Below are 56,026 nucleotides of genomic sequence, written 5' to 3'. Positions count from 1 at the left end.
CCCGCTCGGCGGAACGAGTTCCCCGGGACGGGCTCCCCCGGGGCGAGGGCCCCGGTTGGGGACGACGGCCGGGCCCCGCGGCCTCACCGCCGGTCCCCGCCGCCCGTCGCTCCCGCGTCCTCGTTCCGCGCCGTCCCGCTGCCCGCGCCCTCCCGCCGCTCGCGCTATCCGGTGCGTTGCCCGCGGGCCTGTTCGTCCGCCGCGCCGCCGGCGCCGACGAGTCCCCGGGTGACGCCCGTCGTGCTCAGCTTGGGCTCCGCGCGGCGCATCTCGCGCTGCCCGATCGTTCCGATGATGCCGGGGAGGTAGCCGCGGATGGACTGCATGCCGCGCAGCCACCACTGGGCGTAGACGTGGGCCGAGCGGCGCTCGATGCCCGCCACGATCCGGTCGACGGCCGGCTCCAGGGGGTAGGTGCGGTTGGCCGGCCAGGGCAGCCGGGAGCGCAGTTCGCGCATCACCTCGTCCTGGTCGGCGCCGCGCACCATGTCGGTGTCGGTCCAGCTGAGGTAGCCGACACCGACCTTGACGCCCTTGTATCCGGCCTCGGCCCGCAGGCAGTGGGCGAACGCCTCGACACCGGACTTGGAGGCGCAGTACGCCGACATCATGGGCGCCGGGGTGATGGCGGCGAGCGAGGCGATCTGCAGCAGATAGCCGCGGCTCTCCGTCAGGGTGGGCAGGAAGGCGCGGGCGGTGATGGCGCTGCCCATCAGGTTGACCTGGATCACCCGGTTCCAGGAGACGGCGTCGGAGTCCGTGAACGGCCCGCCGGCCGCCACTCCGGCGTTGGCGACGACGACGTCGATCCTCCCGAACCGTTCCTTGACCTCGCGGGCCACCCGGTCCATCGCCTCGAAGTCCGTCACGTCGACGTGCCAGTGGCCGGTCTCGCCGGGGATGTCGTCCGACACCTTCGCGAGCAGTTCCGGCTCCAGCCCGAGCAGGGCGACCTTGGCTCCGCGGGCCGCGAGTTTGCGGGCCAGCAGTTCGCCGACGCCGCGCGCGGCGCCCGTGACGACGACGACCTGCCCCGCGAGCTTCCGCTTTCCCTGTCCGCCGCTCATGCCGACTCCTCCCCGACCAGGTCCCCGGTGGTCTTCGCGGTGGTTTCCGCGGTGGCGGGCCTGCCGCCTGCCGCGCCGTCACCGGCGAGGTGGTCCCGGACCAGCCCTCGAAGCACGGAGCAGACCGCGTCGGGCGCCTCGATCGGCGTCATGTGGCCCATGCCGTCGAGGGTGGTGAGCCCGGCGCTGTTCGGCAGGGCGTCGATGATCCGCCGCGACAGGACGGGCGGGGTGAGCCGGTCCGCGCTGCCGGTGATGACGGCGGTCGGCATGGTGAGCCCGCCGAGGCCCGCGTCCAGGTCCAGGAGGGCGAGGACCTTGGTGGCCCAGCCGGCCCGGACCTTGCGCGGGCAGGCGTGCACGATCTCGGCACAGGCCTGCACCTGCTCCCGTGTGGCGCGGGGGCCCATGGTCGCGTACTGGAGGATCTTCCGGGAGATCCCGTTGACGGGGCCGAGCGGGGCGCTGGAGGCCAGCACGGCGCGCTGGATCGCGGTCCGTATCCGCCCGGCGCGCAGCGGCAGCACCACGGACTCGGCGACGAGCTTGGAGCTTCCGGTGTTGCACAGCAGGACGGCGGCGGCGCGCTCGGTGAGGAACGGCCGGTCCGCGGCGGCCATCACGGTCATGCCGCCCATGGAGTGGCCGGCGACGACGGCCCGTTCGCCCGGGGCGAGGGTCGCGGCGAGCACGGCCTCCAGGTCGTCGGCGAGGGCGGTGGTGCTGTAGCCGCCGGGGCCGGGGACGGGGCTGCGGCCGTGGCCGCGCTGGTCGTAGGCGATGACGCGGTGGTCCGCGGCGAGTTCGCGGGCGACCCCGGCCCAGAAGGCGGTGGAGCAGGTCCAGCCGTGGACGAGCACGACGGCGGGCGCCTTCTCGGGGCCGTAGATCTCGGTGTGGACGCGGGAGCCGTCGGCTGAGGTGACGGTCAGCTCGCGGACTGCGGCGAGCGGTACGTACCGTCCGCCGGGGCTGTGGTTGGCACGGCTCATGAGGCGGTCTCCCTGTGGGCTGGTGGTGGGTGCGGTGGGGGCGGGGGCTGTGGCGGCCGGGGCGGTGGCCGCGGCCGGGTGGGGCTCCGGCCCGGTGCGGGCGGGGGCGCGCAGCACCTCGTACTCGGCGAGGTCGACGTGGCGGGTGGCCTTGCGGAACTCGCCGGTGGTGCCGGGCCAGACGGTGGTGTTGTTGCCGTTGGCGTCGAGGTACCAGCTGGTGCAGCCGCCGGTGTTCCAGACGGTGCGCTTCATCCGCTGCCGCACCTTCTCGGTCCAGGCGTCGGTGGCCTCCGGGCGGGCGTCGAGGGCGGCGGTGCCGCCGAGGACGTCCAGTTGGCGGAGGTGGTCCATGGCGTAGTTCAGCTGGGACTCGATCATGAGGATCATCGAGCTGTTGCCGAGGCCGGTGTTGGGGCCGATGATCATCAGGAAGTTGGGGAAGCCGGGCACGCTGCTGCCCCGGAGGGCCGCCATCCCGTCCTTCCACTCCTCGGCGAGGGTGTGGCCGGCGGCGCCGGTGACGCGTTCGGCGATCGGCATGTCGGTGACGTGGAAGCCGGTGCCGAAGACGATCGCGTCGGCCTCGGTCTCCGTACCGTCGGCGGCGACGAGGGTGGAGCCGCGGACCTCCTTGAGGCCGGAGGCGACGAGGTCGACGTTGGGCCGGGCCAGCGCCGGATAGTAGGTGTTCGACAGCAGGATGCGCTTGCAGCCGATGCGGTAGTCCGGGGTGAGCTTGGCCCGCAGGTCCTTGTCCTTGATCGCCTTGTGCATGTGCGCCTTGGCGAGCTTCTCGACCAGGCCGAGCTGCTGGGGCCGCTTGGTGAACGCCTGGACCTGGAGCTCGCGCACGCCCCAGAGCAGTCCGCGGCGGAGGGTGGCGGTGACCGGCAGCATGCTGTGCAGCCGGCGTTCGAGGCCGCTGATCCTGCGGTCCATGCGCTGCATGACCCACGGCGGCGTCCGCTGGAAGAGGGTGAGCCGCTCCACGTCCGGCTGGATGGCGGGCACGATCTGGATGGCGGAGGCGCCGGTGCCGATCATGGCGACGCGCTTGCCGCGGATGTCGTAGTCGTGGTCCCACTGCGCGGAGTGGAAGACCTTGCCCGGGAAGGTGTCCAGGCCGGGGACGTCCGGGATGCGGGGGTCGGAGAGGGGTCCGGTCGCCGAGATCACGACGTCGGCGGTGAGCGGGCCGCTCGCCGTGTCGATCTCCCAGTGCAGCCGCTCGGTGTTCCAGCGGGCGCTCAGCACCTCGCTGTTGAAGCGGATGTGGGGGCGCAGGCCGAAGGTGTCGGTGACCCGCTCCAGATACGCGCGGATGTGCGGCTGGCCGGAGAAGTTGCGGGGCCAGTCGGGGTTGGGGGCGAAGGAGAAGGAGTAGAGGTGGGAAGGGACGTCGCAGGCACAGCCGGGGTAGCTGTTGTCCCGCCAGGTCCCGCCGACCGAGTCCGAGCGCTCCAGCACGGTGAAGTCCGTGACTCCCGCGCGCCGGAGCCGGACGGCGGCGCCGAGCCCGCCGAACCCGGAACCGATCACGGCCACGCGTACGTGCTGATGCCGGTGCTCCCGTATCCGCTCCGCCATATCCAGCCTCCAGAACCGCTGTGCACCACCGGGCAATTGCGCCAGCAATCACTGGCACGGTTTGGAGAGTAGAGCAGGAACGTACCGGTGGGTAGGGGTTGGGCGAAAAGAAGTTACCGGCGGTTGCACCGCCCGTCGGCGGCCCGCGGGGACGCAGGCGCTTCCGTCTGGATCAGGCCGGACCGGGGAGCGGGGTCCGGTGCCGTGCGCCGCACGGCGGAGGGCCGCCCGCGTCCCGGGCGCACGTGGGCGCACCCGGCAACGCGGCGAGGCGCGGTGCCGGGCACCGCGGACCCGAGGGGAACCACCGGACAGGGCCTAGGCTTCCGGTGTGGCGAACGAGGATGCGCAGAGCGCCGCCGAGCGGGCCCGGAGGAGCGGACCCGGCCGGGCGGCGGAGGCGAGCACGGGGCCGGAGGGGCGGGCGGAACGCTGCGGGTGAACGGGACCGGGCGGACAGGCGGGACGGAGCGGGTGGACGCGACCGGGCAGCCGGACGGGACCGGCGGGGACGGCAGGACCGGCGGGGACGGCGCCCCGCGCGAGTACCGCATGGAGGAGCTGGCCACCGCAGCCGGTGTGCCCGTCCGCACCCTGCGCTTCTACCGCGAGCGCAAGCTGCTGCCGCCGCCGCGCCGCGAGGGCCGTATCGCCTGGTACAACGAGCACCATCTGGCGCGGCTACGGACCATCGCCGCCCTGCTCGACCGCGGTCACACCCTCGGCGGTATCGCCGATCTGCTCGCCGCCTTCGAGAGCGGCCGGGACGTGCGCGAACTCCTCGGCCTGGAAGGCGCGTTGAGCGTCCCCTGGTCCGAGGAGACCCCGGTCCGGCTCTCCCCGGAGGAACTGGCCGACCACTTCGAGGGCGATGTCACCACCGAGAACCTCCAGGCCACCCTGGACCTCGGCTACGTCGCCCTGGACGGCGACGAGGTGGTGCACGTCAGCCGCCGGCTGCTGGAGGCCTCCAGCGCGCTGGTCGACGAGGGGGTGCCGCTCGCCTCCGTCCTCGCCGCCGCCCGAGAGGTCCGCGTGCACGCCGAAGCGCTCGCCGGGGTGTTCACCGGCCTCTTCCGCACCCACGTCCTCTCCGGCCTTCTGGACCACACCGACACCTCGCGGCCGCTGAGCGCGGCGGAGGTCGAGCGGATCACCGAGACCGTGGAGCGGCTGCGCCCGATCGCGAAGGTCGTCGTGGACGCCGAGCTCGCGATGGCGATGGAGCGCCGCATCCAGGCCGAGGTGGACGACTGGCGCACGGCCCGCACCCCCGGGCCGCGGGCCCCGGGCGGCCCCGGCGGACCGGGGGGCCCGGATCCGGCCGCGCCGTGACCGCCGCGGCGGGCCGGGCCGGGGCGGCCCGGGTCAGGCCGGAGCCGCCCCGCTCACCGTCTCCCCGCCGTCGAGCCGCTCGCCGGAGCGCCGCGCCGCCTCCGGCCCGTGCGTCACACGGATCTTCGACTGCCCGTGCGGGAGCTTCTCCCAGTCCTCCATGAACCGTGCCGACAGGCCGTGCTTCTCCGCGAGGGCGGTCAGCGTCTCCGTCCGGTAGTAGAAATCCTCGCGCAGGACGTGGTGCTCCTCCGCCTCCGTGCGGTCGAACGTGAAGTCGAACCAGCCGCCGGGTGCCAGGATCCGCCCGACGTGCGCGAAGCACTCCTCGATCACCGGCAGCGGGGAGTGCGAGAAGACGCTGTGGGCGTGCACCACGTCGAAGTACGCGTCCGGGAGGAAGGCGAACGTCAGATCGCGTACCGGCGTCAGCGTCGGCAGCTTCTCCCGCAGCCCGCAGCGGACGAGGGTGTCCTGGGCGGCGAACAGGATGTCCGGGGAGATGTCGATGCCGTAGTAGTGGCCGGTGTCCAGGTGGTCGATGAAGCGCCAGCCGGCCCGCAGATTGCCGCAGCCGATCTCCAGCATCCGGTGCTCCGGCCGCAGCCCGTGCCCGGCGAGGTAGTCGAACTGCATCGCCCCCAGCGCCAGCCAGCGCTCATGGCTTTGGCTGCCGACCGCCGCGTCCGGACTGGCGGCCGTGTCCGAGCGCATCACCGCGCGGTAGTACGCGATGTGGTCGGGCGAGCGGAACCGCAGCCAGGCGTCCCGGCCGGCCCGGGCCGCGTACCGGGGCACCCGGGCGGGATGGCGCAACGCATAACGGACTCGGTGGCTGAGCGTGTGCCGCCTCGCGGTGAGCTTCTTCCGGGGCATGGCGCTCCTTCCTTCTCGCGGGACCGGGAAGGCCTCGCGCGGCCGTAGCGATCCGCCCAGAGTAGGTAAGAAGAGCCGGAACCGCCCATCCCCACGGGCCTCTTCCGGGGACAAATGGGCAGCGGAGGTTGACGGCGAGACCGCGCTCGGCCTCCCGGTCAGCCTTCCCCGGGCCCCCGGACGTCGTAGGTGACCGTCACCGGTGCGTGGTCCGACCAGCGCAGATCGTGGCTCGCCGCCCGTTCGACCTCCGCCTTGAGGGCGCGCTCGGCCAGCCGCCGCGTCGCGGCGTGGAGATCGATGCGCCAGCCGCTGTCGTTGTCGAAGGCCCGGCCCCGGTAAGACCACCACGAGTACGGCCCGTCCACGCCCGGGTGCAGCTCCCGCACCACGTCCGCGTAGCCGGCCTCCTCGTAGACCCGGGTGAGCCAGGCGCGCTCCTCGGGGAGGAATCCGGCCTTGTTGCGGTTGGCCCGCCAGTTCTTGAGGTCGGCCTCCCGGTGGGCGATGTTCCAGTCGCCGCAGACGAGCACCTCGCGCCCGCCGGCCGCCGCCCGCTCCCGCAGCCCGGCCAGATACGGCAGGAACTCGGCCATGAAGCGTTCCTTCTCCGCCTGCCGCTCGGTGCCGACCTCGCCGGAGGGCAGGTACAGGCTGCCGACCGTGATGCCGGGCAGGTCGATCTCCGCGTACCGGCCGGCGGCGTCGAACTCCTCCGAGCCGAAGCCGATCCGCACCGCCTCGGGGGCCCGGCGCGAGTAGACGGAGACCCCGGCGCGGCCCTTGGCGGCGGCGGGCGCGTGGACGGTGTGCCAGCCCTCCGGTTCCCGGACGCCGTCCGGCAGCTGCGCCGGCTCGGCGCGCACCTCCTGGAGGCAGATCACATCGGCGGCGGTCTCCGCCAGCCACTCCACCCAGCCCTTCTTGGCCGCGGCGCGGAGTCCGTTCACATTCACGCTGGTCACAGTGAGCACCAGCGCACGATACCGGGATGCGGGCTGCGCTCCCCGACCGCCCGGGACATCCGTACGATTGCGCCCATGCAGCTCCGTACCGTGCGCCTCGACCATCCCGATGCCCGAAAGCTGAACGACCGCGTCCAGCTCGAGTACACCGAGCGCTACGGCGACCCGGACCTCACGGAGATGGACCCCGCCCAGTTCGACCCGCCGGCCGGCCTGTACCTCATCGCCTACGACCCGGACGGCACCCCGCTGGCCACCGGCGGCTGGCGCGCGCAGGACCACAGCCCCGAGGGGTACCGGGACGGCGACGCCGAGCTGAAGCGGATGTACGTGGTCCCCGAGGCACGCGGCCGGGGCCTCGCCCGGCGGCTGCTGACCGTGCTGGAGGAGATTGCCCGGGAGGCGGGCCGGGCCCGCATGGTTCTGGAGACCGGCACCAAGCAGCCGGAGGCGATCGCCCTCTACACCTCCTGCGGCTACCTGCCGACCGCGAAGTTCGGCTACTACCGCTGCGAGCCGAACAGCCGCTGCTTCGCCAAACCGCTCACCGTCCCCGCCGGCGCCCCGGACGACGACGGCCCGGCCGCCGGGCTCCGCCACACGGCGGGAGCGGGGCCCGCGGCGGCCGAGGGCCGCTGAGGGTTGGCCCTCGGACCGGGCCGGAGGCGGGCCGGGGCGCCCCGGCCCGCGTCAGCCCCGTGCCGTCGTGCTCTGCCGGTACCGCTGGAGCAGCCGCAGCCAGACCTCGCTCATCGTCGGGAAGGCCGGGACCGCGTGCCACAGCCGGTCGATCGGCACCTCGCCCGCCACCGCGACCGTCGCCGAGTGCAGCAGCTCCGCCACGCCGGGCCCCACGAAGGTCGCCCCGAGGAGCACCTCCCGGTCCAGGTCGACGACCATCCGGGCCCGCCCGCGGTAGTGGTCCGCGTACAGACCGGCGCCGGCGACGGCGCCCAGGTCCTGGTCCACGGCCCGCACCCGGTACCCCCGGCGCTCGGCCTCCGCGGTGGTCAGCCCGACGGACGCCGCCTCCGGCTCCCCGAACACCACCTGCGGCACCGCCGCCGAGTCCGCCGTCGCCGCGTGCGCGCCCCAGCGCCCGGTGTCCTCGGCCGCCCGGGTCTCCAGGGCCCCGCCGCCCAGCGCGCGGGCGGCGATGGCCGCCGAGGCGATCCGGGCCTGGTACTTGCCCTGGTGGGTGAGGAGCGCCCGCCGGTTGACGTCACCGATCGCGTACAGCCAGTCGCCGTCCACGCCCCCGACCCGGCAGGAGTCGTCGGCCTCCAGCCACGACCCGGGGCGCAGACCGACCGTCTCCAGCCCGATGTCCTCGGTGCGCGGTTCCCGCCCGGTGGCGAACAGCACCTCGTCGGCCTCGCTCTCCCCGACGCCGTCCAGCACCAGCGTCACCGTGCTGCCGGCCGACGCCCGCCGCACCTCGGCCACGCTCACCCCGGTGCGGATCTCCACCCCGGCCGCCGCCAGCCCTTCGGCCACCAGTTCGCCCACGAAGGGCTCCATCCGCTGCAGCAGTTCCTCACCGCGGACGAACATCGTGACGGAGGAGCCGAGGGCCTGCCAGGCACAGGCCATCTCCACGGCGACCACGCCACCGCCCACCACGGCCAGCCGTTCCGGGATCTCCCGCGAGCTGGTGGCCTCCCGGCTGGTCCACGGCCGCGCGCCGGGCAGCCCCGGCAGTTCCGGCAGCCGGGGCCGGCTGCCCGTGGCCACCACCACGGCGTGCCGCGCGGTCAGGATGTGCTCGGGCCCCTCGGCCGGACGGACGACCACCCGCCGCGGCCCGTCGAGCCGCCCGTGCCCCCGGACCAGCTCGGCGCCCTCGGACAGCAGCCAGTCCACCTGCCCGCCGTCCTCCCAGTGCGACACGAAGGCGTCCCGCCGGTCGAGTACGGGCCCCGGGGCGAGGGGCCCGGTGACCGCCTCCCGCGAGCCCGCGACGCCCCGCGCCGCGGCGAGCGCGGAGACCGGCCGCAGCAGGGCCTTACTGGGCATGCACGCCCAGTACGAGCAGTCGCCGCCGAGCAGTTCGCTCTCCACCACGGCGACGGACAGTCCGGCGGCACGGGCGCTCCCGGCGGCGTGCTCACCGACGGCGCCTCCGCCGAGCACGATCACGTCGTACACCTGCTCGCGGGGCGCCCGGGGACTGTGCGCACCGGTCCCGGAAGGGGTCCGGCCGGGACCGGGCGCCGTACCGGGTGCCCCGTGCCGCTCCCCCGTCCCCTCCGGCCCTGCTGCCCCTCCGTTTCCTCCTGGCTCGGGCGGTTCCACCGCTCCAGCCGCGCTCGCGTCCGGCGTCCGGCTCATCCCTGTTCCGCCTCTCCGTATCCGGGTACTCGTGGGTCTTCCGAGTGCCCTTTCCGGCCATCCTCACAACGCTCCGGGAAGTCGGTCACATGAACCGGCGGGATCCGGACAGGCTCCCCCTGATCTCCGGAAGCCCGGTCCCCGGAAACGGCAGCCGGCGGGGTTCCGGCAGGACCGAACAGAACGAACACATCGAACAAAGACGTCTCTGGAAGCAGGTAGGACATATGAGCACGGTCGAGCTGACCAAGGAGAACTTCGACGAGGTCGTCTCCGCCAACGACTTCGTCCTGATCGACTTCTGGGCCTCCTGGTGCGGCCCCTGCCGCACGTTCGCACCCGTGTACGAGAAGGCCGCCGACCGCCACTCCGACCTGGTCTTCGCCAAGGTCGACACGGAGGCCCAGCCCGAGCTCGCGGCGGCCTTCAACATCCAGTCCATCCCGACGCTGATGGTCGTCCGGGAGAACGTCGCGGTGTACGCCCAGCCGGGGGCCCTGCCCGAGCCGGCCCTGGAGGACATCATCGGCCAGGCCCGCGACCTGGACATGGAGAAGGTCCACCAGTCCGTGGAGGAGCAGCAGGCCGCGCAGCAGCAGGGCGGCGCACCCGGCGGCAACCAGCCTCCCGGCCCGTCCGACCCGGCTGTCTGAACGGCCCGTCCGCCGAGCGGCCGCCGCACCGGGCGCACGGCCCGGGGCCGGGCGCCCCGGGCCGCCGCTGTCCCCCGGGTGCCGCTATCCCCGGGATCCCGTGCTCGACCGGACCGTCAGCCGCGGCGGCAGGAGCGTGGACTCCGGCACGGGATCGCCGGCGAGCTGCCGTATCAGCAGGTCCACGGCCCGCGCGCCGAGTTCGGCCGCCGGGATGGCCACCGAGGTCAGCGGGACGGAGGAGCGCTCCGCCAGTTCGTCGGGGCAGACGGCCACCATCGACAGGTCCCCCGGCACCCGGAGGCCCTCCGCGCGGAGCGCGTCCGTCAGCGGGCCCAGCATCGCCTCGTTGTGGATCACCACACCGGTGGGTGGGGGGTCCTCCCCGAGCAGCCGCCGCACCAGGGCCGGCGCGGCCGCCGGATCGGCCTCACAGGGATGGACCGCGGCGGCGAGGCCGTTCCGGTCCGCGGCGGCCGTGAAGCCGTCCTCGACGCGCCGCGCGAAGCCGGTCCCCCGTTCGTAGACCTCCGGCGGTGAGCCGAGCAGCGCCACGCGGCGGTGGCCGAGCAGGGCCAGGTGCTCGACACATGCCTCGCCGACCGCCCGGAAGTCGAGGTCGACGCAGGTCAGGCCGGCCGGTTCGGCGGGAAAGCCGATGAGCACCGACGGCCGCCGCAGGGTGCGCAGTAACGGCAGTCTGCGGTCGTTCATCTGTACGTCCATGACGACGAAACCGTCGGCGCGCGCGCTGTCCGCGACGCGCCGCAGCCCGTCCTCGCCCTCCTCCCCGGTGAGCAGCAGCACATCGTGGTCGTGACGGCGCGCCGCGGTGACGACCGACATCGCGAACTGCGTAACGACCGGCAGATGGACACCGCTCCGCAGCGGCATGACGAGGGCGAGCGTGTGGGAGCGGGCACCGGCCAGGGCACGCGCCCCCGCGTGCGGGTGGTAGCCCAGTTCCCGGATACTGGCCTCGATCCGGCGGCGGGTCTCCTCCGATATGGGCCGTTTGCCGTTCAGCGCGTAGCTGACGGTGCTGGGCGAGACCCCGGCATGCCGGGCCACGTCAGTGATCTTGACCATGCCGGACATCCTCCCCGGAGCCGTCGGTGACCAGGTGCCAGGGTCTCCCCTCCGTGCCGCGCGCGGTGACCCGCACTTCCTCCCCCTCCCGCCGCACGGTGTACTCGGCCTCCGGCGGCACCCGCACCGTCACCTCGGCGCCGTCCGCGAGACCGTACGCCCGGAGCGTGACCCCGTCCGCCCAGTCGTAGTCGGGCCGGTCGTCCACCGCGCCGAGCGGGAGCACGGCGCCGGGCCGGACCAGCACCGGCGCGCTGAGGAAGCCGTGGGTCTCGCGCACCCACCGCGGCCCGGTGACCCGGTCCCCGGACAGGAGATGGGTCCAGGTCCCCTCGGGCACGTAGTACGCGACCTCGCCGCCGTCCGAGAAGACCGGTGCGACCAGCAGGTCGGGACCGAGCATGTACTGCCGTTCCAGGTGTGCGCAGGCCGGGTCGTCCGGGAACTCCAGCGCCATGGCCCGCATCATCGGGATGCCCCCGGTGTGGGCCTGCCGGGCCACTTCGGCCAGGTAGGGCATCAGCCGCAGCTTGAGCCGGGTGAAGACCCGCAGGACGTCCACCGCCTCCTCGTCGAACAGCCACGGCACGCGGTAGGAGGACGAGCCGTGCAGCCGGCTGTGCGAGGAGAGCATCCCGAAGGCGATCCACCGCTTGAACAGAGCCGGATCCGGGGTGCCTTCGAATCCGCCGATGTCGTGCGACCAGTAGCCGAAGCCGGAGAGTCCCAGCGACAGTCCGCCGCGCAGTGACTCGGCCATCGACTCGTAGGTGGATTCGCAGTCGCCACCCCAGTGCACGGGGAAGCGCTGGCCGCCCACGGTCGCCGAGCGGGCGAAGACGACGGCGTCGCCCTCACCGCGCTCGCGGCGCAGCAGTTCGAAGACGGTCTCGTTGTAGAGCTGGGTGTAGTAGTTGTGCATCCGCTCCGGGTCGGAGCCGTCCGCGTACACGACACCGGTGGGTATCCGCTCCCCGAAGTCGGTCTTGAAGCAGTCCACGCCCATGTCGAGCAGCCGCTTCAGCTTGCCCGCGTACCAGGCGCGGGCCTCCGGATCGGTGAAGTCCACCAGCGCCATGCCGGGTTGCCACAGGTCCCACTGCCAGACGCTGCCGTCCGGCCTGCGCAGCAGATAGCCGTGGTCGCGGCCCTCGGCGAAGAGCGGCGAGCGCTGGGCGATGTACGGGTTGATCCAGACGGAGATCCGCAGGCCGCGTTCCTTCAGCCGGCGCAGCATCCCTTCGGGGTCCTGGAAGACGCGGCTGTCCCACTCGAAGTCGCACCAGTGGAACTCGCGCATCCAGAAGCAGTCGAAGTGGAAGACGGAGAGCGGGAGTCCGCGCTCGGCCATGCCCGCCACGAAGGAGGTGACGGTCTCCTCGTCGTAGTCGGTGGTGAAGGACGTGGACAGCCAGAGCCCGAAGGACCAGGCGGGTGGCAGGGCCGGGCGCCCGGTGAGGGCGGTGTACTTGCGGAGGATCTCCTTCGGTGTGGGCCCGTGGATGACGTAGTACTGCAGTTCCTGGCCCTCGACGCTGAACTGGACCCGGGAGACGGCCTCGGAGCCCACCTCGAACGAGACCCGGCCCGGGTGGTCGACGAAGACCCCGTAGCCGGCGTCGGTGAGGTAGAACGGCACGTTCTTGTAGGACTGTTCGCTGGAGGTGCCGCCGTCGGCGTTCCAGACGTCGACGGCCTGGCCGTTCTTCACCAGCGGGCCGAAGCGCTCCCCGAGCCCGTAGACGCTGGTCCCGACCCGCAGGTCGAGCTGCTCGCGCAGATAGTGGCCGCCGTCGCCGGTCTCCATGATGCCCATGCCCTTGACACCGCTGGTGGTGAGCGTCCGCCCGCCGGCCCGGAAGTCCAGGGCCCACGGGCCCTTGCGGCCGGCGGTCAGCGACAGGCTGCCGGAGGTGAGGACCGCCTCCTCCCCGTCGTACGAGACCTCGGGGAGAAAGCCCTCCTGTGCGGAGAGCGGGAAGTGCGGTGCGGTGTCGGTGCCGCCCGCGAAGTGGGTGAGGCGGACGCCGATCACGTCCGGCATGGGTGAGGTGCAGGAGATCGTGACGACGGGGCCTTTGAGGAGGTCGCCCCGGTGGCGGATCGGACGGGTGGGCGCGTGGATCTCCAGCGTGCCCGGGCCCGTGGTGACGTCGAGGACTTCGACCGGGTAGGAGCCGGTCACGCCCTCGCGCATCAGCCAGTAGCCGTCGGTGAACTTCATGCGTCAGCCCTTTCGGCTCACATGGTGGGGGGTCGCAGCGGAAACCCGGGTCACTTGACCGCTCCCACGGCGATGCCGCGGGTCAGGGTCCGCTGGAAGAGGAGGAAGAAGACGATCGCCGGGAGGACGCCGAGCAGCGCGGCGGCGTTGGTCATCGTGGCGTCCATGAGCCGCTGTCCCTGGAGTACGCCGAGCGCGACGGAGACCGTCTGGTTGTCGTTGGAGATCAGCATGACCAGCGGCAGCAGGAACTCGTTCCACGTCCAGATGAAGAAGAAGACCAGCAGCACGCCGATGGTGGGCCGGCTGACGGGGACGACGACCCGCCACAGCACCTGCCACTTGTTCGCCCCGTCGATCCTCGCCGCCTCGATGACCTCCCGGGGGAAGGAGCCCAGGACGGAGGCGAGCAGATACGTTCCGAAGGCGGCCTGGACCACCGTGAAGACGATGATCACACTGAGTCTGGTGTCGTAGAGCCCCACCTGCTTCGACAGGTAGTAGACCGGGTAGACCAGTGCTTCCTGCGGCAGCATGTTGGCCAGCACGAAGAAGGCCAGCACATACGGACGGCCCTTGATCCGCCCGATGCCGATCGCGTACGCGTTCAGCACCGACAGCACCACGGCGCCGGCCGCCACCGACCCGCTGATCAGTACGGAGTTGACGAGCTTCTGGCCGAAGTCGACGCGCTGCCAGAAGTCCTTCAGCCCGTCGAGGTAAAGCCCCTCCGGAAGGCTGAGCGGGCCGCCGGCACTGTACTCGGCCGGGGACTTGACGGCGTTGAGTGTCACGATGACGAACGGCAGCACCATGAACGCGGCACCCACGCACATCGCGACGAGCACCGGGTAACGGCGGATGGCTGTGGTGGTCACCGGTCTTCGTCCTCCGCCCTGGTCTGGAGGCGCAGCCCGGCCAGGGCCAGCGCCAGGATGAGAGCGGTGAGCACGGTGGACACCGCCGAGCCGTAACCCACCTGCGTCTTCTCGAAGAAGTTCTGGAAGGAGAAGTAGGAGGGGACGTTGGTGGCACCGCCCGGGCCGCCCTTGGTCAGGACGTAGACGGCGCCGAAGACCTTCAGCGCGGCGATGGTGCACCACACCAGGACGACGTAGATCTCCGGCCGGATCTGCGGCAGGGTGATGTGCCAGAACCGGCGCCACCAGCCCGCGCCGTCCAGTTCGGCCGCCTCGTACAGCCCGGGGTCGACGCGTTGCAGCCCCGCCATGAAGACGACCAGCGGGAAGCCGATCTGCACCCAGACCATCACCGCCATCACACCGTAGAGCGCGAGATCGGGGTCGCCCAGCCAGTCCTGCTGGAGGGAGCCGAGGCCCACCGCCTTCAGCAGCTCGTTGAGGGAACCGTTCTCGGGGGCGAGGATCCAGGACCAGACGATGCCGGCGACGGCGATCGGCAGCACCTGCGGAAGGTAGAAGCAGGCCCGCAGGACGGCCGCCCAGCGGGAGCCGAAGTGTTTGCCGATGAAGTCGAAGAGCGCGGCCGCCAGCACCAGGCCGAGGGCGGTGGGGAGCACGGCCATCGCGACGACCATGGCGACGCTGTGCCGGAAGGACTCCCAGAAGGCGGCGTCACCGGCGAGCCGGCGGTAGTTGTCCAGGCCGATCCAGTCGGGCGTGCCCACGCCCCGCCAGTCGGTGAAGCTGATGCCGGTGTTCATGGCGAACGGGAGGATGACGACGGCGAGGAAGGCGAGCGTGCCGGGGAGCAGGAAGGCGGCGTAGGAGTCACGGCGGGCGGGGTGGTGGCCGCCGCGGACCCGCCGGAGCACTCCGCTCCGGCGGGCCGCGGGACGCTTGGCGACGGTGCTCACTGCTTCGGAGCGCCCGCGTCGTACGCCTTCTGCAGGGCGTCCAGGTACTGGTCGGTGGTGGCGCTGCCGGTGATCAGCTTCTGGGTCTCGGAGACGAGGACGTCGTAGAAGCCGGGGACGGGCCAGTCCGGGTAGAAGGCCAGGCCGTCGTTCTCGGACAGCGTGTTGAAGTTCTCGATGAGGGTCTTCGACTGCTGGTCGGTGATGGCGGAGGGGTCGGCGGCGACGGGGACGCCGCCCTTGTTGCCGAGCAGGTTCTGGATCTTCTTCGTCATCGTGATGTCGATGAAGTCGTACGCGAGTTCCTTGTTCTTCGCGCCCTTGGGGACCACCCAGAGGTTGCCGCCGGAGCCCAGGGTGAGGTCCGAGCCGGGCCACAGGAAGGTGCCCCAGTCGAAGGAGTCGATCTCGCTCTGGAAGCGGCCGAACCACCAGCTGCCGGAGAAGAGGATGGGGTACTTGCCGGAGATGAAGGCGACACCCGCGTCCTCGGCCTTGGTCCCGCTGGAGTTCTTGGCTATGTAGCCCTTCTTCACCCAGTCGGCGAAGGTCTCGGCGGCGTGGGTCCAGGCCTCGTCGTGGAAGTCGGTCCTGCCCTGGTAGAGCTCGTAGGCGTCCACCCAGGAGCGGTCGGCCTCGGAGAGGGCCAGCTGGTAGACGTACTGGTGGGCTATGTACTCGGCGCCGGCGTTGTCGAGCGGGGTGATGCCCTTGGCCTTGAACGCGGCGAGCGCGTCGGTGAGTTCACCGAAGGTGGTGGGGACGTCGACGTCGTGCTTCTCGAAGAGGTCCTTGTTGTAGTACGCCATCGTGTACTCGGCGTAGTTGGGGACCCCGTACCACTTGCCGGAGCCCATCACGCCGTCCGCGTTGTACCGGCTGGTGGTTTCGACGCTGTCGCTGAGCTTCTTGTCCCAGCCGCGCGCGGACGCCTCGGAGCTCAGGTCGGTCAGCAGCCCCTGCCGCGAGAGCAGGCCGGCCGTGGCGTTGCCCTTGTTGTACTCCATGAGGTCCGGGGCGTCGTCGGAGTTGAGGATCATCGGGGCGGTCTTCTGAATCTGTTCGAAGCCCTTCTCCTCGAACTCGACCTTCACCCCGGGATGGGTCTTCTCGAACTCCTCGACGGCCTCGGCCCAGGCCTGGCCCATGGCGCTGTCCGGGCCCTCGTAGTGCCAGAGCCTCAGCGTCTTTCCGTCGCCCGCGGTCGTGCCGTCCGAGCCGCCGCAGCCGCTCAGCGCCAGGGTCAGGGCTCCCGCGAGGGCGGCTGCCAGCAGGCCCGCCCCGCGCTTCCGTGCCTTCAACATCCGCTTCCTCCGGGAGAGTGGATCAGAGCAGGAATGGGTGGTGTGGGGAGGCCACCCCCGTCGAAGCGATTCGAAGAATTCATCGAAGCGCTTCGACGCAGGGAACGTAAGTCCGGGCCAGGGGTATGTCAATGCTCCTGACAAAACACGCCGCCGCCCGTCTGCCAGGACCGGGAGGCCCCGGAGCGGCGCCCGGCGGCGCGGGGAAGCCCTACGCGAGCGCTGTCCGAGGCGACGCGTCAGGCACCACACGAGCCGGGCGGACACCGGGGCAAGCAAGATCACGAGTAGCCGCCGCGGCTGCGCTCATCCGCTGTCCCTTACTGCCGTAGCGCACGAAGAAGCCCCTGCCGGATCTCTCCGGCAGGGGCTCTGACCGCTGTGGACCTGTGGGGATTTGAACCCCAGACCCCCTCGATGCGAACGAGGTGCGCTACCAGACTGCGCCACAGGCCCTTGCGACGTGAGGAACTCTAGCATCCCGGCCGGGCCGCTTGGAAATCCGTTCCCGCGCTGGTCACCGCGTCCGCCGGCGGGCCCGGGCGGGCCAACGGCCGGAAGCCGGCCGGGGATCATTCGTTCGCGGCGCGCGGCCGGTCCTCGTCCGCGTACTGGTCGAAGAGCGGGGTGCGGCCCCGGTCACGGGAGCGGCGCCCGCGCTCGCGGCGGCTCTCGCGCGCGGCGGGACCGGACCCCGGCTCCGGCTGGGGCCGGGGATCGGCGGACGGCTCGTCGGCCGGCTGTCCGGCCGCGCTGGAGCGGGCCGAGCTCCAGGCGTCCGGGGCGTCGAGGTCCACGCCGCCGGTGGCGCGGGGGGCGACCGGGGCCGTCACGTAGGTGGGCAGCGGTACCGGGACCGGCTCCCAGCTCTCGCCCTCCGACCGGACGCGTTCGCGCTGCTGGTCGACCCACTCGGCGTGATCGGTCTGCTCGACGAGGGCGCGGCGGCCCGCCGTGTGCGGGGACGCGGGAGCGGGCTCGGGGTCCGCCGCCGGACCGGGCTCCTCGCCGGCCGCCGCGTCGTCGGCCGCCGCGGGCCGTGCCGGCTGCCGGGCACCGCGCGGGCCGCGCTCGCGCAGCCGCTGGGCGGCGGCCTCGGCGCGCCGCCGGTCCATGGTGAAGGCGAAGCGGCGGCGCTCCTGCGCCCGCAGGTGGACGATGTACGAGCTGAGCAGCACGGCCGGGACGGCGGGGGCCCACAGGAAGGCGAGCCCGCCGACCGCGGCGACGACCGCGCCCAGCGCGAAGGCCAGGAACAGCACCATGGTGGTCCGGCGGCGGCGGGCGAGGACCTTGGAGCGGCGGGCCCGTTCGGCGACGGAGACGGCGCGGCGGCTGTCCTGCCCGGCGGACGCCTCGTCCGCCGCGGGCGGCGCGGGCTCGTCGCCGACGCGCAGCGGCTCGGGGACGGGCATGGCCGCGGACAGGGCGAAGGCCCGGACGTCGACCGTGTCGGTCGGCGCTTCCGGGTCGGCGGTGCGCGGTTCCGGTTCGGCGGGAACGACGTGGTCGTCCGCTTCGCCGGAGTGGCGCTCCTCCAGGTCCTTGGCGTAACGGCGCTCCATACCGGCCCGTCCGGACAGCAGCCGGATGGCGGTGGAGAAGCGTTCCGTGGGACGAGCCTCGTTGAGTTCGTCCTGCCTACGGAGCCACATCGGCACCAGGTAGGCGGCCCAGGCCCCGACAATGACTGCGTAGATGAGGCCGCTGCTGCTCACGCCTCACACGGTAGAGGGGTTTTCACAAGGCCATCCGCCAATTGCCACGGTGTGTCGCACGATCTGGCTGATAACCCGAACTTTTTTTCCGATTGCCAGGACGGGCTGACGGGGAATGTGCTTTATTGCCGCTTAATATCGAACATATTTTTTATTTGTGGGCTGTCCCGGGCCTGACCCGGTGCCAGCGGGCCAGCAGTCCTCCGGGGACGTCCTCCGTGGTGAGGGCGAAGACCAGGTGGTCGCGCCAGTCGCCGTCGATGTGGAGATAGCGCGGGCGCAGCCCTTCCTCGCGGAATCCGAGCTTTTCGACGACACGGCGGCTCGGCCCGTTCTCGGGCCGGATGCACACCTCGACGCGGTGCAGACCCACCGTACGGAAGCAATGGTCCACGGCGAGCGCGACAGCCGTCGGTGTGACCCCGCGCCCGGCGACCTCCCGATCCACCCAGTAGCCGATATGGCCGGAGCACATGGAGCCCCAGGCCATTCCCGCGACCGTCAACTGCCCGGCCAGCCGGCCCCGGTACTCGATGACGAAGGGCAGCATCCGGCCCGCGTTCGCCTCGGAGCGCAGATGCCGCACCATCTGACGGTAGGTCGGTCGCTGCGCCGACGGGCCGCCCGCCACCGGCGGGGGGATGGTCGCCTCCCAGGGCCGCAGCCAGTCGCGGTTGCGGCGGTTGACCTCGCGCCAGTCCCGCTGGTCACGCATGCGGATCGGGCGCAGGGTGACGTCGCCGTCGGTCAGGACCGCCGGCCAGAGGGGAGTCATCGGTGTGCCCGGGGGGTCTTGCCGCCGTCCGGGGCCGCGGGGGCCGCCGTCGTCCGCCGCGGGCCGGGGGTGGTCGCCGCCGCGGAGCTGGTCGACGGCGTGCACGAGCAGCCTGCCGAGAACGGCGAGGCCGTCCCGGACCCCGCCGGTGGAGCCGGGGAGGTTGACGATCAGCGTGCCGCCGGCGGTTCCGGCCAGTCCGCGGGAGAGCACGGCGGTCGGCACCTTGGCCAGGCCCTCGGCACGGAGGGCCTCGGGGATGCCGGGGATCTCGCGGTCGAGCACCCGGCGGGTCATCTCCGGCGTGCGGTCGGTCGGCGAGATACCGGTTCCGCCGGTGGTGAGCACCACGTCGTATCCGGCGGCGACGGCCTCCCGCAGGACCGTTTCGACCGGCTCGCCGTCGGGGACGACCCGGGGACCGTCGGTGGCGAAGCCCATCGCGGTCAGCCCCTCGGCCAGCAGCGGGCCGCCCTTGTCGGCGTACACACCCGCGGAGGCGCGGTTCGACACGGTGACGGCCAGGGCCCGGTAGCCGCTCATGCGGTGCCCTCCCCGGACGGACGGGCGCCGCCGGGGGCATCGGCCGCGGGGCCGGTGGACGGGGCGCCGCCGGAGGGGCGCGACCAGTCGCCGGACTTGCCGCCGGTCTTCTCCTCGACTCGTACGTCCGTGATGACCGCCGCCTTGTCGACGGCCTTCACCATGTCCACCACCGTCAGAGCGGCGACGGTGACGGCGGTCAGCGCCTCCATCTCGACACCGGTGCGGTCCGTGGTCTTCACGGTGGCCAGGATCTCCACGGCGTCGTCGGCGACGGAGAGTTCGACCTTCACCCCGGAGACGGCCAGCGGGTGGCAGAGCGGGACCAGGTCGGGGGTGCGCTTGGCCCCCATGATGCCCGCGATGCGCGCGGTGGCGAGGGCGTCGCCCTTGGGGACACCCTCACCGCGCAGCAGTTCGACGACGCGCGGGGAGACGAGCACACGGCCGCTCGCTCGGGCGGCGCGCGCGGTGACGTCCTTCGCGGAGACGTCGACCATGCGGGCGGCGCCCCGGGCGTCGAGGTGGGTGAGGTGCTGCTGGGCGCTGCTCATCGTTCTCCCGGTCCGGTGCTTCCAGGGCAGCAACCGTACCGGGGCTTTCCCGGTTCAGCGCAGCAGGATGGCCTCCACCTCACTGCCGGGCGGGACCGAGGTGGTGTCCTCCGGGACGACGATCAGGGCGTCGGCGTCGGCGAGCGCCTTGACCAGATGGGAGCCGGGGCCGCCGACCGGGGTGACCACGCCGTCCGCGTAGCGGCCGCGGAGGAACTGCCGCTTGCCCTCGGGCGAGGAGGCGATGCCCTCGGGGCAGATCGCGCGGACGGTCTCGCGCCCGTCCGGTGCGAAGCCCATGAGCGCGCGGATCGCGGGGCGGACGAAGAGCTCGAAGGAGACATACGCGCTGACGGGGTTGCCGGGGAGGGCCAGCAGCGGGGTGCGGTCGGGTCCGATGCGGCCGAAGCCCTGCGGTTTGCCGGGCTGCATGGCGAGTCTGCGGAAGTCGACGCGGCCGGGGCCCGGGGGCGCCACCGCGGCCGGGCCGGCTTCCGCCTTCTCGTCCGGCTCCGCGTCCGGCTCCGCAGTCGCTTCCGTGTCCGGTCCGGTGTCCGTCTCCGCCCGCTGCTCCGCGGGCCGGTCCGCGGGGACGGTGGCGTCGCCGGAGAAGGCCTCCTTCACGACGTCGTAGGCGCCGACGCTGACGCCGCCGCTGGTGACGACGAGGTCGGCCCGGAGGAGCTGGTCCTCGACCGCGGTGCGCAGGGAGGCCGCGTCGTCGGCGACGGCGGTGACCCGGTAGGCGATGGCCCCGGCGTCGCGGGCCGCGGCCGTCAGCGCGAAGCTGTTGGAGTCGTGGATCCGGCCGGGCCCCAACTGCGTTCCGGGCGGGACGAGTTCGCTGCCCGTGGACATGACGACCACCCGCGGGCGGGGGCGGACCCGGACGGTGGCGCGGCCGATGGCGGCGAGCAGCCCGATCTGCGGCGGGCCGAGGACCGTGCCGGCGGACAGCACCGGGGCGCCGGCGGAGACGTCACCGCCCCGGGGGCGGATGTGCTGCCCGGCCTCCGCGGGGCGGTGCACGCTGACTTCGCCGCCGGCGCCCTCGGGGGCCGCGCTGTGGGCCCTCATGGCGGTGGCGGGGCCGCCGCCGGCGCCGCCGTCGGTCCACTCGACCGGCACCACCGTGTCGGCGCCGGGCGGCAGGGGGGCGCCCGTCATGATGCGGGCCGCCTCCCCGGGCCTGATGGTGGGCAGCCTGCCGCTGCCCGCCGCGATGTCACCGATGACGGTGAGCACCGCCGGGGATTCCCCGGTCGCGTCGACGACGTCGGCGGTGCGGACGGCGTATCCGTCCATGGAGCTGTTGTCGAACGGCGGCAGGGCCACGGCGGCGGTGACGTCCTCGACGAGGACACAGCCCTGGGCGTCGAGGATCTGGAGCTCCAGCGGTTCGAGCGGCTGGACGTGCCGGAGGATGTCGGCCAGATGCTCGTCGACACTCCAGACGCGCGGTGCTGCTCCCGTTCCGCCCTGGTGGTCCGGGGGCGGGGACGGGACGCCGCCCTCCGGGCCGGCGGCCGTACCCGCGGTGCCGTCCGCGCCGGCGGTGCCCTCGGGCTCCTCGGCGCCTCCGGTGGGCGCGGCCCCGCGCTCTGCGGCCTGTTCAGCGGTGCTCAAGGTGCTACATCTCCTCCGCGACGTACCTCCGAAGCCAGTCCCGGAAGTCCGGTCCCAGATCCTCACGTTCGCATGCCAGTCTGACAATGGAGCGGAGGTAGTCGGCGCGGTCGCCGGTGTCGTAGCGGCGGCCCTTGAAGAGGACGCCGTGCACCGGACCGCCCAGGTCCGGGTTCTGGGCCAGGGTCTGGAGGGCGTCGGTGAGCTGGATCTCGCCGCCGCGGCCGGGCTCCGTCTTCCGCAGCACGTCGAAGACTGCGGCGTCGAGGACGTAGCGGCCGATGATCGCGTAGTTGCTGGGCGCCTCTTCGCGGCTGGGCTTCTCGACGAGGCCGGTGACCCGGTGGATGTCGTCGTCGCCGGTGGGTTCGATCACGGCGCAGCCGTAGAGGTGGACCTGGTCGGGGTCGACCTCCAGGAGGGCGACGACGCTGCCGCCGTACCGTTCCTGTGCCTCGATCATGCGGGTCAGGAGCGGGTCGCGGGGGTCGATGAGGTCGTCACCGAGCAGGACCGCGAAGGGCTGCTGCCCGACGTGGGGGGCCGCGCACAGCACGGCGTGGCCGAGCCCTCGGGGGTCGCCCTGGCGGACGTAGTGCATGGTCGCGAGGTCGCTGGACTCCTGCACACGGGAGAGACGGTCCCCGTCGCCCTTGTGCCGGAGCATCTCCTCCAGCTCGTAGTTGCGGTCGAAGTGGTCCTCCAGCGGGCGCTTGTTGCGGCCGGTGACCATGAGGACGTCGGAGAGACCGGCGGTGACGGCCTCCTCGACCACATACTGGATCGCGGGCTTGTCGACGACCGGCAGCATCTCCTTGGGAGTGGCCTTGGTGGCCGGGAGGAAGCGGGTCCCGAGTCCTGCTGCGGGAATGACAGCCTTGCTGATCCGGGTACGCGATTCAGTCATGCGGAGAACCATAACCGGTACGTATGAGCGGAACGTGATGATCCGGTAAGTGTGGCCGCATACGAGAGGATTCCCGGCTCAGATGTCCACCCCGAAGTCTCGCAAGGCGGAGTTGCGGCACGGTCTCGGCCGGATGAGGTCGCGGTTGACGGAAGATGACGTGTCGGTGGCCGGGGGCGCGTTCGCGCGTCAGGCCCTGGCCCTTCCCGAACTCGCCTCCGCCCGCACCGTCGGCGCCTATGTGTCGGTGGGCCGGGAGCCCGCGACGGGTCCGCTGCTGGACGCGCTGCGCGCGCGGGGGGTGCGGGTGCTGCTGCCCGTCCTGCGCGACGACGACGATCTCGACTGGGCGCCGTACGAGGGTCCGGAGCGGCTGGTGGCGGCCGGGCGGGCGGGCCGGATGGTGCTGCGGGAGCCGGCCGGCGAGCCGCTGGGGCTGCGGGCCGTGCTGGAGGCCGACGCGCTGCTGCTGCCGGGGCTCGCGGTGGACGGGCGGGGGCTGCGGCTGGGGCGCGGCGGCGGTTCGTACGACCGGGTGCTGGAGCGGCTGGCGGAGGCCGGGGTGGACCCGGCGCTGATCGTTCTGGTGTACGAGGACGAGGTGCTGGAGGACGTGCCCGCCGAGGCTCACGACCGGCCCGTCCAGGCGGCCGTCACGCCCTCGGGGGTGCGCCGCTTCGGGGCATGACCGTGGCGGGTGCGCCGCGCCGGGCCCCCGCGCGCCACCGGCCCCGGTGCACCGTGTTCGCGCGGTGCACCGGGGCCGGTGGTGGAGGGCGTGGGGCCCGGCGGAGCCGGAGACCCGCGGCGGGGTCAGGGGATGAGCGCCAGCGTGTCCTCGGTCGCCTTCTCGACGCCCTTCTTGCTGAACACCCAGGGCAGCAGTTCACCCGTGGCCCACTTGGACGTCTGGTCGCTGTAGTGCGTGTTGTACGCGTGCCCCGACGCCCCGGAGAGGTTGATCCACTTGGACTTGTCGAGGTCCGCGAGGTTGACGATCATCCGCATCGACGGCACCCAGACGACGCCGTAGCCGCCGGCCGCGTTCCAGCCGGTCGCGTTGACCGCGGCCTCACCGCCGCCGAGGTTCCACGGGCCGCGGTTGAGCGCCCAGCGGAGCACGGCGGGGCCCTTGATGCCCAGCGTCTGGTTGCGCAGCGTCAGCTGGTGGAGGCGGCCCCAGCTCCAGCTGTCGATGTCCTTGCCGAGCTTGGCCGTCAGCTCCCAGCGGGCGTCCTCCATGGCCTGCTTCAGCAGCTTGTCGCGGTCGCCGGCACCGGAGTCGGGGCGGGTGCTCGTCTTCCACCAGGCGTTGTCCTCGTCCTCCAGGATGGAGCGGACCACCTCGAACCAGCGGTCGCCGCCGTCCGGCTGGGCCGCGTCCCGCGCCCGCTCGCCGCACTCGCGGACCAGGGAGTCGCCGTCCAGATCCTCGAGCGGGCCGGAGTCGTCGGCGGGCGGCACGCGCAGGCATTCGCCGGTGACCCGCAGCTCCTTGGGCAGCTTGTTGCCGAAGGCGAGCTTGAGGGTGTAGCGCCAGACACCGTTGAAGTAGGCGGCGGCCGCGGAGTCGGAGTCCTGGGTGTAGTCCCAGCCCTCCAGCAGCTTCTGCGCCTCGCGGATGTACGGGTCCTCGATGTCGATCTTGAGCAGGTAGGGCGTCAGCAGCTTGGCGATCTCGCTGCTGTCGTCCATCTGCATGGTCTGCATGTCCTTGGTCGAGATCTTGCCGCCGTCCTTGATCTTCGACTGGATCAGATTGTCGAGCCGCTGGCTGCGGGCGCCGTAACCCCAGTCCTCGGTGAGGAGGTAGGGGTACTTCTCCGGGTCGATGACGGCCTGGTTGGCGGTGACGATGTAGCCGCGGCCGGGGTCCTTCTCCCAGGGGAGCGCGGACTGGGGGACGTAGCCGGTCCACCGGTACTCCGGGTCCCAGCCCGGGGCCGGGTAGCGGCCGTCGCCCTTGCCGCGGACGGGTATGCGGCCCGGCGCCTGGTAGCCGATGTGGCCGTCGGTGTCCGCGTAGAGGAGGTTCTGCGCGGGGACGTCGAAGAGCCGGGCGGCCTTGCGGAACTGGTCGAAGTCGGCGGCCTCGTTGAGGGCGAAGACGGCGTCCATGGAGCGGCCCGGGGTGAGGGCGGTCCAGCGGAGGGAGACGGCGTAGCCGCTGGCGCGGTCGGGCGAGCCGGTGGTGACGGGCGCGGTTCTGCCGACGTCGTCCATCTCGTCGCTTCGGTCGGAGACGATCGGGCCGTTGCCGGTGCTGCGGACGGTGATCCGGCGGTCGGCGCCGCCCGCGACCTTGATGGTCTCCTTGCGGGTGGTGAACGGCTTCTGCTTGCCGTCGTAGAGGTAGCCGTCCGCGGTGACCTTCTCCAGGTAGAGGTCCGTGACGTCGGCGCCGAGGTTGGTGAAGCCCCAGGAGACCTTCTGGTTGTGGCCGATTATCACGCCCGGCATGCCGGAGAAGGTGAAGCCCGCGACGTCGTAACGGCACTTGTCGCTCACGGAGCGGCAGTGCAGGCCCATCTGGTACCAGAGGGACGGCATCTGCGGTGCCAGGTGCGGGTCGTTGGCGAGCAGGGGCTTGCCGGTGGTGGTGTGCTTGCCGGAGACCACCCAGGAGTTGGAGCCGATGCCGTCGCCGTTGGGGCCGAGGAGGGCGGGGATCTCCTCCAGGGTCTTGGAGAGGGCGCCGAGCTGGGACTGCAGGCCGGTGCCGGTGCCCGCGCCGCCTGTGCCCGTGCCCGTACCGCCGGTGCCCGTGCCCGTACCGCCGGTGCCTGTGCCGGCCCCGGGAACGCCCGTGCCGGCGCCGGTGCCGGCGTCCGCGGCGGCGGCCTCCGGGTCGAATTCGTCCGTCAGTTCGCCGACCGCGCCGTCACGCACGATCGGCTTGTTCCGGTCCGCGGGGTACTCCGGGTACAGCTGGTCTATCTGCTTCTCGGAGAACCGGGTCGTCATCAGGGAGCGGTCGATCTCGTCCTGCATATTGCCGCGCAGGTCCCAGGCCATGGCCTTGAGCCAGGCGACCGAGTCCACCGGGTCCCACGCCTCGGGCTTGTAGTCGTTGGTGAAGCCGAGCGCCGCGTATTCGACGGAGAGCGCGGCGCCCTCGTGCTCGGCGAGGTAGGCGTTGACGCCGTCCGCGTACGCCCGGAGGTACTTCTTGGTCCGGGCGGAGAGCTTGGTCTCGTACTCCTTCTCCGCGACCTGGCGCCAGCCGAGGGTGCGCAGGAAGGCGTCGGTCTCGACCTGGCTCGCGCCGAACATCTCGGAGAGCCGGCCGGCGGTGAGATGACGCCGGACGTCCATCTCCCAGAAGCGGTCCTGGGCCTGCACATAACCCTGCGCGCGGAAGAGGTCCTCGTCGCTGCTGGCGTAGATCTGCGGGATGCCGTGGCCGTCCCGTTTCACCTCGACCGGCCCGGACAGGCCCTTGAGGCGGATCGAGCCGGTGGTCTCCGGGAAGGACGCGCGGACGGTGCTCACGCTCCAGAACGCGCCGTAGCCGACACCCGCCACGAGGGCCAGCACGATCGCGATCACGAGAAGCCGCGCGCGGCCCCTCTTCTTCTTGCCGGAAGGGCCGTTTGTGTTGGCGGGCATCGCTGTCCTTCGCGGGGCAGGGTGGTCCTGGGAGTGCTGGAGCAACTGTAGGCGCAGGTACGCGGTCGCCCCTACACGGAGTCAAGTCCGGCGGTACGGCTCACGGCGGCGTCAAGAACCCGTAAAATATTAGGTAAGGCAATGAAGTTCCGGTCGCTCACGCGGGACAAACCGTCCGATACATCACGGAAGGGTCCAGGCCCCTGACTATCCATCAGCTGAACGAACTCATGCTGCTCGGTTCCGTCGTGCTGCTCGTCGCGGTGGCGGCGGTACGGATCTCCTCGCGGTCCGGGCTTCCCAGCCTGCTCGTCTACCTCGGCATCGGTGTGGCGATCGGCACCGACGGGCTCGGGATCGACTTCAGCGATCCCGAACTGACCCAGGTGATCGGCTATGCCGCCCTGGTCGTGATCCTCGCGGAGGGCGGTCTCGGGACCGCGTGGCACGAGATCAGACCGGCGCTGCCGGTGGGCGCCGCGCTCTCCACCGTCGGCGTCGCCGCCAGCGTGGGGATCACCGCCGCCGGTGCGCACTATCTCGTCGGCCTGGACTGGCGGCAGTCGCTCATCATCGGCGCGGTGGTGTCCTCCACCGACGCGGCGGCCGTCTTCTCCGTCCTGCGCAGAGTGCCGCTGCCGTCCCGGCTGACCGGCGCGCTGGAGGCGGAGTCCGGCTTCAACGACGCACCCGTGGTCATCCTGGTCGTCGCCTTCGCCACCGCCGGCCCGATCGACGCCTGGTATCTGCTGATCGGGAAGATCGTCCTCGAACTGGCCATCGGCGCGGCCATCGGCCTGGCGGTCGGCTGGCTCGGCGCGCTCGCCCTGCGGCACGTCGCCCTGCCCGCCTCCGGTCTCTACCCGATCGCCGTGATGGCGATCGCCGTCACCGCCTACGCGGCCGGCGCCCTGGCGCACGGCAGCGGCTTCCTCGCCGTCTATCTCGCCTCGCTGGTCCTCGGCAACGCGAAACTGCCGCACGCGCCGGCGACCCGCGGTTTCGCCGACGGGCTCGGCTGGCTGGCCCAGATCGGCATGTTCATCCTGCTCGGCCTGCTGGTCACCCCGCACGAACTGGTGGACGACATCTGGCCCGCGGTGGTCGTCGGACTGGTGCTGACCCTGGTCGCCCGGCCACTGTCCGTCCTGCTCAGCTGCCTGCCGTTCCGGATGCCGTGGCGGGAGCAGGCACTGCTCTCCTGGGCCGGACTGCGCGGCGCGGTGCCGATCGTCTTCGCCACCATCCCGATGGTGGCCGGGGTGCGCGGAAGCGGGCGGCTGTTCAACATCGTCTTCCTGCTGGTGATCGTCTACACCCTGCTCCAGGGCCCGACACTCCCCTGGGTCGCCCGGTGGCTGCGGCTCCGGGACCCCGAGGCGGCGGCGGACCTCGGCATCGAGTCGGCCCCGCTGGAGCGGCTGCGCGGGCATCTGCTGTCGACCACGGTCGCCGAGCACTCCCGGATGCACGGCGTGGAGGTCGGAGAGCTGCGGCTGCCGCCGGGGGCGGCGGTCACCCTCGTCGTCCGGGACGGCGAGAGCTTCGTCCCGGACCCGACGACCGTGCTGCGCCGCGGGGACGAACTCCTGGTCGTCGCCACCGACCCGGTGCGGGACGCCGCGGAGAAGCGGCTGCGGGCGGTGGCCCGGGGCGGCAAGCTCGCGGGGTGGCTGGGAACGGGGACGGACTGAACGGGGCGGCCGGGGCGGGCCGCGGTTCGAGGCCGTGCGCGCTCTCCGTGGTCGCGTTGCCGTATCCGTGCCGCCGCGCTCGGGCTGCCGTGTCCGGGCTCGCGCGCCTTTGTCCGCACCGGTGGCCGGCCCTTCCCTCGTGCTGACGTCCGGCACGCCCGTCGGCCGCCTTGTACGATGACCGGGCAACCGACACACCACCCTGCCTGACGCAGAGCTGGCGCGACCGTACGGCGGCCTCGGTCCCCTGACATCCCTGTCCTCCTGGGATGCGGACCCGGTATCTACCCCGGTGCTGCGCGAGAGGACAGCTCTCGGCGCACACGGCGGCCCCGAGCCGCGGTGCGCTACCAGGCGGCAGAAAGGTACGGCCGTGGCAGCCACGGTCACCAAGAGCTCCGGCGGGCGCCGTCCCGGTTACGGCTCGCTGCTGCGCACTCCCGGGGCATGGACGTTCCTGCTCCCCGGCTTCGCGGCGCGGCAGCCGTTCGCGATGCTGACGCTGAGCATCGTGCTGCTGGTGGAACACACCACCGGGTCCTACGGCACGGCGGGCGCGGTCGCGGCGGCCACCGGCGTCTCCATGGCCCTGTTCGCGCCGCAGAGCGGCAGGCTCGCCGACCGCTGGGGCCAAGCCGCGGTGCTCGTTCCGGGCGTGCTGCTCCACACCGCCGCGGTGGCCCTCCTGACGGCTCTCGCGCTGCTGGACGCACCCCTGTGGGCGCTGTTCGCGGCCGCCGTGCCGGCGGGTGCCTCGGTGCCCCAGGTGGGCCCGATGGTGCGGGCGCGGTGGGCCGCGCTGCTCAGCAGTGACACGGGCGGCCCGGGCGCCTCGGGCACTTCGGGCGCCTCGGATGCTTCGGATGCCGCGCACGACGGCCCCGGCGGCGGGCGCGGGGGGCCCTCGCCACTGCTGGCGACGGCAGCCGCGTTCGAATCCGTGACGGACGAGCTGACCTTCGTCATCGGTCCGGTGCTGGCGACCGCGCTGTGCATCGGTGTCCACCCGGCCGCCGGTCTGGTCGCCGAGGGCACCCTGACGTTCCTGGGCGGCCTGCTCTTCGCGGCACAGCGGCGCACGCAGCCTTCCGTGCAGCATGCGGCCGGGTCCAGCCGTGGCTCCGCCGCCGCGGGGCACGGTGCGGGGAAGGCCGGCGGCTCTTCCGGACCGGCGGTCCGTTCGGGACGGCGTGCGGAGCGTCCCGCCTCCGCCCTGTCGGTGCCGGGTGTCCGGGTGCTGGCGGTGCTGTTCCTCGGGATCGGATCCGTGTTCGGAGGCATGCAGGTCTCGCTCACGGCCTTCACCGAGGAGATCGGCCACCCCGGTCTCAACGGAGCGCTGTACGGCGTCTTCGCGGGAGGCAACATGCTCGCGGGCGCCGTCTCCGGCGCCGTCGCCTGGCGCCGGCCGCCGCACCGGCGGCTCCTGATCGCGTACACGGCGCTGGCGCTCGCGACGTCACCGCTGTGGGCGGTGGACTCGGCCGTCGCCGTGGGGGCGCTCGGACTGCTGGTCGGGCTGTGCATCGCCCCGGCGCTGGTCACCGGCTACACCCTGGTGGAGTCCATCGTTCCGGCGACCGCGCGGACGGAGGCGTTCACCTGGCTGACCGGAGCGGTGGCCCTGGGGCAGGCCCTGGCGGCCACGGCGTCCGGACGGCTGGCCGACGGCTTCGGGGCGCACGCGGGATTCACCGTGCCGCTGGCCGGCACGGGGCTCGCCCTGCTGGTGGCGGTGGCCCTGCGGGCCCGGCTCGAACCGGCCCTGGCGGGGCGGGTGGTGGCACGTGGGGTGGATCACCGTCGGGCGGCCGCAGTGGACTGAGCCCACGGAATGCTGCAAGATGGAGCGTCGTTAGCACTCAACAAGTGAGAGTGCCAGGAGGAGCAAGTGCCGACCTACCAGTACCAGTGCACCGAATGCGGCGAGGGCCTCGAAGCGGTGCAGAAGTTCACCGACGAGGCGCTCACCGAGTGCCCCGCGTGCGAGGGGCGCCTGCGCAAGGTGTTCTCCGCGGTCGGTGTCGTCTTCAAGGGCTCCGGCTTCTACCGGACCGACAGCCGGGGCGCGTCGTCGTCCAGCAGTACCTCCTCGTCGAAGGCGAAGAGCGACAGCGGCTCGTCGTCCACGGAATCCGGTTCCGGTTCCGGCTCGTCCTCCGGTTCCGGCTCGTCCTCCGGTTCCACGTCGTCCTCCGCGGCGTCGTCGTCCGGCGGTTCCGCCGGCTCGTCGGCCGCCTGAGGCCCGCCCGACGTCCGCACGGCGTCTGCCCGGCGCCCGGTCGGCGCCCGCCTGGCTTCCGCCGCGTTCCGCCCGCGTGCACGCCGGTCACCGTCCCTTCGTGAAGGACGGCGGAACCGGCGTTGCCGCGGCCTTAAGGTAACGGGCATGGCGGAGACCAGCAGCACACACGCGGACAGGACCGGACCCCTGGCGGAGATCGGCGTCATCGGCGGGTCGGGTTTCTACTCCCTCCTCGACGACGTGACCGAGATCACCGTCGACACCCCCTACGGAGCCCCCAGCGACTCCCTGTTCCTCGGCGAGATAGCCGACCGGAGCGTGGCCTTCCTCCCCCGGCACGGCCGCAAGCACCATCTGCCGCCGCACCGCATCAACTACCGGGCGAACCTCTGGGCCCTGCGCTCGGCGGGTGTCCGCCAGGTCCTGGCGCCGTGCGCGGTGGGCGGGCTGCGCGAGGAGTACGGCCCCGGCACGCTCCTCGTGCCGGACCAGCTCGTGGACCGGACGAAGTCCCGGATCCAGACGTACTTCGACGGCGAGGCCCTGCCGGACGGCTCGGTGCCCAATGTCGTTCACGTCACCTTCGCCGACCCCTACTGCCCGGCCGGGCGGCAGGCGGCCCTCGCGGCGGCGCGCGGGCGCGACTGGGAGCCGGTCGACGGCGGAACGCTCGTGGTCGTCGAGGGGCCCCGCTTCTCCACCCGTGCCGAATCGCGCTGGCATGCGGCGCAGGGGTGGTCCGTGGTCGGCATGACCGGCCACCCGGAGACCGTACTCGCCCGTGAACTGGGCCTCTGCTACACGTCGATCGCTCTTGTCACCGATCTGGACGCGGGTGCCGAGACGGGTGAGGGCGTCTCCCACACGGAGGTCATGGCGGTGTTCGCCAAGAACATCGGGCGGCTGCGGCCGCTGATCTTCGACGCCGTCGAGGCCCTGCCGGAGACCGGGGCGCGGGACTGCCTGTGCACGACGGCGCTGAGCGGCCTGGACACGGGGATCACGCTGCCCTGACGGCACGGGGCGCGGGGCTCACGGGGCCCCGCCCCCGGGTCTTCGCTGGGTGCGCCGGCGGCTGCGGTGGGCTGTCGGCGGTGGGCCCTGTGCGGAGGGCGGGCTGCGAGGGCTCTGTGCGGACGGCACGCGGCTCCCGCTCCCCGGGGCCCGTCCTTGTCACCTGGCGGGAGTGGTGGAGATGCGCCTCAGCGACTGGTGGGGTGCTTGTGGGTGAGCGCGTTGTCCACAACTCGTCGGTTGTCCACAGGCTCCGGCGGCGCGGGAGAAACGGGGGCATCGTGAGGGCGGAAACGCATCCGGCCCTCTTCACCGCAGGTGGTGACCCTCATGTCCGCGAACACCGGTAGGCCCGAACACCTCGTCCTGTCCGGGGCTCTTCCCCTGTCCCAGCGCGCCTCCATCCCCGGGCAGCCCATCCCCGGGCAGCCCTTCGCGCCGCCCGGAGGCCCGGACCAGGGGCTGTTGCCCCCGCGGCCGGGGCCGCACCACCGGCCCGGAGCCCGTCGTCCCGGAGATCCGTACCCGGGAAGTCCGTACCCGGAAGATCCGCGCACGGGAGATCCATGCCCCGTGGCCCCGTACCCCGATGCCCGGCCGGCTGCCCGGCCCCGCCGTCGCTCGACCGGAGCCTCGCGGGCCGGCAGGGCTGTCGGGACCGACGTGGCCGGCGGGGCAGCCGGTGGCGCTCTCCGGTGCGGCGGTGTCCGGGCGGACGGGGACGGGGACGGAGGCGCGGCCGGAAGCGGGCGCGCGGGCGGCCCGGCCCCTTCCGGACACGGGCAGGTGCTCGGGGAAGGGCAGGGACGGAGGTGGAACCCCGCCGGACGGGAGTGGAGCGGCACGGTGCCGGTCGGGCCTCCGCGACCGGTCCTCCCGCCCCGGCAGGTGCCCCAGTTCGGGCCGCTGCGGCTCGGCGGTGGGCGGTGGTGGACGCGGAGCACCGTTCGGCGCGGCTGGCCGGCCGCCATGGCGCTGGCAGCCGCGGTGCTCTCGGTGCCCGCCCTCGGCACGCTCACCGAGCGATGAACTCCCGGCTGGACAGCATGTCCCCGCCCCGTCCACGATGGCCGTCGCATCGACCCGGACCATCGGGTTCCGATTCATCGAAGGGAAAGACCCTCCTTGAGCGAGGACAAGCAGAATGTGTGGGAGGGCTTCAAGGCCTTCCTCATGCGCGGGAACGTCATCGACCTGGCGGTCGCGGTCGTCATCGGTACCGCGTTCACCAACGTGGTCAACTCGGTGGTGAAGGGTCTCATCAATCCCGTGGTGGGAGCCTTCGGCACCAAGGATCTCGACCGGTACCGCTCCTGCCTCGACGGGCCCTGCGAGACCAATCAGGCGGGGGAGGTCGTACAGGGCATCCCGATCATGTGGGGCTCCGTGCTCAGTGCCACGCTGAGCTTCCTGATCACCGCGGCGGTCGTCTACTTCCTCATGGTGCTGCCCATGGCGAAGTTCCTCGCCCGGAAGGCGGCCCGGCAGAAGGTCGCGGAGGAGCGGCAGGCCGAGGCGGAGGCCGTCGAGATCGTGCTGCTGCGGGAGATCCGCGACGAGTTGGTCGCCCAGCGGGGCGGCCCGGGTCCGCGGGTTCCCAGCCCGAAGTAACGGGCGTCCGCGGGCGCGGCAGCGGCTCCGGAACGGCGGAGCCGGGGCCAGGGCCGGGGGGAGTCTCAGATGTGGTGCGGCGGCTTCTCGTCCAGGAACCGGGCGAGGTCGGCGGCGCTGTCTCCGCCCGCCGGCCGCTCGCCCCAGCCGCTGTCGGTGTCGTCGGCGGACGGCTGGGCGAGCGGGTCGTCGAAGACGAGGGACTCGGCCGGGTCGCGGGGCGCGGGACCGGGTGCGGGGGTGCTCATCCGTCCAGAGTACGGCTCCGCCCTTCCCACAGGCCCCGCGCGCCCCGTCCTGCCCGCCCTTCCTCCCTCCGGCGCGGGCTCCTGGCCGCCCTTCTCGTAGCGGTCTTCCGCTCAGCCCGTGGCGGCCTTGATCTGCTGTGCCGTCCCGCCCGGCGCGGTGTGCTCCGGGCCGCCGGACGTCCGCTCCCGTATCTCCTTGAGGAGCACCACCAGCCCGGTCGCGAGGGCCGTACCGGCGGCGATGGCCACCAGGTAGAGCAGAGGTCCGCTGATCAGCGGGACCACGAACACACCGCCGTGCGGCGCCCGCAGGGTGGCGCCGAACGCCATGGAGAGCGCACCGGTGACCGCGCCGCCCGCCATCACGGAGGGGATCACCCGCAGCGGGTCCGCAGCGGCGAACGGGATGGCGCCCTCCGTGATGAAGGAAGCGCCCAGCACCCAGGCCGCCTTGCCGTTCTCCCGCTCGGCGGTGGTGAAGAGTCTGCTCCGGAGGGCCGTGGCGAGCGCCATCGCCAGCGGCGGGACCATGCCGGCCGCCATCACCGCGGCCATGACCTTGAGGCTCCCGCTGTTGGCGTCGGCGAGCCCGCCGACGGCGAAGGTGTACGCGACCTTGTTGAGAGGTCCGCCGAGGTCGAAGCACATCATCAGGCCGAGGACGGCCCCCAGGATGATGGCGTTGGAGCCGGAGAGGTCGCCGAGCCACCCGGTCAGTCCCCGCTGGAGCGCGGCAACGGGCTCACCGATCACCACGAACATGAGGAAGCCGACGGCCGCGGACCCGAGCAGGGGGATCACCAGCACGGGCATGATCCCGCGCAGGGCCGCGGGAATCCGGGCCCGCTGGATGCCGCGGACCACCGTGCCCGCGAGCAGACCGGCGACCAGACCGCCGAGGAAGCCGGCCTCGACGGTGACCGCGACGGCTCCGCCGACGAAACCGGGGACGAGCCCCGGCCGGTCGGCCATGCCATAGGCGATGTACCCGGCCAGCACCGGCACCAGGAAGCCGAAGGCGGCACTGCCGATCTGGAGGAGCAGGGCGGCCCAGCTCGCCACCTCCGTCCAGACGAAGTGCTCGGTGACCGGCTTCGCCTCAGTGATGTCGTAGCCACCGAGCGCGAAGGAGAGGGCGATGAGGAGTCCGCCGGCGGCGACGAACGGCACCATGTAGCTGACACCGCTCATGAGATAGCGGCGCAGCTGCGAGCCGAACCCCTCCCCCTGGTTCTCGCCGGTGGCGTCGGCGGCTGCCGTACCCGGTCCGGCGGGGGCCGTGGTCTCACCGCGCCGGGCCTTGGCCCGGGCCTCGGCGATGAGTTGGGCGGGGCGGTTGATGGCGGCCTTCACGCCGGTGTCGACGGTCGGCTTCCCCGCGAAGCGGGCCTTTTCCCGGACCTCCACGTCGTGCGCGAAGATCACGGCGTCGGCGGCGGCGATCACCGCCGGGTCCAGTCTGCGGAACCCGGCGGAGCCCTGCGTCTCCGTCACCAGTTCCACCCCGGCTTCTCTGCCGGCCTGTTCGAGCGACTCTGCCGCCATATAGGTGTGCGCGATGCCGGTCGGGCAGGAGGTGACGGCGACGATACGGAAGGGCCGGGCGTCCGGTGCGGCCTCCGTGTCCGTGCGAGTGGCGTCCTTGTCGGCGTCCGTGTCCGGGGTGGTGCCCGCCGCCGCGGGACCGGACGGGCCCGGCCCTGCTGCAGCCGGCCCTGCTGCTGCCGGTTCAGTGTCGGACGGTTCGGCGTCGGCAGCGGTGGCGGCCTCCGAGGGCGGCTGGTCACCGCGGATCAGGGCCGCGGCCCCGGCCGGAGTTTCCGCCGTGCGGAGCGCCCCCGTGAAGGAGTCGTCCATGAGGCGCCGGGCCAGCGTGGAGAGGATCGACAGATGGTCGGCGTCGCCGCCGGCCGGGGCGGCGATCAGGAAGATGAGGTCGGCGGGCCCGTCGGCCGCGCCGAAGTCGACACCGGCCTCGCTGCGCCCGAAGGCCAGGGTGGGCTCGGTGACATGGGCGCTGCGGCAGTGGGGTATGCCGATGCCGCCTTCCAGGCCGGTCGGCATCTGTTCCTCCCGGGCGGCGACATCGGCGAGAAAGCCGTCGAGGTCGGTGACGCGTCCGGCAGCGGCCATCCGCTCGGCGAGGGCCCGGGCGGCCGCAGCCCTGGTGCCGGCGGACAGTTGGAGGTCAACCAGACCTTCGGTGATCAACTCACTCATCTCGCGCTCCATTGCTCACACACCGCCGGGAGGCGGCTCGGGGACGTGGGGGGTGGTTCACGGGTGCACCGGCTCCGTCAGCGGACGGTCGAGGGGCGGCTCGCCGGTCGTCCTGACCACGGAGGGGTCCAGGTCGGCGGGGGACGGCATGACGCTGCCGGGCAGCCCGACGGCGGCAGCGCCGTGGGCGAGTGCCGCAGCGAGAGCCGTGGGGCCCTCACCGCCGGCGCCGAGGAAGCCGGCCAGGGAGGCGTCACCGGCCCCCACGTTGCTGCGGACGGTGGTGACCCGGGCGCTGCCGTAGCGCGCTCCGGAGCCGTCCACCAGCAGTTGCCCGTCCGCGCCCAGGCTGGCGAGGACGGCGCGGGCGCCCCGGTCGCGCAGGTCCCGTGCCGCCTCCACCGCGTCGCCGATGCTCAGGAGAGGGCGTCCCACGGCCTCGGCCAGTTCCGCGGCATTCGGTTTGACGACATCGGGCCGGGCGCCGAGCGCGGCGGTGAGGGCGGGTCCGGAGGTGTCCAGGGCGATCCGGGTGCCCGCCCGGTGCGCGCGGTCGACCAGTTCGGCGTACCACGAGAGCGGGAGCCCACGGGGCAGGCTGCCGCAGCAGGCGATCCACGAGGCGCCGACGGCATACTCACGGACCTTCTCCAGCAGCGCTTCCGCCTCTGCGGCGGAGAGCTCCGGACCGGCGGCATTGATCTTGGTGAGGGTGGAGTCGGACTCCACGACGGAGATGTTCGACCGGGTCGGGCCGAGGACGGGAACCCCGGCCACCGGAATGCCCTCGTCCCGCAGCAGGTCCGCGACCACGGCGCCGGCAGGCCCGCCGAGAGGCATGACGGCTACCGTGCGGCCTCCGGCGGCGGCGATGGCGCGGGAGACGTTGACGCCCTTGCCGCCCGGGTCCATCCGGTCGGCGGTGGCGCGCAGCACCGCGCCGCGGACCAGGGTGGGCACCTCATAGGTCCGGTCCAGGCTGGGGTTGGGGGTGATGGTGAGGATCATGCGCGGCCTGCCTGTGCGGGGAACCACCGTGCGCGGGCACGCCCCGGGGCGTGCGCGAGGGGGAGCCGACCTGTGGTGACGGTGCCACCGGAACCGTCACGACCGTGGCCGATGCCGTGGCCGAGACGGACGACAGGACCAGCGGGTCGGGCGGCGCCGGGGTTGCGGAGTGAACGGCCGGTGCGGGTACGGCGGTTGAGCGGCTTCATGCCGTTCCGGCTGCCGGTGGTCGCGGGGTTCATACGCGGATCACCTCTGTGCCGCGCCGCTCGATGGCGAGCGCGGTCTCGGGGTCCAGTCCGGTGTCGGTGACGAGCAGATCCGCGTCGGAGAGGTCCCCGAAGCGGGCGAAGTGTTCCTGGCCGCACTTCCCGGAGTCGGCCAGGAGCACCACGCGCCGGGCAGCCGCGATCGCCGCCCGTTTGACCGCGGCTTCGGCGAGGTCGGGGGTGGTCAGGCCGCCCTCGGGGGAGAACCCGTTGGTGGCGAGGAAGAGCACGTCCGCCGTCAACTCCCCGTAGGCGCGCAGGGCCCAGGCGTCGACCGCGGCGCGCGTGCGGTGCCGTACCCGGCCGCCGACGAGATGGAGGGCGATGCCGGGGTGGTCGGTGAGCCGGGTGGCGACCGGCAGCGCGTGGGTGACGACGGTGAGCGGGGACTCCGGGGGAATGGCCGCGGCGAGGCGGGCGGTGGTCGTTCCGGCGTCGATGATGACGCTGCCCTCGGCGGGCAGTTCGGCGAGGGCAGCGCGCACGATGCGGTCCTTCTCGGCTGCCGCCACGGTGTCGCGCTCGGCGAGGCCCGGCTCGAAGTCGAGCCGTCCCGCCGGGATGGCCCCACCGTGCACCCGGCGCAGCAGCCCCGCCCGGTCGAGCGACTTCAGGTCGCGGCGGACGGTCTCCGCGGTGACGTCGAACTCCTCGGCGAGGGAGAGCACGTCGACCCGGCCTCTCTCGCGGGCGAGCCGCAGGATCTCCTGCTGGCGCTCCGGTGCGTACATGGTGGTTGACGTCCGTTCACTGCCCGATCGTGTGGTTTCACCGGCAGGTTACGACCAGGTCAGGAAGAAGTAAACATGTTCGGGCACATTCGGGCAGGAACGGGTATCGGGGAGGGCGCGCGAGCGGAGCGCCCGTGGAGGCGTCCCGGTGTCCAGGGAGGCACCGGAGAAGGCGCCGGAGCGCAAGGAACGGCCGCGGCACGGCCTTACGGAGGACACCGAGCGGGACCCACCGGTGGCGCGGCACGCGCAGAGCCCCGGTCGCCTGGTGGCGCCGGGGCTCTGCGCGGTGGGGCGGCGGAGCGGGCCGTTCCCGCCGCCGGCAGGCGGCGGTCAGGCCGCTGCGTCGAAGCCCGTGTCACGGGCCATCTTCTTGAGTTCCAGCAGAGCGTGCTTCTCGATCTGCCGGATCCGCTCGCGGGTGAGGCCGTGCTGCTTGCCGACCTCGGTGAGCGTGCGCTCCTTGCCGTCGTCGATGCCGTACCGCATCTTGATGATCGACGCGGTGCGGTCGTCGAGCTTGCCGATCAAGTCGTCCAGCTCCTCACGGCGGAGCATGATCATCACGGACTGCTCGGGCGAGGCCGCGGAGGTGTCCTCCAGCAGGTCGCCGAACTGGGTCTCGCCCTCGTCGTCCACGGACATGTTGAGGCTGACCGGGTCGCGAGCCCAGTCGAGCACATCGGTGATCCGCTCGGTCTTGGAGCCCAGCTCCTTGGCGATCTCGGTGTGGTCCGGCTCGCGGCCGTGCTCGCGGTTGAACTCCCGCTGCACGCGCCGGATTCGGCCCAGCTCCTCGACCAGGTGGACCGGGAGCCGGATGGTCCGGGACTGGTCCGCGATGGAACGGGTGATGGCCTGCCGGATCCACCACGTGGCATACGTGGAGAACTTGAAACCCTTGGTGTAGTCGAACTTCTCGACCGCGCGCACCAGGCCGGCGTTACCCTCCTGGATGAGGTCGAGCAGGGGGAGCCCGCTGCGCGGGTAGCGGCGCGCCACGGCGACGACGAGCCGGAGGTTGGAGCGGATGAAGACGTCCTTGGCGCGCTCGCCCTGGGCGGCGATCGCCTCCAGCTCTTCGCGGCTCGCCCCGGCGGCGTTGACCTCGGCCCGGGCGGTCCCGTCGTCCGCGCCGACGTCTCCGTCGAGGATCCGCTGGGCGTAGACGCCCGCCTCGATGGCCTGGGACAGCTCGACCTCCTTGGCGGCGTCGAGCAGGGGTGTGCGCGCGATCTCGTCGAGGTACATGCCGACCAGGTCGCGATCGGCGATCTCGCCTACGGCGCGAACACTGTTGGCCCGGTCATCCACACCGGAGGCGGCGGGCTGACGACGGGCGACGGCACGGGTTGCCATGCGTGCTCCCTTACGATGAGTAGGTCGCGGTCTGTGGCGGACGTACACCCAATCGGGTGCCCGTTCCGATGGAAACAACGACTGCAATCCGGACAGAATTCCCATGCCGACCACCGGTTTTCCCGATCATGCAGTACCCTGTCCGGCCACAGATGGGGGAACAATGGCGAGCCGGCGTACAGAAGTGCAGGTCAGACCGGGTGGGGAGCAGGACCTCCACGAGCTGACGGACCTCTACAACCACTACGTCCGTGAGACACCCATCACGTTCGACACCGAGCCCTTCACGGCCGAACAGCGCCGCCCCTGGCTGCTCTCCCACCCTGAGGACGGCCCGCACCGTCTTTTGGTTGCCGTGGAGGACTCGTCCGGGAGCGGAGGAGGCCGCATTCTCGGCTATGCCACCAGCAGCCCCTTCCGCCCCAAGGCGGCCTACGCCACCTCGGCCGAGGTGACCGTCTACTGCGCCCCGGACGCCGGCGGCCGGGGCGTCGGCACCCGTCTCTACACGGAGCTCTTCCGCATCCTGGAGACCCAGGACCTCCGCCGCGCCTACGCGGGGGTGACGCTGCCCAACGCCGCCTCGGTGCGACTGCACGAGCGCTTCGGCTTCGGCAGGGTCGGCACGTTCCACGAGGCGGGCCGGAAGTTCGGCCGGTACTGGGACGTCGCCTGGTTCGAGCGGCGGCTCGGGTCCTCAGGAACCGAGTAGGGCTCCGCCGCCCCGGCCCCGGCCCCGGCCCACGGGTTCCCCGGGCGGCTCCCCGGCTCAGCCGCCGAACTGCACCGAGCGCTTCGCCAGCCCCATCCAGAAGCCGTCGATCACGCTGCGCCCGCTGCCGAGGTCTCCGGCGGCGTCGGCCGCCCCGAGGGTGACGAAGAGCGGCGCGAAGTGCTCCGTGCGCGGGTGGGCGAGCTCACCGGCCGGGGAGGAGTGCCGGAAGTCGAGCAGTGCGTCGACGTCACCGCCGTCCAGCGCACGCCGCCCCCAGTCGTCGAACTCGGCCGACCAGCCCGGCACCCCGCCGCCCGGGTGGCGCAGCGCCGCCAGGTTGTGGGTGAAGAAGCCGCTGCCGACGATCAGTACCCCCTCGTCGCGCAGGGGCGCGAGCTTGCGGCCGATCCGCAGCAGCTGCTCCGGGTCGAGGGTGGGGAGGGAGATCTGGAGGACGGGTATGCCGGCGTCCGGGTACATCTCGGCGAGCGGCACATAGGCCCCGTGGTCGAGCCCGCGGTCGGGGACGTCCTGGACCGGGGTGCCGGCGGTGCGCAGGGTCTTGCGGACGCGTTCGGCCAGCTCGGGGGCGCCGGGGGCGGCGTAGCGGACCCGGTAGTAGTGCTCGGGGAAGCCCCAGAAGTCGTACACGAGGGGCACGGTCTCCGTGGCGCCCAGGGCGAGCGGGGCCTCCTCCCAGTGGGCGGAGACCATCAGGATCGCGCGGGGTCGCGGCAGCCCGGCGGCCCAGGCGGCGAGTTCGCCGGGCCAGACGGGGTCGTCGGCCAGCGGCGGTGCGCCGTGGCTGAGATAGAGGGCGGGCATGCGCTCGCCGGAGGCGGAGGCGGAGACAGGGGCAGGGGCGGTGGCGGACATGGCGGCTCCCGGGCTGACGCGGCTGGCGCGGCTGGCGCCTGCGATCGGTTACGGCTGACGGGACGGGGCGGCCGGCTCACCGGGCCAGCCCACATACTTGATAGTTCAAGTTCTGATACCACCGTACGCCTGTTTCATTTAACCTTCAAGTTTCTGTACGGTGGGAAACATGACGACGGCCCCCGGCGGCGAGCCCCGCTGGCTCAGCGACGACGAGCAGTGCACGTGGCAGGCGTATCTGCACGCCACCGCCCTGCTGGACGACCACCTCGACCGCCAGTTGCAGCGCGACGCGGGGATGCCGCACGTCTACTACGGCCTGCTGGTCCAGCTTTCCGGGGCACCGGAGCGCCGGATGCGGATGACCGAACTGGCCCGCAACTCCAAGATCACTCGCTCCCGGCTGTCCCACGCCATAGCGCGGCTGGAGAACAACGGGTGGGTACGCCGGGAGAGCTGCCCGTCCGACAAGCGGGGCCAGTTCGCCGTCCTCACGGAACAGGGGAAGGCCGTACTGGAGCGCGCGGCACCGGGCCATGTGGCGGCCGTACGGGCCGCGCTGTTCGACCGCCTGAGCCCGCAGCAGGTCGAAGAGTTCGGGGAGATCTGCCGGCTCGTCGCCGAAGGGCTCCAGCCCGACAGCGCGGACGCCGACCTCCCCTGGCTCCGCTGAGGGTCGAGCCCGGCTCCGCCGAGGGTTGTGGCCGAGGGACCTCTCCACCGCTGCGGCGGCGGGAACGGTCCGGCACAGCAGTGGCAGCGGTCCGGCACAGAAAGTCACAGCAAGGCACAGCAGGGACAGCAAGAAGGACCTCGCTCCCCCCGGAGCGAGGTCCTTCCCGGCAGGCGGGTCCGGCAGGCAGGGCCGGAGCGGCGGCCGCGGGTCAGCCCCGGCGGCCGCCCCGGACCGTGCTCCGGCCGGCGCGGTTCAGCGGTCCAGCGGGTCAGCGGGTCAGCGGGTCAGTGGGCGAACACGGGGACGGTGAGCTCGTCGCCCTTCTCCCCCTCGCCTCCCCGGCCCTCCGGCTCGTCCCGGTCCGGGCGGGTGACCGCCACCGCGCCCTGCCGCTGGGCGTTGACCAGCGTGAACGCGACCACGGCCGCCAGCACCAGGATGGCCACCGCCCACCAGATCGCCGTCGTGAAGCCGTGCACCATCGCCTGGAGCCGCAGCGCTTCGACGGCCCCGGCGGCGGATCCGGCACCCGCCGCGTGCGAGGTGACGTACGCCGTGGTGGCGCTGGCCGCGACGGTGTTCAGCAGCGCGGTGCCGATCGCGCCGCCGACCTGCTGCGAGGTGTTGACCATGGCGGAGGCGACACCCGAGTCCTGAGGCTGCACCCCGTGGGTGGAGAGGCTCATGGCCGGCATGAAGGCCGTGCCCATGCCGAGGCCCATCAGCACCAGCCCGGGCAGGATCACGGTCGCGTACGGGGTTCCGACGTCGATCCGGGTCAGGATCAGCAGGCCGAGCGCGGCGACCAGGAAGCCCGGAGCCATCAGCAGCCGTGGCCGGACCCGGTTCATCAGCCGGGCGCCGATCTGCGTGGAACCGGTGATCATGCCCGCGACCATCGGCAGGAACGCCAGGCCGGTGGTGACGGGGCTGTACGCCTTCACGACCTGGAGGTAGTAGGTGAGGAAGAGGAACAGCCCGAACATCCCGATGATCGCCAGGCCCAGCGACAGATAGACGCCGCCCCGGTTCCGCTCCGTCACCACGCGCAGCGGCAGCAGCGGGTTGCGCACCCGGGACTCGACGACGGCGAAGGCCAGGAGGAGCAGGCCCGCCGCGGTGAGCAGGCCGACCGTCGGTCCGGCGCTCCAGCCGTCGGCCTCGGCACGGGTGAATCCGTAGACGAGCGCGACCAGTCCGGAGGTCGCCAGGAAGACGCCGGGCATGTCCAGCCGGGACGGGTTGCGGCCCTCGGCCGGCTCCTTGATGACGAAGAGCGCGCCCGCGGCGGCGATGACGGCGAACGGGATGTTGACGTAGAAGGTCCAGCGCCAGTCCAGGTACTCGGTGAGCAGTCCGCCGAGGATCAGGCCGATGGCGCCGCCACCGCCCGCGATGGCGCCGTAGATGCCGAACGCCTTGGCCCGCTCCCGGGCCTCGGTGAACGTCACCGCCAGCAGCGAGAGCGCGGCCGGCGCGAGCAGCGCGCCGAAGACACCCTGGAGGGCGCGGGCACCGAGCATCATGGCCGTGTTGACGGCGGCACCCCCGAGCGCCGAGGCCACCGCGAAGCCGATGAGGCCGATGACGAAGGTGCGGCGGCGGCCCCAGAGGTCGGCGACCCGGCCGCCGAAGAGCAGCAACCCGCCGAACGCCAGTGCGTAGGCGGTGATGACCCATTGCCGGTTGCCGTCGGATATACCCAGGTCGGCCTGGGCGGAGGGCAGAGCGATGTTCACGATGGTCGCGTCGAGCACCACCATGAGCTGGGCGAGCGCGATGAAGATCAGCGCTTTCCAGCGCAGCGGATCAGGTGCCTGCCGCTGTTCGGTGTCGGGCATGACGGGGTCCCCCTGTCGGTACGGAGTTCTGAGTAACGCGATGACGACATGACGGCGCGTGCAGTGACGATGTGACGAAGCGCCCGGAAGGGAACTCCTGCTGGCAGGACATGTGGGGGGAGGCCGGGCACGCTCCGGGGCCGTCGGGCACTCCCGGGGAGCGCACGCTTTGGGGCGTGGACGGCCGCGGGCCCGGCGCCGGGTGGGGCCGGCGGGGTCCTTGGGGCGCGGAATCCCGGATCCGTTCGGATCCCGCGGGTCTTCTGTGGGCTGTGGTGTGGGCCGGCCGGCCGGCCGGTCGGGCGCGGTGGGGTGGACGGTCGGGTGGTCGGTGGAGATCGGTGGTCGGTGGGTATCGGTGGTTCGGTGGGTATCGGTGGCCTGCCGACCGGACCCTGTCGGTCGCACGGTCCGTGGCCCGGGCCCGGTGGCTCTTGTGCTCCGGGCCGGTTGCCGGTCCTGTCCCGGCCCTCGGCGCGCCGGGGCGTCAGGGTTTCTGCCGGAGGTCCTCCAAGGTGGCGGCGGAGCCGGGGAGCCGGGAACGGGCCGGGGCCCGGAGCCCGTCCAGGAAGAGCTGCAGGTGCCGGTGGACGAAGCTGTCGAAGTCCAGGCATCCGCTGGAGGGCAATGGACGGGTGAGCTGGGTGAGGACCACCATGAGATCGCCGATCTCGACGTCGGCCCGCAGCCGGCCGCAGCTCTTGGCGCTCTTCACCAGCGCTTCGACCGCCAGCTCCAACCGCTCGCGCGCCGCGGCCAGTTCTGCGTCCTCCTTGGCGACCCCCGCGAGGAGCGGGCACAGGGCACCGACCCGCTCGGCGACGGCCGCGTGGACGAAGCGGCTCAGCGCGTCGAAGCCGTCGTCCTCCTCCGCGAGAGCCGCCGCCGCCTCATCGGCGACACGGTCGGTGACGTAGAGGGTGACGCGGCGGACGAGCTCGACCCGGTCGGTGAAGTGCCGGTAGAGCGTCGCGTTGCCGACGCCGGCGCGGCGGGCCACCTCGTCGAGCGAGATGTCCGGCCCGTGTTCCACGAACATCTCCCGGGCCGCCGCGACGATCCGTTCCCTGTTGCGCAGGGCGTCGGCGCGCAGCCGTGGTTCCGGCTTGCACACCGGTGGTGTGGCGACGGGGTTCACGACGGCGCTCCTTCCGGTCTTCCCGCTCTTCTCGGTTCTCGGCTTCTCGGTCCCCGAGTTCTCGGTCTCGTGTTCGGTGTTCACGGCTTCCAGCCTTCCCACGGGATCCGCAGAACCGCCGGACCGTGAACCGGGGAAGTCCTCCCCGGTTCACCGAACATCTGTCAGAACGGGGAATAGGTCCCCGGTTATTTCGCAGCCTGCTGTGATGCCCGTCACTCGTCCGGGCGGGCGCCGGCCGGGAAACATCCCCGGCCGCCGCGGCCCTCGATCGGAGCACCGTTTCCCCACGTTCGGCCGCCCATCGCGTGCGCCCGTACGAGCATTCGGCGCACGGTGATCACACCAGCGAGCGGCCGGGGCGCAGGACGGCCGCCCCGATCACGAAGGCGGCCGTATGCAGCAGGACGTCCCCCGGCCGGGCCCCACCGGCGGTACCCACCCGGGCCGCGGCACCGGCCACCGCACAGGCCCCGTGCGCGCGGGGGGCGCGCACCCTGGGCCGGGTCTCCTCGTCTCCCGCCCCGCCGCACTCCCCTCCCGGCCCCGGCTCCATCCCCGGACCCGGCTGACGACGGCCGCGCTCGCTCTCACGTCCGTCTCCATATCCATGGCGGCAGCGCCGGCCGCCGTCCCCGTCACCCACCCCGGCCCGGGCGCGCCCTCCCTCGCACAGGCCGGCTCCACCTGCGTCCCGGGCCACGCCGAGGGCATACAGATGTCCGAGGGGATCCCCACCCCACCGGGGCATGCCCCCAGCACCGGCACACTCCGCGCCCTGACCTTGATGATCGACTTCCCGGACGTCCGCGGGGAGGGCAGTGCCCGCGAACGCTTCGCCGAGTTCTTCCCGGCGACCGCCGACTGGTACGCGACCAGTTCCTACGGCGCCCTCGACTACCGCGCCGAAACCCCCGTCAAGGGCTGGCTGCGGATGCCGCGCCCGTTCTCCTCGTACGGCATCGAACGCGGTGCCGGTTACGAGCCGGGCTACCGGAGGCTCATCGAGGATCTCGCGCGGACCGCCGACGACCGGATCGACTTCGGCCGCTACGAGCTGATCAACGTGCTGGTCACCCCCAACGCCGGGCCGCCCGCCGCGGAGACCGTGCTGTCCGTCAGCTTCACCGGGATCGCCGACGCCCCCGAGGCCGACGGCGTCCCCCTGAACCGCATCTCGTTCATCTACAGCCGCCAGAACGACGGTTCACCGGGTGCCGCGGCCAACGCGTACCGGGTACTGCCGCACGAGAACGCCCACTCACTGGGCCTTCCCGACCTCTACACCGACGACGGCGGCGGCAACAAGGCCGGCCACTGGGATCTGATGTCGGAGGACTGGGGGCCGGGGAACGACTTCCTCGGCTGGCACAAACGCAAGCTCGGCTGGCTGGACGACGACCGGCACGTCGAGTGCGCCAACGGCAGCGGGCGCAGCCGGCACACGATCCGCCCGCTCGGGGAGCGGGACGCCGGGGGGAACGGCGGGACGAACGGGTACGAGCAGGCCGTGGCGGACGAGGAGGGCGGAGGTCACGAGGAAGCCGTGGGCTACGAGGCGGACGGGGCCGGCGGGGCGGACGCCGGGAACGGGCGCACCCGGCCGGGAGACCCGGCGGCCGGGCGGACCGCGGACACCTCGGACCGGAACGCTCCTGCCGCCGCTGTCTCCCCGTCCCACAGCCGCCGGACTGGACCAACCCGGCAGACCCGGCAGACCCGGCAGACCAAACTGGTGTACGTACCGGTCACCGACAGCACGGGCTACGCCATCGAGGTCCGCACCCGTTCCGGCAACGACGAGGCGGTGTGCAAGCCCGGGGTGCTGGTCTACTGGGTCGACACCCGGGTGGAGACCGGCCGGGGCCCCGTGGAGGTGCGGGACAGCACACCGGCCAGCGGCGGCTGCACCCGGCTGCCCAATGTCGCCGCGGAGTTGACCGACGCGCCCTTCGGCGTCGGCGAGCACTACCGGGACGCGCGGACGGGCGTCACCGTCGAGGTCACCGGCCGGGAACCGGACGGCGCCCACCGGATCACCGTGACGAGGCCCTGACCCTCCCTGCCGCACCAACCGGCGCCCGCACCCGCCCGGGCCGCACCTGCCGGGCCGCGCCCGCCCGGGCGGGCCGGCGCGCTACCCGGCGGCAGCCTCACCCGTCGCACCCGCCGCACCCCCAGCACCCCGCGCACCCTCCACCCGTACCCCCAGCGGTTCGGCCAGGCCGATGACGATCTCGTCCAGCCGGTGGATGTGCCGGGCCACCCGCGAACCGACCGGTGAGCGGGAGGGATGGTCGATGACCGCGATGGTGAGGGTGTCGGACCCCGGCAGCAGCGCCTCGTCCCGCTGCTCCTCGGGCTCCTCCAGGCTCCGGGTGAGGGTCCGCAGATTGCGCGTGAGCCGCCCGGCCGCGGCGGCGACGCGGGGGTCGGGGGTGATGCGGCTGTCACCGGTCAACTGTTCGGCGACGGCGGCCAGTCCGCGCGCGTGGTACGCGGCGCTGTCCAGCAGCGCGACGACATAGCGGGCGGTCTGGCTCCGCGAGCGCAGCGGGCTCACGGGGTGGGTCAGCGGCTGCACGGCGGACCGCAGGCCGTCCAGGGCGTCGTCGAGTTCCCGGGCGGCCTCCAGCAGATCGACGGGATGGGCGGACGGGCCGGACGGGCCGGACGGAACAGACGCGGGCACGCCGGAGCCGTCCCCCGCACCCGGCGCCGCCGGAACAACCGTGGCGTCCCGGGCGCCCGGCGGTGCGCCGCCGGACACCCCCGGCCGCTCGCCGCTGAGCCGCCGTACCGCCTCCTGCGTCACATCGCTCAACCGTTCCAGCACCGTGCGGAGGAGTTCGTCGGTGTGTTCGGCGGTCCGGATCGGCAGCACGAGCAGCGCGGCCGTGAGTCCGCAGACGACGCCGATCGCGGTCTCCTCGACGCGGAGCACGAAGATGTCCCGGCTGAAGGTGTTGAGGAGGGTGAAGAGCAGGCCGAGCATCGCCGTCATGAAGAACGACGTCAGGGTGTGCGACACGGGTGCGAAGTAGAAGGCCGCGAAGACGCAGAAGAGGATCAGCGCGAAGGACACACCGGTGTGGCCGGCCACGAGCCCGGTGAGCCCGGCGCCCGCCACCACACCGACGGCCGTACCGGCCAGCCGCCGGTAGCCCTTGACGAGGATCTCGCCCGTGGAGGCGGTGCCGAGGAAGACCACCCAGCAGGTGAGCACGGCCCAGTACCAGCGCTGCGGCGACAGCAGTTCGCCGCCGACGATGGCCATCGCCGAACCGACGGTGACCTGGAAGGCCGTACGGGTGCTCGGCCGCCGCAGACCGCCCGGTTCCGCGGTCTCCTCGTCCTCCGGCGGCTCGCTCTCCGCGCCTCCGTCTCCGTCCCGCCGCCGCGCGACGCCGGAGGCGCCCCGCTCCTCCGGCGTCTCCTCCGCGTCCGGGCGGCCCCGCAGGCTGCTTTCCGCCCGCGGGCCCCTCTCCGCCCGCAGGCCGCTCTCGGCCCGCCGGGACAGTTCCTCGGTCTCCAGTTCCTCGCGGTACTGGCGGGTGCGGGGGCTGTCGTTCTCGTCGTCGCCGTCCGCCGCGCCCAGGGCGACCCGCAGGCCCAGCACGCTGAACGCCAGTTCCCCCATGGCGCGCAGCGCTTCCTGGTCGCCCGCGGGGAGTCCGGTGAGGTTCTCGTTCTCGCGGTAGCCGAGTAGCCGGTCCCGTACGTGGGCGAGGCCGACGGGGGTGCGCTTCTGCAGCCAGTCCCGGCCGACGGCCTCGTAGAGCTCGCGCAGCCGGACGGTCACCAGGGGGGTGTGCGGCGGACGTTCGCCGTCCAGCAGGACGGCGGCCAGCCGCTCGGCGGTGACCTCCATGCCCGCGATGCGCCGCTGCACGGCCTCCGCCGTGGAGGCGTCGGGGGTGCTGTCCTCCAGCCGGTCCTGGATCATCAGCGCGCCCTCGTGCAGGCGTACGATCCGCTGCCGCAGCCGTCGCTCGGCGCGCTCCCGGCCGGTGCCGTCGGGTCCTCCCCCGGCCGGCGCGGCGGGAGCCGACGGCTTCCCGGACACCGCCGAGCCCCCGGAAACCGCCGGTCCGTTCGACTCCCCGGCCGGTCCGTCCCGCTCCGCCGCCTCGGCCAGTGCGGCCATGGCGCCGACGGCCTGCCGCAGCCGGGTGCGGAAGGAACCCATCAGCAGGTCGAGTGTCTGTTCGGGCGTCACGCGCAGCAGCCCGAACCGTACGAGCGCTCCGCAGCCGAAGGCCACCAGCAGCGCGAGCCCCACCTGAGCCAGCCGTGCCGTCTCCACCTGCACGAACTGGGCGATGAAGAACATCTGGAAGGCGATCATGCCGAGCGCCTTGCCCCGCAGCCCGAACCGCCGTACGTACACGGCGCCGAAGATGACCAGGACGAAGACGGTGTCGGCGGCGATCCGGTGCGGCGCCAGCGCCGTACCGGCGGCGACCGTCGCGCCCGCGACCGGCAGCCCGAGCGCGAGCGTCACGGCCTGGTCCCGGAGGCGGGTCTCACTGACCGCGATGGTCGAGATCAGCGCCGCCATGGCGCCGGTGACCTGGATCCGCAGGGGAACGCCCAGCAGCGCCAGCACGGCCAGGGTCAGTCCGACCGACAGCACGGTGCGCAGTGCGGCCGTGAGCCGCAGCAGCCCGGGGTCGGAGGCCGGCAGGGGCAGCCGTACGCGCCGCGACAGCGCGCGGCGCGCGTCCCGGCGGGGTCCGGGCCCGTCGGCATCAGCAGCTGAGGAGATCATGTCGCCCGCTTCCCTACCCGGGGCGGCGGCTCCCATGTCCCCCGCCACCTGCCCGTTCACCGTCCCTCGGCGCCCCGCGCGGTTCGGTTGCGGCGTGCGGGGGCGCGGCTTCGTACCGCAGGGGCCCCGAACAGCCGTCCGGCATCCGGCGTCTCCCGAAACGGGTACCACCCGGCCCTGTCGCGCACCGGCCGGCCGGAGGAGGCTGAGGGTGACGCCCGGCCGCACCACGGCTCTCCCGCGCACCGGCCGGACCCGGCACCGCCCGGCTGGTTTTCACCGGCACGACCCGGACACTCGGAAACCCGGCAACGGAGAGGAGGGCGACCGCCGTGCCCAGCATCGCCCAACGCGTCGCCGGTCTGTTCCAGGTGAAGGCGAACCGGGCCCTGGACCGGGCCGAGGACCCCCGCGAGACCCTCGACTACTCCTACCAGCAGCAACTCGAACTCCTGCAGAAGGTCCGGCGCGGCCTGGCCGATGTGGCGGCCGCCCGCAAGCGCGTGGAACAGCAGGCGGACCGGTTGCGGCAGTCGGCCGAAACCCTGCGAGACCAGGCGGGACAGGCACTCGCCGCCGGCCGCGAGGACCTGGCGCGCGAAGCCCTCGACCGGCGCACGGCCGCCGGCTCGCGCCTCATGGAGCTGCGGGAGGAGCACGCGTCGCTCCAGGCCCAGGAGGAGAAGCTCACCCTGGCCGCGCAGCGTCTCCAGGCGAAGACCGACACCTTTCGCACGAGCAAGGAGACCATCAAGGCCCGTTACACGGCGGCGGAGGCCCAGAGCCGCGTCACCGAGGCGGTCACCGGCATCGGCGAGGAGATGGGCGATGTCGGCCTGGCCGTGGAGCGCGCCCGGGACAGGACCGAGCAGTTGCAGGCGCGTTCCGCTGCCCTGGACGAGCTGATGGCCACCGGAGCTCTGGAGGACGCCGCTCTCCCGGCCGGCCGCGACGATCTCCGGGCCGAACTCGACGCCGTGACGGCGGAGGGGGACGTGGAGACCGAGCTGGCGCGGATGAAGACGGAGATCGCTTCGTCCGGAGGTCCGGCGGCGGTCGAAAGCGGCTCCGCGGAGGAGCGGCAGGACCGAGGCCGGGAGGACCGGCAGGCCCGGGACGCCACGGCAGCCCGGGAGAGCCGCCGTCCGCCGGACCAGGAGGCGACATGATGATCACCCGCATTCTCGGCGAGGGCCAGTACGAGATCGACGAGAAGCACCTCGACCGCCTCAACAAACTCGACTCCGCGCTGCAGTCGGCGGCGCGGGCGGACGACGCGGCAGCGTTCACCGCGGCCCTGTCGGCTCTGGTGGGGGCGGTGCGCACCCTCGGCACCCGGCTGCCGGACGAGATGATCACCGTCTCGGACCTGGTCCTGCCCGACGAGGACACGAGCCTGTCCCAGGTGCGGGACCTGCTCACCGATGAGGGCCTGATCCCGGGGTGATGGCGATGCGCAGCCGTTTCGAGCCCGACCGCGGGCTGACCGCCCGTATGGCGCTCACGATGTTCCTGCTCGGGCTGGTGTACGTGGCGTTCGTCGCCGCGCTGATCGTGCTGCTCGAATCCCTGGTCCTGGTGATCGTCATCGCCGCGGGGCTGCTGGGGGCGCAGTACTGGTTCTCCGACCGGATCGCCCTCTACGCCATGCGCGGCCATCTCGTCACCCCGGAACAGCAGCCCCAGCTGCACGGGGTGGTGGACCGGCTGTGCGCCACCGCCGACATGCCCAAACCCCGGGTCGCCGTCTCCGACATGGACCTGCCCAACGCCTTCGCCACCGGCCGTAACGCGGACCACGCCGTCATCTGCGTCACCACCGGGCTGCTGAGACGGCTGGAGACCGAGGAACTCGAAGGCGTCCTCGCGCACGAGCTGTCCCATGTGGCGCACCGGGACGTGGCGGTGATCACCATCGCCTCGTTCCTGGGCGTACTGGCCGGGCTCGTCGTCCGCTTCGCTTTCTACTCGCAGCTGTTCGGCGGCCGGCGCGACCAGAACACGGCGGCGGTGCTGGCGTTGGTCATGGCGGTCTCCGCGCTCGTCTACGCCCTCAGCTTCCTGCTCATCCGGGCCCTGTCCCGCTACCGCGAACTCGCCGCCGACCGGGCCGCGGCCATGCTCACCGGCAAGCCGTCCGCCCTGGCCTCGGCGCTGACGAAGGTCAGTGGCGACGTGGCCCGGATCCCCACCCGGGACCTGCGCACCGCCCAGGCGTTCAACGCGTTCTTCTTCACCCCCGCCATCCGCCCGGGCACGGCGGTGGCCAACATGTTCTCCACCCATCCCACCCTGCAGCGCCGTCTGGAGGCACTCGAGGAGATCGCCGCACAACTGGGCGGCGGCGGCGAGCGGCGGTGAGAGCGGGGAAGGCGGCGAAGGCGGAGCCCTTGACCGAGACCAGAACCGGGGCAGACCCGGACCCAGACTTGGCACTGCCCCGCGGCAGGACTCACGACAACCGGCGGTAGTCCGACGCGCCGTCGCCCCGGAAAGGAGCAGGCCCACGATGAGAAGAAGCCGGGACGCCACGGGAAAGGCCCGGGACCGGGGCCGGGGCACACCGGGCTTCTGGAACGCGCTGCTCGGCCGGAGCAAACCCGTCCGGCCCGACCTCGACCAGCTATTCGGCCTCCCCTCGGCGGCGATCACTCTGCAGGCGGCCGCAGGCTTCACCCCGACCGGAGCGGGCTCGGTCTGCTTCGCCACCATCGAGGGCGGCGCGTTCACCGAGGTCCGCCAGGAGGTCCGGGCCCTCCTGGACGCGGACTCCGAACGCGGCGGCGTACCGGTGGAGTTGATCCGCGACGACTTCGGGTACTCCTGGCTGCTGTCCCGCCGCGCCCCGGACGAACTGCCCGCCCTGGTCAACGATCTGCACGCGGTGAACACCGCCCTCCAGGACAGCGGCTTCGGCCCGCAGCTGCTCTGCTCCCTCGTCACCTTCCGCAACACCGAACAGCGCCCGCTCGCGCTGGTGTACCTCTACAAGCGCGGCACGTTCTACCCCTTCGCGCCCCTCCCCGGCGAGAAGCGCGACAACCCGCTGGAACTCCAGGTCAAGGCCGCGATCAAGGACGACCTCCGCCTCGAGGAAGACCTGAGCCGCTGGTTCCCCCTCTGGGGCGCCCCGGGGCTGTGACGGGGCCACCCGCCTCCGGGTACGGACCCCGCGGCGAAGACAGCGATCCGCGCCACCGCTCCACCCGAAGGCCGATCCAGATCGGGCACCAGCAGCCCGCCCCAAGCCGCTCGCCACCGCGCTCCAGCAGATGAGGCCAAGCACCGCCCGCCCCACTGCCCCCTGGCGCTCACCGAGCACAGCAACCCGATGGCCTCTGGATCTCCACCCGCTACACTGACCGCGGCGGCACAGCCCCTCACCGGGCCCGCTGCCACAGCCCAGCCTCCGTAGCTCAGGGGATAGAGCACCGCTCTCCTAAAGCGGGTGTCGCAGGTTCGAATCCTGCCGGGGGCACCAGCCAAAACACCCCGGACCGATCATGGTCCGGGGCGTTTGGCATTCACTCCATCGTCGGCGGGGGCAACCCACACCGGTGACACCCCTTGAGCAGAAGATCCATGTGGTTGAGCCCTCCCACTGGGCGCCGACCGCACTTCAGGCGCGGGAGGCAGCTTCGTGTACGCCCAGTTCGGCTGCCAGTGACCGCAGTTCCTCCGACGGTGCCCGGCTCATGGCCAGCAGGTCGGACACGAGCTGCTTCACTGCGGGCATGGCGCGGACGATGTCGGGCGAGAGGTTTTGTGCCGCCCGAACGGCCGTCACGGCATCGGCGATCTGGCGCCGCTGGGCGTGCGCCCGGGCCACGTCAAGCCGGAAGCGCGTCTGCCGCTCGGGCGACAAGGACGAGGCATCCACCCGGGCGGCCGTCCGCAGCGCGACTCCCGCGTCCCCGAGGTCCACGGCGACGGCAATCTCGTGCAAGTCGACGTTGGTGGGCCCGAATTCGGTGTTGTAGTCGTTGCGGCCGGGGCCGACCCGCTCCGCCATGTCCCGGGCCTGCCGGATGTACTCGTAGGAGTCATCGGCCTTGTTGGCGCGGGCGGCGGCGACGGCGCGTTGCAGGGTCAGGGCCCCACGGAGGGCGACGGCCTGAACGTCGCCGGATTCGGCCAGCGGTTGCAGGGCGTCGGCGGCGGTGCCGGACACCTGGGCGGCCTGGTCGTAGTGGCGGGCGCCGAGGAAGACGATGGAGAGACGGAACTCCCCGGCCGCCATCAGCAGCGGATCACCGGCCCGCTCTGCGGCGACGACGGAACGGTCCACGGCGATCCAGGCCGCTTCCGGCTCCCCCATGTTCGCCAGGGCCGCACTGCACGTGTGGTACATGCCGGCCAGGAGCCGGAACAGCTCGGGACGCTCCGGTTCTGGCGCCGACCGCACCGCCGCTTCCAAGGCGGGCACCAGCTCGGCCAACAGCTCGGACAGGTCGGCGTAGTTGCCCTCATGGGTCAGGGTCCAGGCACGTTCGACCTGGGACCGGAGCGCGGGAATGTCCGGCTCCTCGTGCTGCCCGAGGATCGCCTTGAGGGAGTGGGCCGCACTCAGGACCAGACGGAGACGACTGGCCCCGGGCGGCTCCACGGCGGCCGACGCGACGACGGGCGCCTCGGCGGCCAGCTCGGCGAGTGGCACGTCCAGGACGTCGGCGACCTTCTCCAGGACCGTCATCCGGTCGATACGCCGGACCCCGCGCTCCACCTGGGAGACCCAGGCTTCCGACCGGTCCAGAAGAGCGGCGAACTCCTTCTGGGAGAAGCCACGGCGCTTGCGGTTGAAGGCGATCTTGCGCCCGAGCGCCTTCTCATAGTCGGGACTCACACCGCCACACCCTTGCCGGACACGAAGTCCAAGCGATCGACTTCAGTGGAGGACAGATACTGCTCACGCTCGGCGAGGAACACCTTCACGTACTCCTGCTCCTCGTGCGCCCGGAATGCCGCCTCGTCCCGGTAGAGCTCGTAGAAGATGCGCTCCAGTGGCCGGCCCTCCACCCGGTGCACGGTGTAGATCAGCGTTCCGGGCTCATGGGCCTTGATCTGCTCGCCGGTCCGCGCGACCAGCGCGTCGAACCCGGCCGCCGCTTCCTCGTCCTTGCAGGTGAAGCGGACCATCAATCCGAACATCTCGCGGTCTCCCTCCTGTGACTGCCTGGGGCACCTCCCGCTTTCGAGTGACGTCTCACCGTGCCACCCGCACTAATAGTGCGATCTGGCACTTCAGGTACTCACACGCCGGGTACGGTGCTAGTACTTATTGTACGGCTCTACCTGATCCGGGTCAGCACAACCGCCCGACCGAACAGGAAAGCCGCTGGTGAGCGCCATGGAGGAATGCCATGCCCACATACCGCCGCACCTTCCCCGGCCAGCCCGAAGAGGTCCACAACGCGCGCCGCTTCACGGTCCAATGCCTCAGCGACCCGACCACCGCCGCGACGGCGGAACTGATCGTGAGCGAGCTGGCGACCAACGCCCTCCGCCACACCACCAGCGGCAGCCCAGCCGGGGCCTTCCACGTCACCCTCAACCAGACCGCGCACGCCCTCACCGTCTCAGTGACCGACGCCGGAACCACGGACACCAAGCCGGAGTTCCACCACCCCAACACCGAAGCCACCTGCGGCCGAGGACTCGGCATCGTCGCTGCACTCGCCGAGCGGGTCGAGGTCCACGGCGACCACTGCGGGCGGACCATCACCGCCGAACTCCCCATGCCCCGCGCCGGAGAGCACCGGTGCTGATGACAGCCGACGAACAACAGACAGCCTGCCGACTCCCGCTCAGCATCACGGCGGCCGACTGCTGGTGCCAGGCCATCGCCTACACCCCCACAGACGGCCGCACCTTCCAGCCCGGCCACCACCTCGCGAGCACTCCCCGCCTGGCCATGCGCTGGCTGCACGGCCGGGCCCGGGACATCGCCGACCAACTCGACCCAATAGCAGCCCGGCCGGCGCGCCACTGGATCCATGACCACGCCGAGAACGAACGAGCGTTAGCGACCCTCACCCAGGGCGAGCCATACTCCTTCGCCCTCACCGAGGACACCACCCGCTACATCCTCTCGGCCCACCCCACGGGAAGCCCGCGATGACCCACCACCCAGAGAGCACCCTCACCCGCGGCTACTGGTGCGAATGCTGGGCCCAGACCGCAGCCACCGGCCAAGCCCCGGTCCTGCTCGCCTCGTTCAACACCACGACGGCAGCCGAGGCGGTCAACTGGATCCGTGTAGCCCTCCGCACGATCAGCCCATCACTCGACGCCGAAGCCGCAACCAAGGCGAATGCCTGGCTCGACACCGGGCACCGCACCGACGCCCGAGCCTTGTCCGACGGCGAGTTGCGCACCGTCACGATCAGCCAGGCAGACACCCGCATCGAATGGACCGCACGCCCGGCCCTGTTCCTCACCCTGGCACACCGCCAGAACCGAGAACTCCCGCCATGCGCCCTGCTCTTCAACCAGCGGCCCACCACACGCCGAAGCCGAAGCGTCAAGCATCTACCGGGACCGGACAACAGCCACACCGCCGCTGAGTAGAAATCTTCAGTACGGGTTCAAGCCCCGGCTGCGCTCCGCTCCGCCGGGCGCGCTTCCCGGCTCTGGCCGCGCCCGCGCTCCTGCCTTCGGCCCGCTCGGCGCCGCCGACGCCGACGCGCGCCCATGTGTGGATAGGGCCGGTGGCCATGAGCCGATCACTGCATAGAGCGGCCTGCGGTCAAGACAAAGCCTCCGGCGGGGGATCGGCCGGCACCGGGATGGAGGTGGCGCCGTTCCGGACTGCGGGCCCGTGGTGGCGTGCGCGGGGAGCTCCCATCCCGTCCGCCGTCGACCCAGGCAGAGCCGAGCAGACGCGGCCCATGGCGTCCAGGTCGTTCGTACAGTGGCGCGCTCCACCTGGACGCCATGGACCACGCCCGCTCCACGGTGTGTGGGTCGACGGCGGACGGGATGGGAGCTGGGTAGGTGGTGGCTGATGAAAAGCCGAGCGCGTGCGGCCCGGCCACACCCAAGATGTGAGGATGACGAGCAGCCAGAGTGATCAGCACGAACGCGCGATGTACGAGTTGTTGGGGCGAATGGTTTCAACGGCTGCCCACTTGGAGCTCCAACTGCAGATGCTTGCCACGCGTCTGGTGGAGACGCCGTACGCCGCTCACTGGGTCAACGGTCAGAACAGCAGCATGGTGATCAAGCTCATCGGAGACGTTGCCAAGGAGCATCCTGGCGTATCTCCAGAGCAGCTCACGGAACTTCAGGTAACCCTCACAGAGTGCTCGCGCCTCTTCAGTCGGAGGCACGGTTACGTCCATGGCGCTTGGTCAGTTGCCGGTGCCGCTCCTGAGGAATCAGCCGCTTGGCAGACGATGCGGTTCACCCGAGGCAAGCAGAGACCGACATTCGCCCCTCTGTCTCTGGACGACCTTGCAGATTTGATCCGCAGGCTCGATGAAGTAATGACAGAGGTGATGGCTTGGCTCATCGGTCACATCAAGGCCACATCTGGGGATCGCCTGGTGATCGTCGAGCCGGAGGGAGAATCAGATACGCCGAACTCCGACTGACTGTTAAGACAGGTTGCGCCGCC

General features: G+C 72.3%; 49 protein-coding genes, 2 tRNA genes and 2 pseudogenes. 22 read left to right on the top strand and 31 right to left on the bottom strand.

The annotated features are described in order from the left end of the window. Positions 1–164 precede the first annotated feature (164 nt). The 3 genes and pseudogenes from E4N63_RS19085 to E4N63_RS19075 all read right to left on the bottom strand — a co-directional run. Positions 165–1,067 (bottom strand): SDR family oxidoreductase, encoded by a 903-nt coding sequence (locus E4N63_RS19085; protein ID WP_125627086.1) that lies wholly within the window; start codon positions 1,065–1,067, stop codon positions 165–167. Continuing rightward, a complete protein-coding gene (locus E4N63_RS19080) occupies positions 1,064–2,059 on the bottom strand; it encodes an alpha/beta fold hydrolase (protein WP_230242557.1) in 996 nt (331 codons plus the stop codon). Before E4N63_RS19080 ends, E4N63_RS19085 begins: the two co-directional genes overlap by 4 nt. A 51-nt stretch (positions 2,060–2,110) precedes the next feature. Beyond that, positions 2,111–3,649, bottom strand: a pseudogene (locus tag E4N63_RS19075) (flavin-containing monooxygenase); the annotation flags it as partial. Positions 3,650–4,201: 552 nt separating this feature from the next. Here E4N63_RS19075 and E4N63_RS19070 point away from each other — a divergent pair. Further along, positions 4,202–4,984 carry a MerR family transcriptional regulator gene (locus tag E4N63_RS19070; protein WP_230242556.1) on the top strand — a complete coding sequence of 261 codons (783 nt, stop codon included), beginning with the start codon at positions 4,202–4,204 and terminating at the stop codon, positions 4,982–4,984. Positions 4,985–5,017: 33 nt separating this feature from the next. Here the strand turns inward: E4N63_RS19070 and E4N63_RS19065 are convergent, their stop codons facing one another. Further along, positions 5,018–5,860: a class I SAM-dependent methyltransferase gene (locus E4N63_RS19065; RefSeq protein ID WP_125623392.1), complete on the bottom strand. Its 843-nt coding sequence runs from the start codon at positions 5,858–5,860 to the stop codon at positions 5,018–5,020. Positions 5,861–6,018: 158 nt separating this feature from the next. Continuing rightward, positions 6,019–6,834: an exodeoxyribonuclease III gene (locus tag E4N63_RS19060; protein ID WP_185831167.1), complete on the bottom strand. Its 816-nt coding sequence runs from the start codon at positions 6,832–6,834 to the stop codon at positions 6,019–6,021. A 66-nt stretch (positions 6,835–6,900) separates the two neighbouring features. On the opposite strand from E4N63_RS19060, the gene E4N63_RS19055 reads away from it, so the two are divergent. Further along, complete coding sequence (locus tag E4N63_RS19055; RefSeq protein ID WP_230241276.1) at positions 6,901–7,464, top strand: GNAT family N-acetyltransferase; 564 nt, start codon at positions 6,901–6,903, stop codon at positions 7,462–7,464. A 51-nt stretch (positions 7,465–7,515) separates the two neighbouring features. Here E4N63_RS19055 and E4N63_RS19050 read toward each other — a convergent pair whose 3' ends face one another. Further along, positions 7,516–8,973, bottom strand: a complete 1,458-nt coding sequence (locus tag E4N63_RS19050) for an NAD(P)/FAD-dependent oxidoreductase (RefSeq protein WP_230241275.1) — start codon at positions 8,971–8,973, stop codon at positions 7,516–7,518. Positions 8,974–9,383: 410 nt separating this feature from the next. On the opposite strand from E4N63_RS19050, the gene trxA reads away from it, so the two are divergent. Then, a complete protein-coding gene (gene trxA / locus E4N63_RS19045; protein WP_125623394.1) occupies positions 9,384–9,809 on the top strand; it encodes a thioredoxin in 426 nt (141 codons plus the stop codon). 84 nt (positions 9,810–9,893) lie between these two features. Here trxA and E4N63_RS19040 read toward each other — a convergent pair whose 3' ends face one another. From E4N63_RS19040 to galU, 12 genes and pseudogenes are all read right to left on the bottom strand, one after another. Beyond that, positions 9,894–10,898, bottom strand: a complete 1,005-nt coding sequence (locus tag E4N63_RS19040; RefSeq protein ID WP_230241274.1) for a LacI family DNA-binding transcriptional regulator — start codon at positions 10,896–10,898, stop codon at positions 9,894–9,896. Then, entirely contained in the window at positions 10,882–13,122 is a 2,241-nt protein-coding gene (yicI, locus tag E4N63_RS19035; RefSeq protein WP_230241273.1) for an alpha-xylosidase, read from the bottom strand. The genes E4N63_RS19040 and yicI overlap by 17 nt, the downstream gene beginning before the upstream one ends. 50 nt (positions 13,123–13,172) lie before the next feature. Further along, complete coding sequence (locus E4N63_RS19030; protein WP_125623419.1) at positions 13,173–13,958, bottom strand: carbohydrate ABC transporter permease; 786 nt, start codon at positions 13,956–13,958, stop codon at positions 13,173–13,175. 38 nt (positions 13,959–13,996) lie between these two features. Beyond that, on the bottom strand, positions 13,997–14,917 hold the full coding sequence (locus tag E4N63_RS19025; protein ID WP_230242554.1) for a carbohydrate ABC transporter permease: 921 nt from the start codon (positions 14,915–14,917) through the stop codon (positions 13,997–13,999). A 38-nt stretch (positions 14,918–14,955) separates the two neighbouring features. Further along, positions 14,956–16,263, bottom strand: coding sequence for an ABC transporter substrate-binding protein (locus E4N63_RS19020; RefSeq protein WP_230241272.1), 1,308 nt, complete (start codon positions 16,261–16,263; stop codon positions 14,956–14,958). Between the two features lie 382 nt (positions 16,264–16,645). Then, a tRNA-Ala gene (locus tag E4N63_RS19015) sits at positions 16,646–16,719 on the bottom strand. A gap of 116 nt (positions 16,720–16,835) precedes the next feature. Next, the gene (glpR, locus tag E4N63_RS19010; RefSeq protein WP_230241271.1) at positions 16,836–17,981 is read right to left on the bottom strand and encodes a gephyrin-like molybdotransferase receptor GlpR; all 1,146 of its coding nucleotides are present in this window, start codon (positions 17,979–17,981) and stop codon (positions 16,836–16,838) included. 151 nt (positions 17,982–18,132) lie between these two features. After that, the gene (locus E4N63_RS19005; RefSeq protein WP_043467469.1) at positions 18,133–18,756 is read right to left on the bottom strand and encodes a GNAT family N-acetyltransferase; all 624 of its coding nucleotides are present in this window, start codon (positions 18,754–18,756) and stop codon (positions 18,133–18,135) included. A 126-nt stretch (positions 18,757–18,882) separates the two neighbouring features. Next, positions 18,883–19,299 (bottom strand): annotated as a pseudogene (locus tag E4N63_RS19000) (molybdenum cofactor biosynthesis protein B); the annotation flags it as partial. Next, the gene (gene moaC / locus E4N63_RS18995; RefSeq protein ID WP_125623400.1) at positions 19,296–19,853 is read right to left on the bottom strand and encodes a cyclic pyranopterin monophosphate synthase MoaC; all 558 of its coding nucleotides are present in this window, start codon (positions 19,851–19,853) and stop codon (positions 19,296–19,298) included. The pseudogene E4N63_RS19000 and the gene moaC, both read right to left, overlap by 4 nt. 54 nt (positions 19,854–19,907) lie before the next feature. Continuing rightward, positions 19,908–21,479: a gephyrin-like molybdotransferase Glp gene (glp, locus tag E4N63_RS18990; protein WP_268271027.1), complete on the bottom strand. Its 1,572-nt coding sequence runs from the start codon at positions 21,477–21,479 to the stop codon at positions 19,908–19,910. Between the two features lie 4 nt (positions 21,480–21,483). Further along, positions 21,484–22,386 carry a UTP--glucose-1-phosphate uridylyltransferase GalU gene (galU, locus tag E4N63_RS18985; RefSeq protein ID WP_039824437.1) on the bottom strand — a complete coding sequence of 301 codons (903 nt, stop codon included), beginning with the start codon at positions 22,384–22,386 and terminating at the stop codon, positions 21,484–21,486. A gap of 82 nt (positions 22,387–22,468) precedes the next feature. Here galU and E4N63_RS18980 point away from each other — a divergent pair, with 82 nt between their 5' ends. Continuing rightward, positions 22,469–23,074 carry a 5-formyltetrahydrofolate cyclo-ligase gene (locus tag E4N63_RS18980; protein WP_230241270.1) on the top strand — a complete coding sequence of 202 codons (606 nt, stop codon included), beginning with the start codon at positions 22,469–22,471 and terminating at the stop codon, positions 23,072–23,074. 125 nt (positions 23,075–23,199) lie between these two features. Here E4N63_RS18980 and E4N63_RS18975 read toward each other — a convergent pair whose 3' ends face one another. Next, positions 23,200–25,995 (bottom strand): penicillin acylase family protein, encoded by a 2,796-nt coding sequence (locus E4N63_RS18975; protein ID WP_230241269.1) that lies wholly within the window; start codon positions 25,993–25,995, stop codon positions 23,200–23,202. A 230-nt stretch (positions 25,996–26,225) separates the two neighbouring features. Here E4N63_RS18975 and E4N63_RS18970 point away from each other — a divergent pair, with 230 nt between their 5' ends. From E4N63_RS18970 to mscL, 6 genes are all read left to right on the top strand, one after another. Then, positions 26,226–27,689, top strand: coding sequence for a potassium/proton antiporter (locus E4N63_RS18970; protein WP_230241268.1), 1,464 nt, complete (start codon positions 26,226–26,228; stop codon positions 27,687–27,689). Positions 27,690–28,062: 373 nt separating this feature from the next. Beyond that, complete coding sequence (locus tag E4N63_RS18965) at positions 28,063–29,514, top strand: MFS transporter (protein ID WP_230241267.1); 1,452 nt, start codon at positions 28,063–28,065, stop codon at positions 29,512–29,514. A 66-nt stretch (positions 29,515–29,580) separates the two neighbouring features. After that, on the top strand, positions 29,581–29,931 hold the full coding sequence (locus E4N63_RS18960; RefSeq protein WP_230241266.1) for an FmdB family zinc ribbon protein: 351 nt from the start codon (positions 29,581–29,583) through the stop codon (positions 29,929–29,931). Positions 29,932–30,078: 147 nt separating this feature from the next. Then, positions 30,079–30,948, top strand: coding sequence for an S-methyl-5'-thioadenosine phosphorylase (locus E4N63_RS18955; protein ID WP_230241265.1), 870 nt, complete (start codon positions 30,079–30,081; stop codon positions 30,946–30,948). A gap of 888 nt (positions 30,949–31,836) precedes the next feature. After that, the gene (locus E4N63_RS18950; RefSeq protein WP_230241264.1) at positions 31,837–31,977 is read left to right on the top strand and encodes a hypothetical protein; all 141 of its coding nucleotides are present in this window, start codon (positions 31,837–31,839) and stop codon (positions 31,975–31,977) included. A gap of 96 nt (positions 31,978–32,073) precedes the next feature. Further along, positions 32,074–32,559, top strand: a complete 486-nt coding sequence (mscL, locus tag E4N63_RS18945) for a large conductance mechanosensitive channel protein MscL (RefSeq protein ID WP_125623407.1) — start codon at positions 32,074–32,076, stop codon at positions 32,557–32,559. Positions 32,560–32,624: 65 nt separating this feature from the next. Here the strand turns inward: mscL and E4N63_RS18940 are convergent, their stop codons facing one another. The 5 genes from E4N63_RS18940 to E4N63_RS18920 all read right to left on the bottom strand — a co-directional run bounded on the left by E4N63_RS18940 (position 32,625) and on the right by E4N63_RS18920 (position 38,394). Next, positions 32,625–32,807 (bottom strand): hypothetical protein, encoded by a 183-nt coding sequence (locus tag E4N63_RS18940; protein ID WP_125623408.1) that lies wholly within the window; start codon positions 32,805–32,807, stop codon positions 32,625–32,627. 111 nt (positions 32,808–32,918) lie between these two features. After that, positions 32,919–35,027, bottom strand: coding sequence for a fructose-specific PTS transporter subunit EIIC (locus E4N63_RS18935; RefSeq protein WP_230241263.1), 2,109 nt, complete (start codon positions 35,025–35,027; stop codon positions 32,919–32,921). A 57-nt stretch (positions 35,028–35,084) separates the two neighbouring features. Next, positions 35,085–36,035 carry a 1-phosphofructokinase gene (pfkB, locus tag E4N63_RS18930; protein ID WP_230241262.1) on the bottom strand — a complete coding sequence of 317 codons (951 nt, stop codon included), beginning with the start codon at positions 36,033–36,035 and terminating at the stop codon, positions 35,085–35,087. A gap of 238 nt (positions 36,036–36,273) precedes the next feature. Next, on the bottom strand, positions 36,274–37,035 hold the full coding sequence (locus E4N63_RS18925) for a DeoR/GlpR family DNA-binding transcription regulator (RefSeq protein WP_125623411.1): 762 nt from the start codon (positions 37,033–37,035) through the stop codon (positions 36,274–36,276). Between the two features lie 333 nt (positions 37,036–37,368). Then, a complete protein-coding gene (locus E4N63_RS18920) occupies positions 37,369–38,394 on the bottom strand; it encodes an RNA polymerase sigma factor RpoD/SigA (protein ID WP_230241261.1) in 1,026 nt (341 codons plus the stop codon). A gap of 163 nt (positions 38,395–38,557) precedes the next feature. On the opposite strand from E4N63_RS18920, the gene E4N63_RS18915 reads away from it, so the two are divergent. Next, a complete protein-coding gene (locus E4N63_RS18915; RefSeq protein WP_125623413.1) occupies positions 38,558–39,106 on the top strand; it encodes a GNAT family N-acetyltransferase in 549 nt (182 codons plus the stop codon). Between the two features lie 57 nt (positions 39,107–39,163). Here E4N63_RS18915 and E4N63_RS18910 read toward each other — a convergent pair whose 3' ends face one another. Continuing rightward, complete coding sequence (locus E4N63_RS18910) at positions 39,164–39,985, bottom strand: dioxygenase (RefSeq protein WP_228429502.1); 822 nt, start codon at positions 39,983–39,985, stop codon at positions 39,164–39,166. Positions 39,986–40,154: 169 nt separating this feature from the next. Here E4N63_RS18910 and E4N63_RS18905 point away from each other — a divergent pair, with 169 nt between their 5' ends. Beyond that, positions 40,155–40,658 (top strand): MarR family winged helix-turn-helix transcriptional regulator, encoded by a 504-nt coding sequence (locus E4N63_RS18905; RefSeq protein ID WP_125623414.1) that lies wholly within the window; start codon positions 40,155–40,157, stop codon positions 40,656–40,658. 287 nt (positions 40,659–40,945) lie between these two features. Here E4N63_RS18905 and E4N63_RS18900 read toward each other — a convergent pair whose 3' ends face one another. The 3 genes from E4N63_RS18900 to E4N63_RS18890 all read right to left on the bottom strand — a co-directional run bounded on the left by E4N63_RS18900 (position 40,946) and on the right by E4N63_RS18890 (position 44,136). Then, positions 40,946–42,502 (bottom strand): MFS transporter, encoded by a 1,557-nt coding sequence (locus tag E4N63_RS18900; protein ID WP_230241260.1) that lies wholly within the window; start codon positions 42,500–42,502, stop codon positions 40,946–40,948. A gap of 487 nt (positions 42,503–42,989) precedes the next feature. Continuing rightward, on the bottom strand, positions 42,990–43,616 hold the full coding sequence (locus E4N63_RS18895; protein ID WP_230242552.1) for a TetR/AcrR family transcriptional regulator: 627 nt from the start codon (positions 43,614–43,616) through the stop codon (positions 42,990–42,992). 364 nt (positions 43,617–43,980) lie between these two features. Continuing rightward, positions 43,981–44,136: a hypothetical protein gene (locus E4N63_RS18890; RefSeq protein ID WP_230241259.1), complete on the bottom strand. Its 156-nt coding sequence runs from the start codon at positions 44,134–44,136 to the stop codon at positions 43,981–43,983. Positions 44,137–44,250: 114 nt separating this feature from the next. Here E4N63_RS18890 and E4N63_RS18885 point away from each other — a divergent pair, with 114 nt between their 5' ends. Further along, on the top strand, positions 44,251–45,696 hold the full coding sequence (locus tag E4N63_RS18885) for a M6 family metalloprotease domain-containing protein (RefSeq protein ID WP_230241258.1): 1,446 nt from the start codon (positions 44,251–44,253) through the stop codon (positions 45,694–45,696). Between the two features lie 81 nt (positions 45,697–45,777). On the opposite strand, the gene E4N63_RS18880 is transcribed toward E4N63_RS18885, so the two are convergent. Next, entirely contained in the window at positions 45,778–48,411 is a 2,634-nt protein-coding gene (locus E4N63_RS18880) for an FUSC family protein (protein WP_230241257.1), read from the bottom strand. Positions 48,412–48,743: 332 nt separating this feature from the next. Between E4N63_RS18880 and E4N63_RS18875 the strand changes: the two genes are divergently transcribed. From E4N63_RS18875 to E4N63_RS18855, 5 genes are all read left to right on the top strand, one after another. Next, entirely contained in the window at positions 48,744–49,580 is an 837-nt protein-coding gene (locus tag E4N63_RS18875) for a PspA/IM30 family protein (RefSeq protein WP_125623345.1), read from the top strand. Further along, a complete protein-coding gene (locus E4N63_RS18870; RefSeq protein WP_228429500.1) occupies positions 49,577–49,858 on the top strand; it encodes a hypothetical protein in 282 nt (93 codons plus the stop codon). The genes E4N63_RS18875 and E4N63_RS18870 overlap by 4 nt, the downstream gene beginning before the upstream one ends. Before the next feature lie 5 nt (positions 49,859–49,863). Beyond that, a complete protein-coding gene (htpX, locus tag E4N63_RS18865; protein ID WP_125623352.1) occupies positions 49,864–50,772 on the top strand; it encodes a zinc metalloprotease HtpX in 909 nt (302 codons plus the stop codon). 148 nt (positions 50,773–50,920) lie between these two features. After that, entirely contained in the window at positions 50,921–51,553 is a 633-nt protein-coding gene (locus E4N63_RS18860; protein ID WP_228429499.1) for a hypothetical protein, read from the top strand. Between the two features lie 263 nt (positions 51,554–51,816). Further along, positions 51,817–51,892 (top strand) — tRNA-Arg (locus E4N63_RS18855). Positions 51,893–52,030: 138 nt separating this feature from the next. Here the strand turns inward: E4N63_RS18855 and E4N63_RS18850 are convergent. Beyond that, positions 52,031–53,254, bottom strand: coding sequence for a helix-turn-helix domain-containing protein (locus E4N63_RS18850; RefSeq protein ID WP_230241256.1), 1,224 nt, complete (start codon positions 53,252–53,254; stop codon positions 52,031–52,033). Then, entirely contained in the window at positions 53,251–53,559 is a 309-nt protein-coding gene (locus E4N63_RS18845) for a putative quinol monooxygenase (protein ID WP_230241255.1), read from the bottom strand. Before E4N63_RS18845 ends, E4N63_RS18850 begins: the two co-directional genes overlap by 4 nt. Before the next feature lie 212 nt (positions 53,560–53,771). On the opposite strand from E4N63_RS18845, the gene E4N63_RS18840 reads away from it, so the two are divergent. From E4N63_RS18840 to E4N63_RS18825, 4 genes are all read left to right on the top strand, one after another. After that, positions 53,772–54,176 carry an ATP-binding protein gene (locus tag E4N63_RS18840; RefSeq protein ID WP_230241254.1) on the top strand — a complete coding sequence of 135 codons (405 nt, stop codon included), beginning with the start codon at positions 53,772–53,774 and terminating at the stop codon, positions 54,174–54,176. Next, the gene (locus tag E4N63_RS18835) at positions 54,176–54,529 is read left to right on the top strand and encodes a hypothetical protein (protein WP_230241253.1); all 354 of its coding nucleotides are present in this window, start codon (positions 54,176–54,178) and stop codon (positions 54,527–54,529) included. The genes E4N63_RS18840 and E4N63_RS18835 overlap by 1 nt, the downstream gene beginning before the upstream one ends. After that, entirely contained in the window at positions 54,526–54,978 is a 453-nt protein-coding gene (locus E4N63_RS18830) for a hypothetical protein (RefSeq protein WP_230241252.1), read from the top strand. The genes E4N63_RS18835 and E4N63_RS18830 overlap by 4 nt, the downstream gene beginning before the upstream one ends. A gap of 482 nt (positions 54,979–55,460) precedes the next feature. Continuing rightward, on the top strand, positions 55,461–56,003 hold the full coding sequence (locus tag E4N63_RS18825; RefSeq protein ID WP_230241251.1) for a hypothetical protein: 543 nt from the start codon (positions 55,461–55,463) through the stop codon (positions 56,001–56,003). Positions 56,004–56,026 lie beyond the last annotated feature (23 nt).

It is taken from the genome of Streptomyces sp. MNU89 (assembly GCF_020982505.1).
GTDB lineage: Bacteria > Actinomycetota > Actinomycetes > Streptomycetales > Streptomycetaceae > Streptomyces > Streptomyces xinghaiensis.
The sequence above is the reverse complement of the archived record's forward strand: the minus strand, read 5'-3'. Positions and strand labels throughout refer to the sequence as shown.

Coding starts and splice junctions, on each gene's coding strand:
- trxA (WP_125623394.1), top strand. CDS start 9,384: ATGAGCACGGTCGAGCTGACCAAGGAGAACTTCGACGAGGTCGTCTCC.
- E4N63_RS18940 (WP_125623408.1), bottom strand. CDS start 32,807: ATGAGCACCCCCGCACCCGGTCCCGCGCCCCGCGACCCGGCCGAGTCC.
- moaC (WP_125623400.1), bottom strand. CDS start 19,853: ATGAGCAGCGCCCAGCAGCACCTCACCCACCTCGACGCCCGGGGCGCC.
- E4N63_RS18860 (WP_228429499.1), top strand. CDS start 50,921: ATGAGAAGAAGCCGGGACGCCACGGGAAAGGCCCGGGACCGGGGCCGG.
- E4N63_RS18900 (WP_230241260.1), bottom strand. CDS start 42,502: ATGCCCGACACCGAACAGCGGCAGGCACCTGATCCGCTGCGCTGGAAA.
- yicI (WP_230241273.1), bottom strand. CDS start 13,122: ATGAAGTTCACCGACGGCTACTGGCTGATGCGCGAGGGCGTGACCGGC.
- E4N63_RS18915 (WP_125623413.1), top strand. CDS start 38,558: ATGGCGAGCCGGCGTACAGAAGTGCAGGTCAGACCGGGTGGGGAGCAG.
- E4N63_RS19030 (WP_125623419.1), bottom strand. CDS start 13,958: ATGTGCGTGGGTGCCGCGTTCATGGTGCTGCCGTTCGTCATCGTGACA.
- E4N63_RS18905 (WP_125623414.1), top strand. CDS start 40,155: ATGACGACGGCCCCCGGCGGCGAGCCCCGCTGGCTCAGCGACGACGAG.
- E4N63_RS18830 (WP_230241252.1), top strand. CDS start 54,526: ATGACCCACCACCCAGAGAGCACCCTCACCCGCGGCTACTGGTGCGAA.
- E4N63_RS19065 (WP_125623392.1), bottom strand. CDS start 5,860: ATGCCCCGGAAGAAGCTCACCGCGAGGCGGCACACGCTCAGCCACCGA.
- E4N63_RS19070 (WP_230242556.1), top strand. CDS start 4,202: ATGGAGGAGCTGGCCACCGCAGCCGGTGTGCCCGTCCGCACCCTGCGC.
- E4N63_RS18845 (WP_230241255.1), bottom strand. CDS start 53,559: ATGTTCGGATTGATGGTCCGCTTCACCTGCAAGGACGAGGAAGCGGCG.
- E4N63_RS18935 (WP_230241263.1), bottom strand. CDS start 35,027: ATGAGTGAGTTGATCACCGAAGGTCTGGTTGACCTCCAACTGTCCGCC.
- E4N63_RS19055 (WP_230241276.1), top strand. CDS start 6,901: ATGCAGCTCCGTACCGTGCGCCTCGACCATCCCGATGCCCGAAAGCTG.
- E4N63_RS19080 (WP_230242557.1), bottom strand. CDS start 2,059: ATGAGCCGTGCCAACCACAGCCCCGGCGGACGGTACGTACCGCTCGCC.
- E4N63_RS18880 (WP_230241257.1), bottom strand. CDS start 48,411: ATGATCTCCTCAGCTGCTGATGCCGACGGGCCCGGACCCCGCCGGGAC.
- E4N63_RS18825 (WP_230241251.1), top strand. CDS start 55,461: ATGACGAGCAGCCAGAGTGATCAGCACGAACGCGCGATGTACGAGTTG.
- E4N63_RS18975 (WP_230241269.1), bottom strand. CDS start 25,995: ATGCCCGCCAACACAAACGGCCCTTCCGGCAAGAAGAAGAGGGGCCGC.
- galU (WP_039824437.1), bottom strand. CDS start 22,386: ATGACTGAATCGCGTACCCGGATCAGCAAGGCTGTCATTCCCGCAGCA.
- E4N63_RS19005 (WP_043467469.1), bottom strand. CDS start 18,756: ATGACTCCCCTCTGGCCGGCGGTCCTGACCGACGGCGACGTCACCCTG.
- E4N63_RS18870 (WP_228429500.1), top strand. CDS start 49,577: ATGATGATCACCCGCATTCTCGGCGAGGGCCAGTACGAGATCGACGAG.
- E4N63_RS18925 (WP_125623411.1), bottom strand. CDS start 37,035: ATGTACGCACCGGAGCGCCAGCAGGAGATCCTGCGGCTCGCCCGCGAG.
- E4N63_RS18835 (WP_230241253.1), top strand. CDS start 54,176: ATGACAGCCGACGAACAACAGACAGCCTGCCGACTCCCGCTCAGCATC.
- E4N63_RS18885 (WP_230241258.1), top strand. CDS start 44,251: ATGGCGGCAGCGCCGGCCGCCGTCCCCGTCACCCACCCCGGCCCGGGC.
- E4N63_RS18920 (WP_230241261.1), bottom strand. CDS start 38,394: ATGGCAACCCGTGCCGTCGCCCGTCGTCAGCCCGCCGCCTCCGGTGTG.
- E4N63_RS19040 (WP_230241274.1), bottom strand. CDS start 10,898: ATGGTCAAGATCACTGACGTGGCCCGGCATGCCGGGGTCTCGCCCAGC.
- E4N63_RS18970 (WP_230241268.1), top strand. CDS start 26,226: ATGCTGCTCGGTTCCGTCGTGCTGCTCGTCGCGGTGGCGGCGGTACGG.
- E4N63_RS19085 (WP_125627086.1), bottom strand. CDS start 1,067: ATGAGCGGCGGACAGGGAAAGCGGAAGCTCGCGGGGCAGGTCGTCGTC.
- E4N63_RS18910 (WP_228429502.1), bottom strand. CDS start 39,985: ATGTCCGCCACCGCCCCTGCCCCTGTCTCCGCCTCCGCCTCCGGCGAG.
- E4N63_RS19020 (WP_230241272.1), bottom strand. CDS start 16,263: ATGTTGAAGGCACGGAAGCGCGGGGCGGGCCTGCTGGCAGCCGCCCTC.
- pfkB (WP_230241262.1), bottom strand. CDS start 36,035: ATGATCCTCACCATCACCCCCAACCCCAGCCTGGACCGGACCTATGAG.
- E4N63_RS18840 (WP_230241254.1), top strand. CDS start 53,772: ATGCCCACATACCGCCGCACCTTCCCCGGCCAGCCCGAAGAGGTCCAC.
- E4N63_RS18980 (WP_230241270.1), top strand. CDS start 22,469: ATGTCCACCCCGAAGTCTCGCAAGGCGGAGTTGCGGCACGGTCTCGGC.
- E4N63_RS18955 (WP_230241265.1), top strand. CDS start 30,079: ATGGCGGAGACCAGCAGCACACACGCGGACAGGACCGGACCCCTGGCG.
- htpX (WP_125623352.1), top strand. CDS start 49,864: ATGCGCAGCCGTTTCGAGCCCGACCGCGGGCTGACCGCCCGTATGGCG.